This window comes from Solibacillus sp. FSL W8-0372, from assembly GCF_037969735.1.
Taxonomy (GTDB): domain Bacteria; phylum Bacillota; class Bacilli; order Bacillales_A; family Planococcaceae; genus Solibacillus; species Solibacillus faecavium.
This window is the reverse complement of record NZ_CP150204.1, coordinates 270,172-327,842: the sequence shown is the minus strand read 5'-3', so window position 1 is coordinate 327,842 and position 57,671 is coordinate 270,172. Positions and strand designations below refer to the sequence as shown.

Genomic DNA, 57,671 nt, shown 5'->3' with positions numbered 1-57,671 from the left:
TGATCCATCCTGCTCACCTCACAACTTTTTCTTATAACTTTATAATAAATGGAACTTCTTAACATCTACCTACTCAAAATCTGAAGAATTTCTTAAGATTTCTTTCATTAAAAGTGATTCTACTTTCGATAAAGTATCGGCTAATAAAAATAACGGATTCTACTTTATTCGTGATACGTTCTACATTCACTGCTAAAGGTTCTACTTTTCATTTAAAAGAATCTACTTTCCGTCCGGAACTTTCTACTTTCGGCACAGCATCGGCTAATAAAATTATGGGGTCTAGGATTTATCCAAAATACCAAATCTTTTCAAAAAAAAAGCTACCTCCTATGAAGCAGCTTTTTTTGCACCTATTGTTAATACTACAATTCCACCTAATAATAAACCAACGCCAATCCAAGCTACAAATGTTAAATGCTCGCCAACTAAAAATACGCCAAGTAATGCTGCTGTTAAAGGTTCAGCCAAACTTAATGTCACTGCAGCGGACGAGCTGATTTTCTTTAATCCGCCCAAAAATAATATGTACGCCAAACTCGTTGCAGCAAGCGCCATAAATAGCATTGCCCAAAGATTCACGCCTTCTGTTACCCAACTGAAACCATCCTTCACTGCCAATGGCAATAAAAATAATGCGCAAAGTGTAAAGGTCATCGCAACCGCTGGTAACGTTTCCTCGCGTTTCATCAACTGCTTACTTACATTCGTATACAGGGCAAACATGAAGCCCGCTGCCAGTGCCAATGCAATTCCAACAGGGTTTATCGTTGTATCTCCCTGATTCATAAACAACAGTAAGCAGCCGACAATCGCCAACACGGTGGCAACTGCCCAGACAAGTGTTGGGCGTACTTTCCAAAAGACCCATTCAATTATTCCTGCAAATACCGGTGAACTTCCTATTGTCACAACTGTCCCTACCGCCACACCTGTAAAACGGACAGATGTGAAAAATAAGCTTTGGAATAAAGCAATTGCAATCGCAGCCAGAATAGTCCACTTCCATGACCATTGACGAAACGAAATTTTTCGCATGAGGATAACTGCGATTAGTAAAACTCCCCCGCCAATTGCCGAACGAATACCAGCAACTGCGAATGAGGAAATACCTTCTGTTAAAAATGTTTGTGTCGTACCGACTGTGCCCCAAAGCATCGCAGCCAATAAAACAAATATGTACGGTAAAATATTCACTATTACACCCCGCTTTTATAACCATTATGCTATCATACGTTGAACAGCCAATCGAGATGAACTTTATCTAAATTATATTTATAATAGAGTTAACCCAAAATTAAAAGGAGGCATCATGATGTATAAATCAGTGGAACAAACTGCAAATGATATAGGCATGTCGGAGCACCAGATTCTACAGTACATTTATGCTGGTCGTATTAAAGCAGTGCATGATGGTGAAAACTTTTTAATTAACAGTGCACAATTTGAAACGTACCATCAGCAACTTGAGCGAATTAAAGAAGAAATCGAAATTTGGAAAAACACTCCTATCCCAGAAGATGTGGATATTAAGGATGAGGACTAAAGAAAATTGCAAAATCTACTCTTCGAAGAAGGCGTGATAATATAGTCACGCCTTTTTGTGATTTAATTTATCTAATTCTAAGAAGCTCACTTAACCAATTTATGTTAATATTAAGTATTATTTACATAAAGTAACCATGTGGAATTCTAATTTACATTTAAAAAGCTCTAGAGGGAGGATTGTAATGAGAACGTTTTTATTAGGAACAATATGCTTTGCAGGTATACTGAGCGGGTGCACTCAATCAAATACAGATCAGACTAAAGAGATAAATGAGTTAAAAAAACAAATGGAACAGATATCACTAGAAAATGAGGCTCTCATAAAACAAGCAAACAGTGATTATTCAACTATTTCAGTAAAAAATATCGAAAAATATCCTCAGACTCTTTATAAGAAAAAAAGCTTAGATATCGATGAAGATGGTGAAGAGGAAATTATTGAATTGTACGTAAATGCAGGAAAAATGGAAAATGGTTTATTCGCTTGGGACGATGGCCAGAACTGGTTGTTAGTAGTGAAGGATGGTGAAAATTCTTATCCGCTATTTGATGATTATATTCAACTAGGCTCCCTGGATTTTAGTACCGCAACTTTTGATGGAAAGCCGGGAATTGTGATGCATATGACGCAGCACGCTAGTATAATTATCCAAAAATTCACTTACGATCAAAAGGTAAAGGGATTTCAAAAGGAAACCTTTTATAAAAAAGAGAATATGAACGATTATTATAATCAACCCGCTTCCTATGCTCTTTTTAAAGACGCTTATGAACTTATGGAAATAGCCTTTGAGAAAACGGTCCCAATACAAGAAGCCAGTGAAAATACCCTTCAGGATTCTCAGGAGAGATGGTATATCATAGAGCCGGTCTTACAGGAAATTAGAAATACTCAACATCTGTTCGAGCTAGCCTTTACCCTGAATCCTGAACTAAATGTTTCTTTAAACGGTCCCATTACCTTCCTTAACGAAATGATTATCGACTCACCAACAGCCGTTCAAGTGGATCAGTTAAAAACGATTTATAGGATGATAAAAGAGAGTGAGATACAAGAGTTAATTATAGAAGAAAACAATCAACTACACCCATCTGTTAGAGACCTGTTTCAAAAATTTGATTCTACCCTTAATGTACAGCAGAGTTCGTAACAGCAACCTAAAGACACCATTGTTTCTAAAGAGGAACAATGGTGTCTTATACTTCATGGATAATATTTAATTCATTAAGTGAGATAGCTTCTCTCTTGTTAAATTGTTACTGTAAAACCTGCCCGTTTGCCAATAATCTCCGCATAATCTTCTACCATAACGCTTGCTGTCGGATACATACCTGCTCCTGGTCCGATTACGGATAATGTGCCGATATAGTCTGTTTCCATCGTTACGGCATTAAAGACATCATCCACCGGATAAAGTGGATGTTCATTATTTACTAATAGCGGTGCAACTTTTGCATGAATTGTACCATCTTCCAGCTTTTCAACTTCTGCCACATGACGGTAGCGTAGCCCTTGCGCTTTCGCATCGGCTACTTGCTCTGCTGATATTGTATCAATGCCAATCACATCTACATCTGCCCAGTTTGGTTGTTCTCCAAATGCTAAGCTTGATAAAATCATCAGCTTTTTAAAGGCATCTTGACCCGAAATATCATTAAATGGATCTGCTTCTGCATAGCCTAATTGCTGCGCCTCTTTTAGCGCCTGATCAAAACTCCAGCCCTCTGCACGCATTTTAGTTAAGATGTAGTTTGTCGTTCCATTTAAAATTCCCTGTACACATCTAACTTCATTTACAAGCAGAATGTTTTTCATCGTTTTTATAATAGGCACACCACCTGCTACGGTTGCCTCAAAGCCGATAAATACACCATTTAACTTTGCTAATGCTTCGAGTTCTTCGCCCCGTTTCGCAAGCATCACTTTATTCGCTGTAATGACATGGCATTTCGCCTCAACAGCACGTTTTAAGTATGTGAATGCAGGTTCTTCATTTACAATCGCTTCAAATACTACTTGCAGGTCACTCTCCGCCAGTACGTCATCCATTGACTCTGTCATTAAATGCTTTGTTCCCGGTACACGCTCACGGCTTGCATCGGTTACTAAAATCTTCGCGACCTCCAGTTCTACCCCCAGCTTTTCGCGAAGCTCCTGCCTCTTCTCATTTAAAATATGGTAAATTCCCTGACCTACTGTGCCAAATCCTAAGATCGCTGCCTTGATTGTTGCCATTGCCTTTCTCCTCCAAATTCTTAACACATATATATTGACGAATAATTCAAATAATTTATCTTAAAGAAATTCTATCCTATATAATACATGAAAACAAGGAGAATCTCTCCTAGAAGGACATTTGTTTACTGTAAACGGTCAAATTTCATTTAAATTCTATTGTTTAATAGCTAAATCGGGTAAACAAAAACACTAGCAGAAATTCTCCGGCTAGTGTTTAAAGTTATTTTATACTGCTACATTTACAGAATTATATACGCGTAAACGATGCGCATTTAAAATTTTTGTCATAACAAGTTCTTCTTTTACGGAGTAGTTTGGCACCGCATATGGGCGTTGCACTAACTGGAACTCACCATATTTTAAAAACCATTCGCGTGCTGGAGTTAAAATATGCGCACTTCCATGAACGTTATACTCCTCAGCAACTTCCTTTATGACATAGCCTGTTGTTTCCAGATTGTGAGTTTGTTCCGAGAAAGCACTATGCCCAAAAACCTTTTGCCACATGACATTTACATCCGCTAAAATTTGCTGAATTGCACAAGCATTTACATATTCCTTTACTTCGTTTAATTCATAAATAATGTAGGCTGCTACATTTTGTGCACTGTATACTTTCCCCATGTCGAACAACTCCTTTTCCTTCAATAATGCTGCAACATTATTTCAAATATTTTGGTTGGTAGTTTTATTATTCCAATTGTATTACTAGGTATTAACTTTGTCAATAAAACTTATATAATTAGTAGGAATTAATTTTCTAAAAATTGCTTAGCTTCTCGAATGGGAAAAGCTAAGCTTTTTTTAAGTTTTATACGTTTGTCTCTGCGCCTACTTCAGCCGCAACTTTCGCTAATGCCTGTTCTAAATCCGCGATAATATCTTCTGCTGCTTCTAACCCGATCGATAAGCGAATGAGCTCTTCCGATACGCCGGCAGTTTTTAATTCTTCAGCAGATAACTGTTGGTGCGTTGTGCTCGCAGGATGGATAATTAATGAACGAGCATCCCCAACGTTTGCTACATGCGAGAATAATTCCACGTTATCAATTACTTGGCGCCCTGCTTCACGTCCACCTTTAATGCCGAACGTAATGATTGATCCGAAGCCGTTTTTCAAATATTTTTTCGCCAAATCATGTGTCTCAAAATCTTCAAAACCGTTGTAATTTACGTATTCCACAAATGGGTGGTTTCTTAAATACTCGGCAACTTTTTGTGTGTTTTCATTGTGACGGACAATACGCAAATGAAGCGTTTCTAGTCCTTGTAGGAAATTAAATGCCGCGTCAGCAGATAATGTTGGACCAAAATCACGCAATAGTTGAACACGAAGCTTTGTCGCAAATGCAGCGCCTGCTGTGTCAATTCCGTAGCGTAGACCATGGTAAGAAGTATCCGGTTCTGTAAATCCTGGATGTCTTCCTTGTGTCCAGTCAAACTTTCCAGCATCAACGACAATCCCACCGATCGTCGTTCCATGACCGCCAATCCATTTTGTTGCAGAATGAATGACAACATCCGCGCCGAATTCAATCGGATTACTTCCATATGGGGAAGCAAATGTGCTGTCTATTAATAACGGAAGACCATTGTCATGAGCGATGTTTGCTACTGCTTCAATATCGAGTACTTTCAAGCTTGGATTTCCGATTATTTCAGCGAAGATCGCCTTCGTTTTATCAGTAATCGCCGCTTGGAAGTTTGCAGGATCTGATTCATCCACAAATTTTACTGTAATGCCGTAGCGAGGCAATGTAGTTGCGAATAAATTGTATGTTCCTCCGTACAGAGAACCAGCAGCAACAATTTCATCTCCTGCACCGGCTACATTTAAAATGGAGAATGCCACTGCTGCTGCGCCAGATGAAAGCCCTACTGCAGCTGTGCCCCCCTCAAGTAAAGCAACCCGTTCTTCAAATGCCCCCACTGTAGGATTCATAATACGAGAATAAATATTGCCAGTTTCCTGTAATGCAAATAGACGTTGCGCATGAGCAGTGTCATTGAATGCATAGGCAGTTGTACGATATACAGGAACTGCAATCGCCCCCGTTACAGGATCTGGCTTTTGCCCCCCGTGCAATAATAAAGTTTCTGGTCTTAAATTCGTCACTCTAATAACCTCCTAAAATTATTCGATGGTGAAATCGGTGTTTTTGAGGAGGATTTTTTAAATGAAAAAAACCCTCTTCAGTTAAGAAGAGGGTTGCGCATGAGCAAGTTTGCCTCCTCTTATCTTTCAAAATGATTGTCCATTTTGTAGGATTTAGCACCTTAGTCAGTTCATCACTTACTGGTTGCCGGGCATCTCAGGGCCTATTCCCTCCGCCGCTCTTGATAAGAGATATGTGATTTATGTTCCATCGTTGATTCTCAGTATAAAGCAGAGTAATTCTATAAGTCAACCGAAAAATTAAAATTTTCTGATTTTAAATTAATTCATAAAAATATTTTATCTTCCCACACTAAAATTATTATACTATTCTATACAATTTCTGCTTAAAACAAAATTTTTCTCAATATATTTATTCACCAAATATTAACATGTATCATTTTTTGGAAGTGCTATAATCATAATTGTTAAGGGATTTCCCTTGCAATTGGAAATAAAGAATATATTTTACTTTTAGAAGAATGGGTATATTTTGTCTTATTAATTTATTATTTAACTAAAACTTTAAACGAAGTGAGGCGTTAAGTATGGCAACAGAAGCGACAAGTAAACGAAATTTAAAACCATTATGGATAGTTTTAGCGTTTGCAGCACTCATTACCATTGTTTTACTTCCAAATAGTGGTGGAGATCTTCCCGTTGTTGGACAACGAGCATTAGCTATTTTAGCATTTGCCGTTATATTATGGGTAACCGAAGCGGTAGCCTATCCGGTTAGTTCTGCAATGATATTAGCTGCCATCGCTGTTTTATTAGGTTTGGCTCCGAGTATGGAAGATCCTTCCGTACAAATGGGCACTAAAGAAGCGTTAAAATTAGCGTTAGGTGGATTTAGTAGTTCCTCGGTTGCGTTAGTCGGGGCTGCATTATTTTTAGCAGCTGCCATGCAAATAACGAACCTTCATAAGCGTATTGCACTGTGGGTTTTATCATTAGTTGGAACAAAAACGAAAGCATTAGTAGTAGGGGCTATTTTAGTAGCAATTGTATTAGCTTTTGTTGTACCAAGCGCGACTGCTCGTGCTGGTGCAGTTGTCCCTATTCTATTAGGGGTTGTTGCGGCTTTTGGATTATCTAAAGAAAGTAGACTTGCAGCGTTGTTAGTTATTACCGCTACCCAAGCTGTTTCAATTTGGAATGTGGGGATTAAAACTGCTGCAGCGCAAAACTTAGTAGCACTTGGTTTTATTAACTCTGAATTTGGAGTCGATATTTCTTGGGGCAAGTGGTTTATGTATGCCGCGCCGTTTTCAGTCATCATGTCCTTCGTATTATTCTTTGTTATGATTAAATTAATCAAACCCGAAACGGATAATATAGCTGGCGGAAAAGAAATTATCCGTAAGCAATTGCAAGATCTTGGTCCTTTAAAACACAAAGAAATTACTTTAATCATCACTTCTGTTTTACTATTATTCTTCTGGTCAACAGAAGGAAAATTGCATCCATTTGATACGACAACGATTACCATTTTAGCTATTGCCTTTTTATTGACACCTAAACTTGGAGTATTTAATTGGAAAGAAGCTTCTAGCCGTATTGACTGGGGTACATTGATTGTTTTTGCAGTCGGTATTTCACTTGGAACGACTCTTTTGGGTACAAAAGGTGCAGCCTGGCTGTCTAATACGATTTTCGGCTCACTTGGCTTAGAGACGATGCCTATTATAGCTACCATAGCATTAGTTACTGTTTTCAATATTGTCATTCATTTAGGTTTTGCATCTGCGACAAGCTTGGCTTCTGCCTTGATTCCCGTATTTATCGCATTGGCCATTAGTTTACCGATGCCTTTAGAAAATCAAATTGGTTTTGTACTAATCCAGCAATTTGTTATTTGCTTCGGATTCCTATTACCAGTAAGCGCACCGCAAAACATGCTTGCTTACGGTACAGGCGCATTTACAACAAAGGATTTTTTGAAGTCAGGTATTCCGCTAACAATCGTTGGTTATATTTTAATACTTCTTCTAAGTGCAACGTACTGGAAATGGATTGGACTATTATAATCGACTTCAAGTAAAAAATTGACTAGAATAAGCTTAAAGGATCATTCCTTTAAGCTTTTTCTATTACATACAAAGGGAGATGTTCATGTGGAAACGAGAGAATTGTTACGTAGTCACTCATCTGTTCGTAAATATACAGGTGAAGTAATTTCAAAAGATACAGTCATTGATTTAATTGAGACTGCTCAAATGGCAGCAAGCTCGCACTTTGTCCAAGCATATAGTGTTATATGGGTAACGGATGATGAAAAGAAAGCAAAACTAGGTGAGCTATCCAAAAACGAATTCCAATTCCAAACAGCTGGTGCCTCATTTTTATTTTGCGTAGACTTCAAGCGATTACAAGCGGCTGGCCAAAAGCATGATGTTAACATTGTCACAGACTCAGCAGAAAACGTGCTTGTAGGTGTTGCAGACGTTTCACTATTTGCTCAAAACTTCGTTGTGGCAGCAGAAGCAATGGGCTATGGTATTTGCTATATTGGCGGTGCACGTACAAATCCAAAGGAAATCAGCGATCTGTTCAACTTGCCGGAAAATGTATTTCCGCTATTCGCTATGACAATCGGGACACCTACAAAACGAAACGAAACAAAACCGCGTTTACCAGTAGATGCCGTGTTGCATGAAAACAGCTACAACGTTGAAAAGTATGACGCTCTTCTAGATGAATACGATGCAACGATGGAAAGCTACTATGCAAGCCGTTCTTCTAATCAAAAAATGGCTACATGGACAAAGCAAATGGCAGACTTTTTAATCGAACAAAAGCGGCCTCATATGAAAGATTTCCTAGCTTCTAAAGGATTTAACTGGAAATAAAGGAATATCTAAAGAGGCTGGGATAAAATGAAAAACATCTATTTTTCCAAAGAAAAAATAGATGTTTTTCTGCTTCTGCCAGAATTGATTTCCGTTACGGGGACGCTTTCAGGGGGCACGGCCTTACACGATCGTCTCAGGCGTCGGTGCTCCTGCGGTTACTCGTCGCAAAATAAATTTTGCTGTTCCCCCAGGAGTCGCCCCTTCACTCCAATCAATTCATATAATATCAATTCCTTAATAAGAATATTTCCCTTATACAAAGAAATTTCTACTTTTGTCCCAGCCCCTTTTTATTTTTCTCCAACGTTATCACTGGATCCTATTATACTAGAGGAATTTTTGATGTTAGTTCTTTCTATATAAGAATAATGGTAATTAATTTTATTGCTGTAGTTAATTCGATCTTTAATACCTAAGATTTTTTTATTATGTTTTGTTAAAATATTGTTACAGCAGTAGTAAAAGGGAGGAATTAAAATGACCCCTAGTTTTGTAGCAAAATCCTTGGAACGTCAACATTTAAAAACAGTGCGCAAACATTTGTTGCAAATAATCGATATTAACACTGCACTAAGAGATGTCCACAATCATATTGCATCACATATTAATAAAGAAAAATATGAAGCAATCACTGCTTATGTCAATCAATATATTTCCTATACACATATTTGGCAGATTAAGTTTGTTTGCAATTTGGAAGATCCGGAAGTGGCGCTATTGCAAATTTTCCACTTACATTACATTCTCGAACGCGAACAAGCAGAGAAATTTGCGAAAGAGCGTGCAATTTTAAAAGAACAACACGATAAATTCCTTTCAATTACACTTTATTCAGATAATCATATTGAAGAACGCTATAAAAAAATGATGCAGTTTATTCAAGAGTATTAGAAATAGTAGGTTTTCAAAAAACAAGTTCACCTAAAAATAAAGGAGCGATGCCGAAATTACGGCATGCTCCTTTATTTTTATTATAGTCCTACAATCTGCAGTGCTTTTACAGGTTGGAAATCTTCCCCTGTTTTTGAATATGTCAGCACTACTTTATCGCCTTCCTGCAAGTAGATTGCAAAAGGTGCTGTTTCTGAACTTACAATGAAGTTTTCCCCTGTTGTCGTTAAGAATGTCACAATGGTGAAATCTCCTACACGCTCTTTATAAACACGGACAACTTCTGATGCCAGCTGTGCTTCCTCAGCGTTCGAAGAGCCATCCACCGTACTTCCACCTCTGCTGAGTGCGGTTTTATATAGTCTTAGCGCTTCATTAGGTGTCGTACCGAACGCTGAAATTTCCGGATTAGCCGCGGAAACGATGAAATAGTTTTGTAAAAAGCCATTTGCATCTAAAACAGCCGATAGCCAGCTAGCTTCTCCGTAAAAGTTATAAAGAATCGGCATTTCACCGTTCCATTCTTTTTCGATGAATTTTTTCTCAATTATATCGAGAGCTCCTCGCGAATCCATGTAGGACTCTTCCAAATTCCCTGTATAATAAGTTGCTTCACCTGAACTTGCATGCGTCAATGCATAGCCAAGCATTGAATCAACACCCTCTTTAGGACTAGTAAAATCAGTGAAATAATACATTTCTCCATCTTCCATAAAGATTGGGCTTACATTTGCTTCTATACCTTCATCACTCGGCAATTTTACATCCTTTTTACCGACAAGACTATTCCAAAAACCATGCACATAGTTTCCGTAGTAACTGTTCTGCAAGCTTACTGTCTCTGGAGATACTGCGCCATCAATAAATTCTGGAACGTCTGCTGTTGCAATCCTTTCAGATTGACCTGTTTTTGCATCGACAAGCACAATGCCTTTTACGTCAAAGCCGTTACGCGCAGAAATAAATTCCCCGAATGATCGAATGTAATAAGGATGACCATCTTCGTCGATTTCCAATTGTGGGTCACCATAAAAAATCAACGTAGGATAATTTAATCGAATGTGGCGTTCCAGATTTTTATTGAAGTACGCCGATGGAACATAGCTCATCTCCGATTTAATAAATTTCGGATTATCACTGGAATCCGTCGCACTCATTGTGAAATAGCCTGGTGTCGTTTTTCCATTAAACCATTTAAAGACACCGGAAAATTCCACAGGTGCGATATACACATACTTATCATTTACTTTTTGAATTTGTAAGCTTCCTAATTCATAGTAGCTTGTGTTTGGTACTTGACCAAATGCTTTTTTCATTTTGTTTCTGACGAATTGCGGTGGCACACTTGCCGGTGTTTTCGTCTCATCAAACGGCGAAATTTCAGTTTGCTCTTTCATTTGTGCAGATTCAAATTTCTCATCAGCGTTAAAAAAAGGCGCGCTTACTAAATAACCTATTCCGATGATTCCAACAAGCACGATTGCTGATTTTATTTTTTGTTCAACACCGACTGCAAATATTGCGCCTGCAATCGCCACTACGGGTAATACATATAAAAATATTGTCCAGCTTAGATCAATTTTAGATATATAAACCGTTAAAAATACTGAAATAAAACTTATAACAAATGTTGTGATCGCTAGTATGGAGAATGTTTTTGTTGATAGTTCATCATTTTTAACTTTTTTTGTTAGCGGTACTAAAAGTAATGTTATTAAAAGTGAACCAATTGCCGTTATTAGCAATAACTGTCCCATATTACTCACCTCTCTCTGTACTCTTTACGAATAAGCAAAAAAAAAGATTCATAAACATTAAGAAAAATCCCATTACAGCAATAAAAAAGCTAAATATTGCATTTTTCTTTGGTAAATTATTCAATAAATAGTTTTATATACTATAATACGAGTATAGTGCTTAATTATGATCATTACAGAAATTTCTACTTGTTCTGCCCTTTTTAATATTATTTTAGGAGGTAAATGGATGGCACGTAAAATACTAATTATTTTGTTCTTTGGTCTTGGTCTATATTATGTTTTTCTTTTTCAGACGATTGATAGTTCGTTAAAGATGGTATTTAAACTGTTGCCAATGATTTTATTAATCGCGCTCGCCTATTTAACAAAAGTTCCTGTTAAATCCAATTATTATTGGCTTATATTAATTGGATTAATCTTCTGTGCGATTGGTGATTATACATTGCAATGGTTCATCATCGGGCTGAGCTTTTTCCTAACGGGGCATATTTTTTATATTTTTGCCTTCCGTTCTACGAATAAAGCAACAACACCGCTTTATGTGAAGATTATTTTAGGTTTATATGGAGTTACCATGATGGTTTGGATTGCGGGGAGTCTTTTCCAAAAAGGTGATACGGTTTTGGCCATTGCGGTAACGGCATATATTTTAGTCATTTTGACAATGGGTTGGACTTCGTTTCGTACAGGAAGTGTCTTTGCAATTATCGGGGCAGCCTTATTTATTGCGTCCGATTCCATTTTGGCAATCAACCGTTTTATGTTTGAAGTTGCCTATGCACATGAGCTCATCATGTTCACTTATTATGCTGCACAGTTTTTCTTAATGCTCAGCATTGCTCAATACTTCAAAATTAGTTCAAAAACCGAAATAAAGAGTGTACAATAAAAGCAATATGTATATAGGGGGTCTTTTTCATATGAAAGAAAAAGTAATTGAACGTTTAGTACGCTATGTAAAAATCGATACACAATCAGATTTCAACTCAGACACAACACCTTCTACGATGAAGCAGTTTGATTTATTAAATGTATTAAAGGACGAATTAGCGGAGATTGGCTTAACAGAGATTACATTAGATGAAAACGGCTACCTTTTCGCAACATTGGAATCAAACACAGATAAAGAAGTTCCGACACTTGGCTTTTTAGCACATGTTGATACAACATCTGACTATACAGGGACAAATGTACAGCCACAGCGTATCGACAACTATGACGGTGAAGCAATTACATTGAAAAATGGCTTGGTGATGGCACCAGACTACTTCCCGAATTTAAAAAACTATGTAGGTCAAACATTAATTACGACAGATGGAAATACATTACTAGGTGCAGATGATAAAGCCGGCATCGCAGAAATTATAACGGCGATGGAATACTTAGTTAACAACCCTGAAATTAAGCACGGTAAAATTCGTGTTGCCTTTACACCTGACGAAGAAATCGGGCGCGGTCCACATAACTTCGATGTGGAAAAATTTGGTGCAGATTATGCCTATACAATGGACGGTGGACCATTAGGAGAATTACAATACGAAAGCTTTAATGCTGCTGGTGTAAAAGTAACGACGCGTGGTACAAACATCCATCCAGGATCAGCAAAAAATAAAATGGTCAACTCGATTACAATGGCCATTGAGTTCCAAAACGAAATGCCTAAAGATGCTGTTCCTGAAAAAACAGACGGTTACGAAGGCTTTATTCATTTAATGCACTTTAATGGTGGCATTGAAGAATCATCGATGTCATATATTATCCGTGACCATGATCGCGCAAAATTCGAAGAGAAAAAAGCGTATATGGCAAAGGTTGGGCAAGAGATGCAAGCAAAGTACGGAAAAGAGGCAATCACTGTAGCAATTGAAGATCAATATTACAATATGGGCGAAAAAATTGAGCCTGTTATGGAAATTGTCGATATCGTAAAAGATGCTTTTGCTAAATTTGATATTACTCCAATTGTAGAACCAATTCGTGGCGGTACAGACGGTTCGCAGCTATCATACATGGGCTTGCCAACTCCAAATATTTTTGCAGGCGGAGAGAATATGCACGGAAAATATGAATTCGTATCAGCGGAAACGATGGAAAAGGCTACAGAAGTCATTATTGAAATCGTTCAGCTGTTTGAACAACGCAACTAAAATTAATGGAGCGACTGAACTCGCTCCATTTTTTTACATACTTAATAGACGGAAAATTATAACTATTTAGGTGGTGTGAAATGAAGGAGATATTCATTGGCATTTTAGCTTCATTATTTTTTGCTGTTACGTTTATTTTAAACCGTTCTATGGAACTGGAGGGAGGCAGCTGGCTTTGGAGCTCTTCCCTTCGTTACTTCTTTATGGTTCCCTTTTTAATAGCAATCGTCGCTATTCGGGGGAAAAATGGATTTCGGATTTTATCAAATGAAATGAAGGAAAGCCCCGTTGCATGGGTTGGATGGAGCTTTATAGGCTTTGTACTATTTTATGCCCCTCTTACATTTGCTGCTGCGTATGGACCTGGGTGGCTCGTATCGGGTACATGGCAATTTACCATTGTAGCTGGTCTACTTCTTGCACCACTTTTCCTTTCCACCATTGACGGAAAGAAAGTTCGGGCGAAAATACCACTGATATCATTAAGTATTTCGGGCATTATTTTAATCGGTATTTTTATGATACAAATTCCACAAGCACAAACTGTTTCAGCGAAAAGTCTACTTCTTGGAACAATTCCTGTCATTATAGCTGCCTTTGCTTATCCACTCGGCAATCGAAAAATGATGGCACTTTGCGGCGGAAGAGTTGATCCATTCCAACGTGTGCTCGGTATGACAATTGCTTCTTTACCAATTTGGGTACTACTCGCAGTTTATGCTTTCTTTACAGTTGGTTTACCATCTGCCAGTCAACTATACCAATCACTTCTTGTGGCGGTATCATCCGGCGTAATTGCCACTGTATTATTCTTTATCGCTACTGACCGCGTACGACATGATCAAGGGAAACTTGCCGCTGTAGAAGCAACCCAATCCATCCAAGTTCTCTTTGTGGTGATGGGTGAAATGATGTTACTTAATGCCCCGTTACCAAAGCCACTCGCTTTAGCAGGTTTAGCTGTCATCATCATTGGATTGCTCATTCATAGTTATCATACAGTACTAGTAAATAGAAAAAGACTACAGCTGAAAAACGAAAATGGGTAGCGACAGTTTTTGTCACTACCCATTTTTTATAATCCCCATTGCCATACGCCTGTCTGATCTTTATACATTTTAAATACATATTCCCCAACCCCTTCACGACCATATTGGTAGCGAATTTCTACTTCTGTGTCGGATAGATACGTAACACTGCGGTAAGACGCCTCTAAAAACAGCTCCCCTAAGCGATTTGCATGCGGAAATGCACTATCTTGGGCGGACAATCTTTCACTTATTGTTCCTTCTCCAAAAATCTGGTCATATAAATATAAATCGAAATATTGGTCCGGTGTATAGTCATTTGACAACTCAAAATAAATGGAATCCGTCTTATTTTGCTGAGCCAACCCTACTACTTCCCCATAAATTTTATGCACAGCCGTAATCGTTCCTGCCTGCAAAGTATTTTCAGCTGGGAAATGATTTACTAAAAAATATTCCCGTGCGTTCAATAATTGGTCATAGCCGCCTGCAATCGTATTGCCGTTATCCTCATACAATGCCATTAGTTCCGATTGGACAGGCTTCCCATTCACTGTTAGCTTGCCGTTCTGCAAAACGACCCGGTCTCCCGGCACAGCGATCACTTCATAGTAGGCATTTTCATAAATAGGCAAATGACTGCTCGTATTTGTCATCGTTCGAACAATATCGCCTGCTTTATATACGACCTCATCAAATAAATTAGATTGTCGTTCAATAACCGTATGATAAAGTTCCTCTTTCCCTGCAATTGAAAAGGAATCCTTATCGATATATTGTAAATCTGTTAATTCTTCAAGCACTGGTAGCTGTGCGAAAGCATCATAATCAATGGTTGATAGTTGTTTCGATTTTTGAAGGGTTGCGATTTGCGCCAAATCATCAAGCGGATCATAAGGGACGCCCCGCCCTTCATTTGCTGAATTTTGGGTAAAAGGAGCTGCTGTCATAAATAGGAATACCGCAACCGCTGCAACAGCTGCTGTCACTACTTGTACATGCCATGAACGCTTTGTTTTTGGTGTCGTTAAATCTTCTTTCACACGCTGTTTTATTCTGCTTTCCTGCAAGTTTGTATCACCCATCATGTCATCCAGCTGCTTTTTAAATGGATCCATGCATCATCCCTCCATTTCCTCTTCGTTAAAAAACTCTTTTAATTGCTGCTTTGCTCGACGCAGACGCGTTTTCACCGTATTTTCATTAAGTTCCAAAAATAATGCAATTTCCGCAATCGACTGCTCGTTATAATAATATAAAATGAGTGGCTCACGGTATTTCAGTGGTAGCTGGAATAACTTTTGTTCGAGAGAAGCGAGCTGCTGTTTTTGTATGATTTCTTCATCCGCACCCTTTGTCTGTGCAAAAACCGTATCAAAGAAAACATCCTTTTTATGTTTCCACGAGCGTAAATAGTCTTTTGCCCGGTTGGCAGTCATTTTAGTTAAATACGTTTTCAACGATGATTCGTTGCGAAATTGATCGCTCTTTTGGTAGTATGTCACAAATACTTCTTGTACGATATCCTCTGCGGTAGCCCAATTTTTCACGTACAAATATGCGATGCGCACTAAATAGCGCGTATGCTCATCTAATATGGCGTCAAAATCTTTCATATTAGCTATTAACACCTTCTATCTTTCTATTTCAGAACACCCCCTTTACATAGGAAGTGAACTGCTCATATGTTTTGTTTTCCGTTACCCCAAAACGGTTTACTTCATAATTTGATTGCTCCATATTTGCATAGCCTTCATTTGTCGTAAAGCCGATTAATAGCCCTACTTCCTTCATCGCTATAATCATCTTTTCATTATAATGACCGAATGGATATGCTAACGATGTCGCATGTTTAAGCGTTGCAACATTTCGTTTTAAGTCCGCTGCAATTTCAGAAGCCGACAGTTCAAGTGCTACACCAAGCCCTGTTTCACTATTGAGGCGATGCAAACCATCTGTATGAGCCTCATAATAAAATACATCTGCTAATTGTTCCATCTCATATTCCGTAAAAAACTGAAGTGGTCCTTCACTATTAAAAACCTGCTCGCCTTCATAACGATTCGTTCGAGAGGAGATAATATGCTGTACTGCTGTAAACCCATGTTTCTTTAAAATTGGGTAGGCATATTCCTTCGTCGATAGCAGACCATCATCAAAAGTAATTAGTACCGAATTGGTTGAAAGAATTTGGCGACCTTCCAAATAATCGTAAAGCTGTGCTGTTGTAATTGTTTCAAATTGCTCATCGGCCAAAAAGACCATTTGCTGCTCAAATGATTCAACCGAGACAGTACTCACCTCTGTCACCATCTCTTCTTTCGGTAAAATATGATGATACACTAAAACCGGAATACCTTCATCTATTTCAACTGATTGACTATGTATATAACCCGCACGCTCGCCAATTTTTACAATAAACCAATCCCCTATTTCTCCCACTATCGGAAAGCGAAATCCTTGTGCAAGCTGAAGCATAACCGTGCTATCAAAGCTTGTTTCTTCATAGACAGCCACTCTTTCGTCTGCCTTGATTGAACCTGTCACCTCTTTATTGACTAATGCTTGAATTTCTCGTTTTTCAACGGTTGCACTTCCCTTTTTTATAAAGGCTGTTATTTTACCGAACCGCAATTCATAAAAAAGCTCATCTTCACTTGCAATGGCAAAAGATGCACCTGGCTGTACAGTTCCAATTTCAACAAGAGCCTCCCCTTTCATATAAATTGGCTGTGCTTCTTCTATAAGAAGAACTTTTTCAAACAAATGTGTCGCTTGTTCAATTTGGAAGTCATTATCCACTTGAACAACCTCGTTTTCGTTAGCGACAACCCTTTCAATATTTTGACCAAAACTTTTATATTGAATTGCTATCAATAATACACAAGCAGCAAATACCCCTACAGTAATAACCTTTTTCATAATTTCCTCCGTTAGCTTTTCTTTTAAAGCAACGTACAGACGGAAAAATTCAAAATTAGTTTCAAAAGTTTTTATTTTTTTTTGCAACAAAAATACCCGTATCAATTTGCTGATACGGGTAACGGGTCTTCCAAAAAGGAAGTAAACTAGATGAAAATAAAGGGTGAAAAACTCAGAGTCTGACACACTGTCAAACTTACATTCTAAATGAGGGGGTTTAGAATAATATTTTCTGAGCTAACTAGCTCCTGGAGAAAGCGGTTAGCTCAGACTTATTTGTACTGTATTACAAATAAAATCTTGCTACATTTATAATGATAATGATTATCACTATCATTGTCAATATAATTCAAAAAATTTTTAAGTATTTCTAATAGAACGACGGTATTGGAACTGTTTCCATTGAAAATGAATAAAGCAACCTACACAAAACCCTAAAATCGCAACAAATGATGCTACTGCCACCATTATTGTAAAACTATAGGCTACGATTGGAAGTTGGAATACAAATCCTAGTAATCCCCCTGCTAAACAAATACTAGCAATCGTCGAATTAAACTTTTGCTGAGCAACATCTTCAGGAATATAGGATTTTAAATCTTTCGTTAAAAATGACCTGGCTATTCGCATAATCGGATTAAATCCAGTAAAGATTCCAAGTAAATTCGCTATTAAAGGAATTGCTAAAAGCCAGTATTGTCCCGTCACCCATGTAAATATGACAGATAGAAAAATAGTCCATTGATTTAATCGAACTAACGGTCTTGGAATAGAAATAGGTTCCATCTTAAAACCAACCTTTCTTATATGTTTAGTTTATAGTAGCGTTTTTCCACTCGTTTGTGAAGAGAAATGTTATAGTAAAGGTAAACAATTTTTAAGAAAAGGTGATTGGAATGCCTGCACTTTCATATGATCAAGTTCGACAATTAAATTCTTACAGTATTTTTACAGAGGAACCAGACCGTCCATTATTTACATTGGCCAATTTACATAAAGATTTTTATTTAACCGACTTTCGTAATTTAATGATGGGGATAACAAATGCTGCAACAGAAACTGCGGCCATTTCCCACTTTGGTCGTCGCTATGGCATGTTTGTGGCAATGCAGTTTTATATGCTGACAACTTACGATGAGATCTGGGATGGCAAGCCTGAAAATTTAAGATTTGCGATTGTTCAGGAGTATGGGATTCACACACTTGGTATGTATATTAATCCGAATGATTTCCGCTATGTGGAAGATGATGAACGCGAGCGTGTAATTACCGATATTTTATATAAAGCGTCGGTCATTATTGGTCAGTTACGTAAAACGACGACAATTTCGCCACTAATTTTATGGGAGAATATTTTCGGCTATATGCTTTGGCACTACCATACATTGCTCGAAAACCCGGCACTGGCAGACCGCGCCTTTGAGGATTTGGAATTGCTTGAAGGGAAAGAGGTTTGGCGCTACTTCTCAGATAAATCATTGTTTTTAAAATACACAGGTGGAAAAAGTCCATCTGCACTAATTAATCAGCCAGTTAGAAAAAGCTGTTGCTTCTCGAAGGATATTCCTGGCTTAATGGCTTGTGGATTCTGTCCGATAAAATAATAGATAATTTAAGTGTCGTTCAATAACGGCACTTTTTTAATTTAAGGGTGTCGGAGCGTAGATGTTTTCTAATAAGTGAATTGCTTTTTCTAATAAAATCTGAAAAGTTCTAATAAATTTCTGAGTTGCTAATAAACTTTGCCTATGTGCTAATAAAGTGGTCAAAAGTTCAAATAAATACAAAGTACTTTCTAATAAACATTCCAAGTTTTCTAATATCCGCTTCAACTTTTCTAATATCCACTACCCCCCCGCTTCTTCCAAACAAAAAACGATGCTACACTTCATAGCATCGCTTCAACTCATTATTCATTTGCGCAATTTTTTAACGTCATGGCTATTACTTTTACTCCATCAATTAATGCCTTTTCATCAAACGACATTTTCGGGTGATGAAGACCAGGTCCAAGATTTGCACCGACCCCAATCATCGTTGCCTTCAATTGTGGATTTTTTATCGTATAAAAATGGAAATCATCGCTGCCCGGTGTTACGACTGCTTCTGCTAAACTTTGTTGTCCCAATGCTTCGATAATTGAGCGCTCCGCTAAAGCAGCCGCTTCCTTTGATACTTCCGCGCCCGGTGTGACATCTAACCAGTCAGAAGCAACATCAATATCGAACATCTCTGCAATTTGCTTTAAACCTTTTTCCACATAGTTTTGCACTTTTGTTAGGACTTCATTTTTTTGAGCACGTACATCAATCGAAAAGCTTGCATTGCCCGGAATAATATTCACACTTCCACCATCCGCTACAATCTTCGTTAACTTAGCGGAATACACTTCAAATGGGTCAATATGAATATTTTTCAACATGTGCTGAATCGCTACAATTACATCTATTGCATTTTTCCCTTGATGTGGTCGAGCACCATGTGCATCAATTCCAGTAATTGTTCCTGATAAAAATGCAGCAGCCCCATGATAAATGGCCGGAGCAACTTTCCCTAAAGGGAGCTCTTCCATTGGACGTAAATGCACGCCAAATAAATGTGTTACATCTTCTATAACACCGCGCTCAATCATTGCTAACGCTCCACCACCTGTTTCTTCAGCCGGTTGGAAAATAAATCGTATTTTCTTCTTTAACGATTCATTTTTTAATGCATAGAGCGCCCCCAAAACGATTGAGATATTTGCATCATGTCCACAAGAATGGTTCGCCTGCATCACGCCGTCTACTTCTTGCCAAAGTGCATCAATATCTGCACGAACCGCGACTGTCTCGTCACCTTGCCCAATTTCTGCGACAAGCCCTGTCACATCGTCAAACCTTTTATAGTTTACGCCCATCTCATCTAATATTTCAGCTATTTTAGCTGTCGTATTAACTTCCTTCCAGCTTATTTCAGGATTTGCATGGAAATACTGAAACCAATCAAAAATCATTTGCTCCGTTGAATCTACTGCTAACATGAAACGCACCTCGAATATTATTTAGTATCCCTATTATACAGTACAATATTTATAATCTACATTATTACTGCCCAATAAAATGAAACTTCAACTGCCAAAGTCTCAATGCTCGCGTAAAATTAAAAAGGTATCTATCCTAATTGCTTAATTGGATAGACACCGGTAAGTTCTGAAAAAATTATGCATATCAAAAATTATATTATAGGCTTGAGAAAAATCCATTTGGGTATTGAGTACGCTCTTCATTTTCCAACACCTCTTGCTGCTCCGTTGATTCGAAGTCCATCTCTTCATCGAACAAGTATGTCTCAAGCATTGATTTTAAAATTGTTGTCATCCACATCCACCTCTTTTTAATTATTAGAATTTTTAGTTAATTTAAATAATATAATGGATTTTTTATAAAATCAACTATTATTAGCTGTATATGCATAAATAGTATTAAATCCATCTTATTTTGAGATAAATTAAAAGAGCGCCTGAATTTAATATTCAAACGCTCTTCCGTATTTTAAGAAACCGCTATTTTTGATGTTGTTTTTTTATTCCTTGTCATCCATTGAATAATAAACATAATTACAAAGACAGCTAAACCTAATGTATCTGTCATTGACTCTGGGTAAATCATTGCTAGACCCGCAGCTAATAAAACAATACGTTCAATCCAATTTACCGAACGATACCAATAACCGATAACCCCAACACCTATTGCGATCATACCCATTAATGCCGTAAATACTACCCAACCAATTTGCCAGATTGTTACATCAATCATTAGCAATGCCGGTGAGAAGATGATCATATATGGAATAATGAAGGCAGCAATTGCCAGTTTAGCCGAGTTTACACCTGTACGAATCGGATCTCCACCTGATATACCCGATGCTGCAAAGGCGGCGAGCGCGACTGGTGGTGTTATATCTGCAATAATACCGAAATAAAATACAAAGAAGTGTGCTGATAATACAACAATAATTGGTGCTGCACTTGCTGGTACATCTGGCGCCAATAACGCAATAATTGCCGGAGCAGCGATTGTTGATGTAATTACATAGTTTGCTGTCGTAGGTGCACCCATACCTAAAATTAATGATGCAATCATTACGAAGAACAATGTAATAATAATACTACCACCTGCCAGTTTAACTAAACTGTTTGCAAGAGATAGTCCTAAACCAGTTTTTACAACAACCCCTACAATAATTCCGGCACATGCCGTTGCTGCTGCTACTGCTAATGCTGAACGTGCACCATCAACCAGCCCGTCAATGATTTCCTTAAAGCCGAACTTCACATCAGGATTAATAAAACCTACAATGATACATGCTAAGATCCCATAAAGGGCAGCGTGAATTACCGGTATGCCTGACATCATCAGTACAATAATTAACACGATTGGAACTAATAAATAAATTTTCTTTAATACATGCGAGCGGTCCGGCATTTCATCATCCGTCAGACCACGTAAACCTAATCGCTTCGCTTCAAAGTGCGTCATAATCCAGATCCCTGCAAAATATAGTAATGCCGGAATTGCAGCTGCTTTGGCGATATCCCAATACGTTATTCCACGTCCAATAAACTCAACCATTAAGAACGCGGCTGCTCCCATAATCGGAGGCATCAATTGACCACCAGTGGATGCTGAAGCCTCTACAGCACCTGCGAAGTTTTTATTATAACCAAGACGTTTCATCATAGGGATTGTATAAGAACCTGAAGTTACTACGTTGGCTACAGAGCTCCCTGAAATTGTTCCTTGTAATGCAGATGAAAAAATCGCTACTTTAGCTGGACCACCTACTAATTTACCTGCGAGTGAAATAGCTAAATCATTAAAATATTCCCCTACACCTGTTTTAACAAGAAATGCACCGAATAACAGGAAAGCAAAAATGAATGTAGAAGATACTGCTAGCGGTGTACCTAAAATACCATCTGTCGAGAAGTACATTAAGTTAACAATGCTATCTAAGCTTTGTCCGCGATGTGCCATAAAGTCCGGCATGTACTGACCATAAAATGCATAAAGTAAAAACAGCCCGGCGATAATGGCGATTGGTAATCCTACCGCTCGACGTGCCCCTTCCAACACAATAATAATTGCTAAAAGCCCCACAACGAAATCTAATGTTTCCAACTTCCCTAAACTTTGAACAAGTCGGTCATAATTCAACACCCAGTAACTTCCAACAAAAATAGCTATAGCTGCTAAAATATAATCATAAAATGGAATGGAGCGTTTTGATAGCTTACGACTTGCCGGGAATAGTAAAAATACAAAAGTTAAAGCAAATCCTATGTGCACTGTACGCTGAATCTGAGCTGGAAACTGTCCGAATATGGCTGTGTACAATTGGAACAGTGTAAATGCCAGTAAACCAAAATAGATGAAATGCTTCATAATATTTTGCGGGTTACGCTGATTCGATTCTATATCGTATTTCTCCAGTAACTCCTGCTGCTGTTTTAGCGTAAGCGCTTCGTTTAATTCCTCTGAAGTTCCTGCCATTTTTTTATCAGTCATTTAATTCGACTCCTTTCATTTTGTCATATAAAGACAAGTTTTTCACTTTTATCAAATAGGATTTCCCACGTACTAATTGCTCCTTTAAAGGTATAATTCTACCTTTATGCTGGAGATCCAATTTATAGTCGACATCCCCAATATGTAGCGTAAATTCTTTTAATTTTGCGTCCATATATTTAAGGGTATAGACGCCATTTTCATAGTGAAGCGTTTGCCCTTCCTCCGCATAACTTGGCATACCGATAGCCACATCCGAATATTCCATTGAGAGTAATTGAAGATTGTTGGTAGGAAGCACTTCATAACTTTCTATCACATCAGTTAAATGAATGGAATGCGTAAAGACGAGTTGAAATGTATCTTCGTTTTTTAACGGCAAAAAAAACTGCTCCGGTTGTTCAGTTTTAGTCTCCGTAAAAGTGATACTACGCTCAAAAGGAATAAAAAAAAGCGCACTAACGGATAAAGCAAGGATTATTAATAACCACTTTTTCATCTGGATCCCCCGCTTAAAAAGACACCCTTGCACTAATAAGGTATAGATATAAAAGACCTCTGAAGCATTTTTTTGCAACAGAGGCCCTTGTTTCTTGTTACTACTTAACTTCATCAAAGTATCGTTGTGCACCTGGGTGAACTTCAATACCGATTCCGTCTAAGCCTGTTTCAGCTTTAATGAATTCGCCTTTAGCATGACCAATTTTATCCGTGTTGTCATAAATAGCTTTCGTCATGGCATATACTAAATCTTCTGGCAGGTCTTTTTGAACCGCTAACATCGCACCTACTGATACAGCTGGGACATCAGATTCCAAACCATATGTGCCTGAAGGGATCTTATCCACTGCGTAGTATGGGTATTTCGCGATTAATTCTTCTGCTTTATCTGCTTCAACCGGTATAATAGTTACACCATTTGTTGCATTTAACGCTTCTACAGCACCAGTTGGGTAACCAGCTGTAATGAATGCTGCATCAATTTGACCTGATTGAATACCATCAGTTGATTCACCGAAGTCTAAATTTTGCGCTTGAATATCGTCTTTAATTGATAAACCGTGGATTTCTAATAATTGCTCAGCGTTTGCATAAGTACCTGAACCTGGTGCACCTACAGAAACTTTTTTACCTTTTAAGTCTGCAAAAGTTTTAATACCTGAATCAGCTAATGTTACTAATTGAACTGTCTCTGGATATAAAGCACCTAATGCTACTACAGAGTCGATTTTTTGCCCTTCAAACATTAAAGTACCTTGTGTTGCATAGTATGCGATATCTGTTTGAACGAAGGCAATTTCTCCCTTGCCATCAGCTAACGCCGTCATATTTGCAGCAGAAGCCTGTGATACTTCCGCAGTTGTTTTTACCCCAGTATCAGTTGTGATTAAGTCCGCAAACGTACCACCTAATGGATAGTAAGTCCCTTGCGTACCACCTGTTAAAATACTTAAAAATTTAACATCACCATAATCCGCTTCCGTTGCTGCATCACCTGAGTTGGACTCAGTATCAGTTGTAGATGTGTCTTCATCATCACTGCCACAAGCAGCTAGCACTAACATAAATACACTTAGTACTAATACGAATAGCATATTTTTAGATTTGAACATAAAATTTCCCCCTTTACACCTAATATGGATACATTTTACATAGAATAATATTCAAAAGTCAATTAATATTTCAAAAGTCTCATTTTTCAAATAATTATATTATTCTAATAAAACCGTCAAAATGCTGTGAAATGTAGTTTTTCACTAAAGAGATATTTATGAATAAGTTATTTGATATTTATATTTGATAAATTTTATTCCATAAAAAAATATCATGTACGGAATGCACATGATATATCTTAATATGGTTATTTATTCGACGACACCGCAAACTATACGGGCTCCCGAATTACCGGATGGATCTGTTTTATAGTCATCTGCTTTTTCATGAATAACGACAGACGTGCCATCTTCATCAAATAAAGAATTTTTCTCGCCTTTTTTTAATGTGAAGTCAGCCGTTATAAAGTTTAAATGTACTTCACCTGATTCATCCGCAGTTATATTCGGTAAGTCACCAACATGTGGCCCTGAAGGATTCTCCACCCCATGCTTTTTATCAGTTGGATTAAAGTGTGCTCCCGCTGATTCAAATTTAGGAGGGTCACATTTACCAAACTCATGTAAATGGATTCCGTGGTCACCTGGAGGCAAACTATTTAGAATAGCTGTTAGTTCCACTCCTTTAGTTGTCTCCGTAAAAACAATTTCACCAACCAGCTTTTCATTCGTATCATACATAATTGCCTTTGCCGACAATGCTTCAGGTGCACTTACAGGAATCTTTTCTTTTTGAAAGAAGTTACATCCTCCTAACATGAATACACTTAAAAATAAGATTATAATTCGCACAATATCTCCTCCTTGAAGCTAGTATTTCAAAAAAGGAGGGTAAATATACAAAAAGCCACCCAAAAGTGAGTGGCTCATTCAGTATTAATCTAAAACTTTTATCGTTACTGTACGACGTCCCCATTCATAGGCACTGTTTAGATTTGGGATGAATACATCGATTTTATTGCCTTTAATTGCTCCACCTGTATCAGCAGCAATGGCCTCTCCATAACCTTCCACCCAAACTTTTGTACCTAATGGAATAATGCGGGGATCCACCGCAATTACTTTTAAATGAGGGTTGGCACGTAAGTTTGTCCCATTTGCGGTTGTGCCCGAACAGCCCTCACAATATGCAGTATATGCTGTTGCTTCAACAGTCATCCTTTTTCCTTCACTAGGTGCTTCACCTGAATATGTCGTCGTCTCTATTTCTGGCGGTGTCCAATTGGCTTCTCCTGATGCACTTTTAACTTCACTAGCGGCCACTTCCTCTTCCACAGGTCCGGAAACAGCGATTGTATCACCCGCATAAATCATATTTGAATTGAGACCATTCCATTCCTGTAATTGGTCCACCGTAACATCATTTTCTAATGCTATTCTATATAATGTATCCCCTTGTTCAATTGTATATAGGGGATCTTCTATTGTAACATCCATTGTATCACCAACATATATTACATCATTCGGGTAATTATTAATTTCTTTTAAAGCTGCGACGGACGTCTCGAATTGTTGACTAATACTATAAAGCGTATCATCCGATTCAATTGTGTAGGCAGCTGCTTCATTTGTAAAAACTCCACTTGAAGCAATTACTCCAGCCAATAAAAATACTAATAGTTTTTTATGTCTCAAATCTTCTTTCCCTCCAAATTCTTAGCAACTAAATTTACTCATTTTCACCCTGCTCCAAATTTACCGCAAATACATTGCAATTTTATGTCGCTTCCATGAACCCTCCATTACAAGCATATTTCAGAGCTTTTGGATAATTATTACTAATATTGAAGGGAATTATACATAGAGTTATCATTTTTTTGCGGAGTAACAACAAAGTTAGATATAGAAGTTGCCATTTTGTTTGCAGGCATGTTACAAATACTACATTCAACTCAACATTTTTCAATTTCGTCGATAATAAAGAAAAGGAGGGATTACTTTGGAAATTAGCTCTATGATGGCAGCTCAAGTTGCATCTTTACAGCAAACAGTGCAATTAAGCATTCTTGACAAAGCAATGAATATGGGGACAGCCACTGCTGTTCAAATGATGGAAACACTACCCCAATCTCAGACAGTTCCAGCAGCCCATCCTTATAAAGGACAATCGATTGACGTCCAAGTTTAGGCTAAAAAGAAAAACGCTCTTGAACTTTTTCAATGAGCGCTTTTTCTATTTCCTTGTCATATTAATATATTTTTACAAATCTTTTCTCAGCTTTACTCTGTTAACGTCATGTTAAAGTTTAATTAATTACTTTTATAAATTCACTTTTCGGGTATAACTAATAGTACAGTAAAGGTATCAACTTAAAGGAGTGATTCTTATAGGTATCCATACATTTTTTACAAGTTTAAATGATTTAGAACGCATCATTCGTTGTCCCGGTCGATTTAAATTTGAAGAGCATAACGTGGCGGCACATTCATGGAAGGTATCTCAGTATGCGATGTTTTTTGCAACTTTAGAGGAACGCGCAGGGAGTAAAATTGATTGGAAATCTTTATACGAAAAAACAATCAATCATGATTTCGCTGAAGTATTTATTGGAGATATAAAGACACCGGTCAAACATGCGAGTGTCGAGCTAAAACAAATGCTTGCCCATGTCGAAGAAAAAATGATGGAAAAGTTTATTCTAGAAGAAATACCACCTGATTTGCAGGATGTATTTTTTGATCGAATGAAAGAAGGTAAAGATCAGACGATTGAAGGTCGTTTACTTGAATTCTCTGATAAGCTTGATCAGTTTTATGAGTCATTTTCAGAACTTAAGCGTGGAAACACCGATAAGGAATTTGTCTATATGTATGAAAGTGCGTTAAGTAAGCTCCTATTAATCAATTTACCGGTATCTGTTGCATACTTCCGCAATGAAATTTTATCAGATGTTGTGACGGAAAAAACGGTGATTGATATTGCTTTATTAACAGAAAATATTCTACAACAACATAACGACTAACGACAGAAGGCTTCCGAAATATAAGGAAGGCTTTTTTTTTTTTGCCTCATCACGCGAATTGCGTAACGAGATAATTAGAGGAACGAATTTCACTTATTTCAAAAATAAAATAAAAAATAGTAAAAATAAGGGAAGGAATTTCCGTTATTGACCTTAAAAACATTAAAATTATGAATTTTATTCGTTCATCACCGTAAGTTAAGAATGACAAAATTGCCGCCTCGCGATAGCGCAAGCGGCTTGATTAGGTGTTTTTTACTTCACTTTATAACGAGGGCAAAATTTTGGGATTGGTGGGCCTCGCAAACGGCAATAAAGGCAGTGCTAAAGACACGTATCACGTGGCTTTAGCGCTGTCTTGCCGCAGCCCACCAATCAAAGTGAAATTTTATTAGAAAAGCAACCCCATGTTATGGCGATGAGCTTTTTTTTTCCTTTTTTGTAACGAATTCTATTTTGAAGGTACTATAATAATAAACATCATTTTGTGAGGTGAACTGAGTGGATGCGCTAGAACAGATATATCGGGAGCTGCAACCGAAAATATACGCTTATTTTTATATTAAAACATCCAATTCAGCCATCGCTGAAGATCTTACACAGGATGTTTTTTACGAAGCAGCAAAATCGATCCATACATATCGCGGTGAAGCGGCACTATCGACATGGCTTTTTCATATTGCAAATAATTTGTTAAAAAAGCATTACCGCAAAAAAAGTTATGAAAAGAGCTTAGCATCCAAAATGGAGGCACAACCGTCGATTACATTATTTACTACCGAGCAACTCATCGAATTAAAAGATGAATCAAAACGGCTCCTGTCAAAGATTGAACAGCTCGGTCCTCCATTTAAGGATATTGTATTGCTTCGAATTATTGGTGAACTAAGTTTTAAAGAAATTGGTGAACTGCTGGAGCTAAGCGAAAACTATGTACGTGTTAACTTTCATCGGCAAAAAATTAAGCTACAACGAGAGGAGGAATTGTTATGAATTCATGTAAAATTACTGAGGATTTGTTGCCTTTATATGAAGAAAATCTTGTCCAGCCTGAAACAAAACAATGGATTGAGCAACATTTAGCCAGTTGCCCAAGTTGCCAAAAGCTAACTTCCGCCACAATGGAAGAATTACCGGCTCTACCTTCACCTAAAAAGGCTGCTTCAAAAATGATTAAGCACGCACATTTAAAACTTACGATTTATCAGTTATTGTTCGTTATTCTTTCTTTTGTCTTTGCTATAAACACTTCATTGTTAAATGAAAGCTTCACATTTATTTTGTCTTATTTTATTTTAGGGATTGTAACATTTTACTTTTATCGTCATACAATTCTCACGCTATTGTTGGCATTCGTACCTGTATTTATTTGGTCAATTTATACAACAATTGATTCTTTCGGCTCCTATTCGAATTGGTATGCTGACCAAATCATTTACCACGCCTCTACCCTTTCACTTTTATGGGAAATTACTTTGGGTGGTCTATTTACCGCTTTTATTCACACGATCTTTACTGTTCTGGGAATTATCGTTGTCAAACTACTTATTCAAGCTTTTAACAAGGAGGATTCGATATGAAAAAGTGGCTTTCAATTCTATTGGCCCTCGTTATTACAGGTTCCGTACTGTTCGGTTATAACGAATTTAACGGCAATTTCATTTCAAAACAAATTGCTAAATCTACGATAAAGGCATACTTAACCGAATATTATCCAAATACCAGTTTTCGTGTAGAAAAAGGCTCCTATAATTTTAAATTTAATACCTATGATTTTGATGTAACTTTCAATGAAGAACCTAATTATTGGAACTATACATTTGAAGTAGGGCCTAAATATGTACCAAATACGATTGAGGCTAAGATGATGCATTATGATTCAAGGGATGAAACAAAATCGAATGACTGGAGCGATCAAGGTTCACAATATGTAAAAAACTTATTAGAAACATTTCCGGTTGGTAACATATTTTACTCTATCGATGTACCGAATCAATTTTCGCAAACGAAGTGGACTCCAACTGTAAATGTTATCGTTCCACCTTCGATTACAATGGAGTTTCCTTTATATAAAGGTGAAACAAAAGAAGAATTTATAAAAATTGTTCAAGAAATTCAATCTGTGTTGGACGCAGATGATATTAAGTATGATACTGTTTTTATTTATATGGATGAACAAATTGATAACCGTGACGGCAAAAAAGAGGGCTATGCATCCCTTTACTATGAAAGAAAGTACAATATAGAGTTTCAGGCGAATGTGCCAGTTACAATAGATGATATTCATTAAAACGGTTCAAAACATTTGACTTTTTTTGTCGAACGTACTTTCTTGCACATAGCAGAAAGTTGTTATATTATATGAATAAGGCTACGTTGTACGTACGAATATTAAGTTTTAACCTTTATACTTATACAGGGAGTTTTACATCGATGTTGGAATGGCGTGCCTGGACTCTTTTGACTTCAGGATAGACAGGATAGCATTTGCGAACACCCACTTTGAGGAGTGGTGGTTTAAAACTTTCTATAATAACTACGGCAATGTGGCTGCTTACATAAGTAGCGTCATATCAAGGTTTATACAGCATCTTAACCAAATTGGTTGAGGTGCTTTTTTCATTTTTATTTATCTAGCGTATCATCCTCGATTAAATTGTAAAAATCCATGTGTTCAGAATAAAAAGCCACACCCGATTGGATGTGACTTCGAATATTACTTTACTTCTTCTATAGAAACAATGTGGTTTGTAAATATTAGTTCTGATTGTTCTTCTTTTCCATCATTTAACACGAATCTTATATAACCAGAATGAAAGTGACCGTCATCCTTTAAATACATTTCTTCAAATTCCTCAAGACTGGCTTTCATCTCTATCTTTTCTCCGTTACTTAAACGTAAAATTAAACTCATAACTATACCTCCATTCATACTAATCATAATTCAAATGGAAATTATTGTCACTACTATATCTTGAATAATAAAAAGCCGTTATCAAATAATTCACTTCAAGCATATTCGCATTAATTGTAAATATGCTTTTTTGTTTTCTTAACATGAAATAGGGTAAATATTTACAATTGATGTTCGTCTATGACAAAATTTATGAAATCACACCATTTTGGAGGAATCGATATGAAGCAAATTTTATGTATTGGTGAATTATTAATCGATTTTTTTACAACTCAAACCGAGCAATCAATAATAGAAGCAACTACCTTTGAAAAACAAGCAGGTGGAGCTCCTGCCAATGTTGCAGCTGCTATCGCAAAACTCGGTGGTCAAGCGTATTTTTGCGGAAAAGTGGGTGACGATGCATTTGGTCACTTTCTGAAACAAACATTGGAGCATGCAGGTGTTCATACAGACCAGCTTATTTTTGATTCAACTGCACCTACTACTTTAGCTTTCGTATCCAGACAAGCCAGTGGTGAGCGGGATTTCATCTTTAATCGAGGTGCCGATGAGTTGCTTTGCATTGAAGACCTCAATCTCCAACATTTAATGTCCATTAATATGATCCATTTCGGTTCAGCAACTGCTCTTTTAAGTGAACCTTTTAGCAGAACTTACGAACAATTAATGCAAACTTTATTATTACAAAATCATTTTATTTCATTCGATCCAAATTACCGTGCTGACTTGTGGAAGCACGATACTGAACAGTTTATTCAAAAATGCGAACCGTTTCTCGAGGCAGCTCACTTCATTAAAATGAGTGACGAAGAATTAATGTTATTGTCTCGGGCAGAGAGCTTTGAACAAGCAATTGAATGGCTGAGTCAGTTTAGCGACAAAACAATTGCCATTACACAAGGAGCTGACGGGACAGTACTCGTTCAAAACGGAAAGATAACAACTGTACCACCAAATAGGGTAAATTGTATCGATTCAACAGGGGCTGGTGATGCTTTTGTTGGTGCCGTTTTATATGAGCTAAGTAAACGTGATGAAACGAACCTTTTTTTTAATGAGTGGGTGAATATTATTGAATTTGCCAACTTTGTTGCTTCAAAAGTTTGTGAAAAAGTCGGTGCAATTGATGCGCTTTTAGCATTAGAAGACTTACAACAATAAAGAAAAAGAAGGTATGCTAAGGAAAAAATTTTTAGCATACCTTCTATTTATCAGCTAATTAGGCAGTATAATTTCTACTTTTGTCCCCTTACCTAACTCGCTCTTTATATTAAATTGCCCTTTATGCCGTTTTACAATTTCCGTGACAATCGCCAACCCAAGACCACTGCTTTGGCTTGAACGTGATGGGTCAACTCGGTAAAAACGTTCCTTTACCTTTTCCAGTGCTTCCTCAGGAATTCCAATCCCGTAATCCTGTATAACAACGATTATGTCATCGTCTTTTTTACTGCAGGTTACAATAATTTTCCCCTTATCTTCACTGTATCGAATCGCATTTGACAGTAAGTTATCCCATACTTGCTCAAATAATTGCTCATCAGCAAATACTTCAATTGGTTCCAGCTCATATACAAGCTCCATTTGCTTATCATCGAGCTTCCAGCGCTTTGAAAACAGACGTTCCTTTAATTGTTTATCCAACGAATAGCGCTTTTTTTCAATCGGCAGGTTTTTCTGGTCCAATGAGCTCAATAGCAGCAACTGCTTTGTCAATGCTGAAAGTCGCTTCGTTTCCTGCTCAATGATTTCCAAATACTGCACGCGTTCCTCTTCAGTATTCTCCGCATCTTTCAAAACATTTGCGTACCCTTGAATATTAAGTAACGGCGATTGAAAATCATGCGATACATTATTTATAAAATCTTTTTTAATCTGATCGTTTTCCGCTAAACGATTGGCCATCTTTTGGAACTGTGTTGCAAGTTGACCGAGTTCATCGTTCCGATCAATTTGCAAATAAATATCATAATCTTCCTGTGCAATTTGCTCAGTTGCCTCTTGCAGCTGTTTTAACGGCCTTACAAGCTGACGTGCGAGCAAAATCATTGTCAAAAGAATGACAACAGCCGTAATAATAATAAAGCTGACGAGTAATAAATGCATTTCTGAAAAGAGCGTTGCGTTAGCTGGCCGAATGAAAAATGCATAATTTTCATTATTAAAGCTAAAGGCCACCCCAACTGTATTTTGAATATCATTCGCAAAATGATCCATAAATAAAGAAGATCCTTTATACTCCTGAATACCGTGATAATCATTATCGGAACCAATAATATTCAGCATGTCATCGTTTAACTCAACCTTGTTGAAATTATTGCCATACAATGACACATTTCCTGACTGATTAACTACTGCAATTTGATAACCAAGCTTGGCAACCGACTCAAAATAGGCTTCATAGCTGTCTCTCGGCATTGTCGTTATAATATTTTTTACTTCCTGTGCTACTTCATAATTTTTGGCATCCGTATTCGGCCGAATTTGAGATTGATAAATTTGACCAATCAACAACATAGACATCGTAATACTTACAACGATAACTGCCAATGTCACTACAATATATTGCTTATACAATGTTTTCATTTTAATTCCTCTATCTTATAGCCAATGCCTCGTACTGTTTGAATTTTTACGCGTGCATTCACTTCTTCCAATCGACTTCGTAAACGTTTTATATGGGTTGTCAGCGTGAAGTCGTCCCCATCATAATCATAGCCCCATACTTGCTCCATCAGCTGATCACGCGTAAACACCACTTCCGGCCTCGTAGTTAAAATGCTTAGCAGTTCAAATTCCTTTAAAGGTAATAATAATACTTGCTCCCCTACTTTAACTTCAAATGTTTGGCGGTCAATCAGCATATTGGAAATTTTTGTTTGACTGCGTTCAAGTTTTTGAAAACGACGTAAAATTGCACGTACTCTAAATAAAAGTTCCTTAGGTTCGAATGGCTTTACCATATAGTCATCCGCCCCAGCCAAAAAACCTTTTTCCTTATCTTCCAGTGTAGTTTTAGCGGTTAACATTAATACCGGAACACCGACTTCAGTTAAGCGCTTCGTTAAAGAAATACCGTCCATTTTCGGCATCATGACATCTACAATAGCCAAATCCACTAATTCCTGCTGCAAAATAGTCATTGCCTCTAATCCATTACTCGCAAACAACGCTTCATAGCCTTCTTTTTTCAGATGAATACCGATTAATTTCCGTATAAATGCATCGTCATCTACAACTAAAATCCGCATTAAGTTCACCGCCTTCTTATACTAAAAAGAGACACCGAATTACTCGATGCCCCCCTTCTATCTAATACGCCTTACTTTTTGTCTTTTTCGAACGTTAAGATCAGCATTGGTAATAGCATACCACGTACTAGGAACGTATCAATAATAATCCCTACAGATACGATAAAGCCAAAGACGAACAAATCAGCAATCGGCATTGTCATTAACGCCGCAAAAGTTGCTGCTAAAATAATACCTGCTGAAGAAATTACACCACCCGTATTACGGATCGCAATTTCAAGCGCCTCTTTCACATTCATACGCTTGCGCTCTTCAATGAATCGGGATACTAAAATAATGTTGTAATCGATTCCTAAAGCAACCAGGAATATGAATGCATAAATAGGTACACGTGTACTGATGGCGTCATAGCCGAATAATACATCAACTAGGAAGATTCCTAATCCTAGTGCAGATAAGTAAGACACTAAAATTGTTGCCATCATATAAATTGGCATCTTCCAAGATTTAGTTAATACAAATAGCAGTACTAATATTAATATTGTCTCCAAAATTACAATTTTAATGATATCACTGTTATTTACATTGCGTTCATCCACTAATTTTGCTGTCGTACCTGCAAAATACAATTCTCCATCAATGCCTGCTTCAGCTAAATAATCTGCGCTTTTTTCACGCATTTCTTCCAGCTTATCAATCGCTTCAGGTGAATATGGGCTTACATCAAACGCCATTGATAACTTTAATTTTGTGTCATCTTCTGATACAGCAGATGTGCGTACAGACGCAATCGCTTCATCTGACATTAAGGTATCGGCTAATGCCTGCTTTTGCTCCTCTGTTAATGCTTGTTCACTTTCAACTAGCAGTGAAGTTGGTGCAAGTTCCCCTTTATCAAACCGTGATTCAACTATTTCATAGCCGACACGTGATGGCAATTCTTCTGGGAATGATTTAACCGTATCATACTCGTATTCCAAGTTAAGTACGTTAAACGAAGTAATTAACATAAAAATTAAAACTAATCCGCCTGAAAGATAAGGTTTGTTTACAACAAACTTCGCAATCGGTCCCCAAATACCATGTTTTACTTCTTTTGCTTCACCGTATTTCGGAACTTTTGGCCAGAATGCTTTACGTCCAAATAGGGCAAATAATGCTGGCACTAATGTAATCGATCCAAGCATGATTACAAATACAGCAGTACCAAATATTGGTGCGAAGTTTTGATAATCACGGAAGTCCGCGAAGAATAAAACAAGCATTGCTGCAAGCACTGTTCCACCTGCAAAGAATACCGGCTCACCAGTTGCACGCATTGCGTATTTCATCGCTTCATATTTGTTTTCATAATGATTTAATTCTTCACGGTAACGTGAGAATACGAATAAAGAATAATCGATTACAGCGGCAAATAATAAAATACTCATAATCGAAGTTGTAGAATTATTGATTTCTAAACCAGCTGCACCCATTAAAGCAACCGACTGATTTACTACTTGATAAACAATTACCGTTGCAAGTAATGGAATAATAGCTAATAGTGGCGAACGGTAAATAATAATTAATAAAACTAAAATAATACCGATTGTCGCAAATAACAGTTGTAAGTCTGCTTGTTCAAATAGCTTTACTGTATCTCCGGCAATCCCCGCAGGACCTGTAATATAAAACTGTGTATCTCCTGTTTTTTCAGCTGCTTCATTTCCGATTTCAGATGCAAAATCGTTAATTTCCGCATAATCAGCATTACCAAGACCTTTTTCCAACGTCATTGGCACGATCATAGTCGTTTTGTCTTCAGACGTGAAGCCTGCCAATGCTTGCGGTGGTAAATTCGAGATGTCGATAATTTGATCGATACCTTCAATATCTTCCGCAATCATTGCATTTAAGATTTCTTTCACACTGTCTACATTAATTTCCCCGTCTTCATTATGGAAAACTAGTATACCTGGTGTCCCTTCATCGTTCGGGAAATACTCGCTTAATTTATTTTCAGCGATAATTGACTGCGCATCATCCGGAAGCGACTGGAAATTTGACACTTTGTATTCACTTAGCATTGGACCGGCGCTTAAACCGATCATAAGCACAAGCCAAACAATAAGCGTAATCCAAGCTCCGCGTTTCGTTGATACCCAATCTGTTATTGGATTTAATAGCTTGTTCATTATAATCCTCCTTTTTTCACACTTCTGCATTGTAAAGCAACTATATGAACTCTATATAAACTCATTTGAATTTATCCTTGGTTCGGAAGGTATTAAAAAGACCGAAATGTTGAATTAACAGCATTCCGGTCTTTTTAATATCTTGTATTTAGTTAGCTTAGACAATATTTTGTTCCTTTATAAAAATATAATTAACAAGCTGCTTTTTGTCGATTTTCCCTACGGCTGTTTTCGGTAATTCCTGGAGAAAATGAATTTGCTTTGGGACTTTGTAATTGGCCAATTGTTCTTTACAATACTGGAAAAGCTGATGCTGAAGGTTCTCTGAGGGATTTTCTGCAATTATAAATGCCACAACACATTCGCCCCATTTTTCACTCGGAATGCCAATAACCGATACTTCCTGCACTGCTTCATGGGCAATTAGGCATTGCTCGACTTCCTGAGGGTATACATTTTCCCCGCCTGATATTATCATTTCCTTTTTCCGACCTACGATATAATAATCGCCGTCTTTATCCACTTTCGCCAAATCCCCTGTTTTTAACCAGCCTTCATCAAAAGTATTAGTCGTTGCTTCTTTATTATTCCAATACTGTTTAAAAACATGACTGCCTTTTAAATATAGTTCACCTACTTCACCTTGTGCACATAACTTTCCTGCTCTATCCACAATTTTCACTTCATTAAAAAGCATACTTTTTCCGATGGCGCCCTTTTTCTTCATCGCGACTTCTGCATCAATGAAAAAGTTATTCGGTCCCGCTTCTGTTAAACCATACCCCTCTTTAAATAACAGCCCTTTTCTTTGAAAACTTTCATAGATTGGCTTTGGACAAGGTGCCCCTCCCGATAAAAATACTCTTACCGTAGGAAAGTCGGATTTTTTAAAGTATTCAGTTTCTATCATCAGCTGATACATTGTCGGCACAAATAACGAAACAGTTGTTTTATAATCATCCACCGCACGAATCGCTTTTTCCGGATCAAATTTTTGACCGATTATAACCGTTCCGCCAGCCAGTAGAATCGGTAATGCAAGTGCATTAATGCCACCAGTATGAAAAAGGGGCATATAATTTAACGTACAATCTTTGTCATTTAACCCCCAGCTAACGACCGTATTCATCGCATTCACAGTAACCGTTTCATACGAGAGGACAACACCTTTTGGTTTTCCTGTTGTTCCTCCTGTATAAATTATCATCCACGGCAGTTGCGGATCATCATGCCATCTGTATGTAGAAGGCTCAACTAACTCCGAGCCGCCGCATGTTAGAAACTTTGCTGGCAAAAGATGTTCTGCCCGTTCACTATGCACATCATCAGCAATGAGTAAAGCCGGCGTGCAATCGGATAAAACCGCCTGTAATTCTGGTATAGATAACTTCGTATTTAATGGTACATAGATTAATTCGTTTAATCGGCAAGCAATTAAAATAGCAAAACTTTCAATCGAATTTTCCATTAATGTTGCAACCCGGTCCCCCTGCTGCAACTGCTGTTTGGAAAATTTATTGCTCCACCACCCTGCATGCTGCATCAGCTCTTTATATGTCCACGCTTCACCCGTTTCAATTTGAATTAAGGCTGTTTTATCGGGTGATTGGGACGCTCGTTTTGCAATCCAAAAGTCTAGCTGTTGCATAAGCCATCCCACCTTCTACATCATAATGCCGCCATCAACTTGCAGAACATGACCTGTAATATAACTTGCCTCATCTGAAGCTAAAAATAAATATGCATTTGCGATATCCTCTGGTTTTCCTAAACGCTGCAAGCTTGTAATACCCTCCATTTGCTGCAACACCTTTTCAGGCATTTTTTCTACCATCGGTGTCGCTGTAAATCCAGGAGCTACAGCATTTACATTGATTCCTTTACGCCCAAGCTCCTTCGCCCATGTTTTCGTCATCCCGATAATTGCTGCTTTCGTTGCAGCATAGTTTGTTTGACCAAAATTACCGTAAACGCCACTTACGGATGAAGTACTGATAATCTTGCCTGACCCTTGTGCAATCATATGCGGCGCTACCGCCTGTGTGCAGTAATAAACGCCATTCAAGTTAATTTGAATTACTTTATCAAAGTCCTCTTCACTCATCTTTACAAGGGTTGCGTCACGCGTAATCCCCGCATTATTCACCAATATATCGATTGTGCCAAAATGCGCAACAACTTGTTCGACCATTTGCTTTACTTCAGCCAATTTGGAAACATCCACTGCAAAAAAGGCAACGTTCTCGCCTAAATCTGCTGCTAATTTTTCTCCCTGTTCTTTGTCGTAATCAACAACAGCCACTTTTGCTCCTTCTTCCAAAAAACGTTTTACGGCTGCATAGCCAATTCCCCCTGCACCGCCTGTAATAATTGCTACTTTATTTTCTAAACGCATTTTCCACGACCCCTTTTACGATAAAATAAATGTTTCAATTGCATCTTTTGTTTCACCTAAACTATCGACTAAAGGTGAATGTCCGCAGTTTGCAAGTTTCATGATTTGAGCACGGCCATCAAAATCTTCAATAATTTCATTTGTCATTGCTTCAATTACTACAAAATCGCGATCACCGTATAAAATGAATATTGGAATTTGAATATCTTTAACTCGATTCCTTCCTTTAGACACTTCGTTATCGATCGCACTTATATTGAATGTATTTAATGCATGGTACACATCTGCCAAATTGCGCTGTGTCAGCATATCGTCTACATATTGTTCATAGCGTGCCTCATCCGGTTGATTATGTGTATAAATCGCACTGTTCCAAATAAACTTTAGACCGTCACGATTTTTCGTATCATACATTTGTTGCATCGGTATTGTTTTGATAGGATCCTGTTCAATTTGTTCAATCGTCGCTAAACGATTTGAAAAATCAGGCGTACCATCCTTATTTGAGCCATAAAACGGATAACCACGTGTAGATCCTGAAGCGAATAACACAAGCTTTTTACTGTAATCCGGGTAATCCGCACAAAACTGCATGGCTACATTACCACCTGTTGACCAGCCAATGATTGTAAAGTCCTTCAACCGAAGTGAATCAACGAAAAGCTTGATATCATCGCTAAAATCTTTGATTGACGTAATTCTTTCATTGTAGGTTGATTCCCCAAAGCCGCGCATATCCACCGCATAAATCGTGAAGCGTTCATCCATTGATTCCATCAGTAAATCCCAATGCTTTGAACTCGTCATATTGCCATGCACTAATAAAACAAGTTCATCGCCACCTTCACGCTTACGATACGACAATGTTTCACCATTTGATAATTCCACTTTCGCTAAAACGTCGAGCTTATTCATATTAAGCACCCCACTTCACTGTAATAGCACCCCATGCATAGCCTATGCCTGCACTAACTAATGAAACAATTTGACCCTCTTGAAGCTTTCCTTCTTTTCGAGCCAGATAAAGTGATAAAATTTGATCGATTTGCCCGATATGACCGTAATGTGACAAATAGATTGAATTCCCCTCTGAAAGACCAAGCTCGTTTAGTACATAATCATGTGCGGACTTTTTCATATGAAGCATCGCAACATAATCTAAATTTTCTTCACTATATCCACTTTTCTGCAACGATTGGCGAATTACCTTTAAAAAATTGCTTAAGGACTTTTGCTCCAACCGAAGTTTCATCCCTTCCGGATCAAGTACATCCAATATAAAGCGCCCTGCTTGAAGGTGCTCAATTGTTAGCGGCTCCTTTGTACCGCCTACTGGGACCACAACATCCTCTGAGAAGGAGCCATCTGTAATAAGGGCTGCTTCAAATACTTCATGACCGCCCGCATTTTTTTGCAAAATTATTGCACCTGCACCTGCGCCTAAATTGAACATAAAGCGGGTCCGCTCATTTTCATAATCGATGAAATCGTGGTTACGATACCCTCCAGATAACAGCACTGTCTTAATGGAATCATCCGATAGCATTAAGCTTTTTGCTACTTTCATCGCCATAATGGCCGTGCCGCAACGAAGCTGTACATCAAAAGCCCATGCATTTACTGCGCCTATTTCTTCTTGAATTTTTATGGCAGCTGTCCATAAAGGGTACTCTTTATGCTCTTCCCCAATATAGATCACAACATCAATCTCTTTAGCATCCACTTGCGCTTCGGCGATCGCTTCCTTTGCTGCTTTCACACTCATTTCAACTGGATGATCGTTCGGTCCGGCTACGACTTTTTCAATAATGCCCATCTTCGTTTCAACAATTGCTACTGGAATATTTGCTTTTTCTGCAATTTTGGCACCTGTCATTCTTCCTTCAGGTAAATACATTCCTAATCCAGTTATTCCAATCATCGCTGTATCTCCTTTTCACGAAGCTTTACAGGTGCCTTTGTTTTTTGCCCTTTTTTCAGTTTCCATTCATAGTAGCGCATTGAAACTGTACCTACGATGCCTCGAGGGAAGAATATCACAGCTAAAATGTATAAAATACCGAAGAAAATAATCCATCGTTCAAAAATTGGATAATCTCTTGCAAGACCTGATAAGTAATGTTGGGCAAATTCAATAACGCCTGCACCAATAATCGGTCCAATTAATGTCCCAACACCGCCAATAATTGTCATCATCAGGGCATCCAGCGTAATATCCATCGTCATAACACTCGTATTTACGAACCGTAATGAAATGGCGTAAAGCGACCCTGCCAAACTTGCCACTGCACCCGCTATTACAGAAGCAATAATTTTATAACCTAGTGTTTTATAGCCTAATGAACGAGTACGTGGTTCATTTTCACGAATCGCTACAAGCACTTTTCCAAACGGAGATGCAACAATACGTTTCAGTAAAATGAAAACTACAACTAAACAAATAAGCACAAGAAAGTAAAAGTAAATACGCTCGCGAAACAATTCGGGTGCGCGGAATGTAAATCCATCATTCCCTTTTGTTACCGTGCGCCATTTTTCAGCTAACACTAAAAACAAACCCGAAATGGCTAGTGTAAACATTGCATAAAAGTGACTTTTCAAACGGAGCGTCAATGCGCCGCTTATTACACTAATAATTGCGGATAACACGATTCCGACTACAATTGAAGCAGCAAAGATCCCGATTGACGGACCGAAATCACTCAGCATAATCGCCGTCGTATAGGCGCCAATTCCAAAAAACATTGCATGACCGAATGAAATGATACCCGTGTAACCTAGTAAAATATCGTAACTCATTGCGAGTATCGCAAAAATACAAAACTGTGTTAATAAAATCGTCATTGTACGAGAATCCAATACAAATGGTAATACGGCCATGACCCCGACAACTATTGCGTACACAATATTCACTTTAGATAATAATAATGGCTGTTTAATCATCGAATCACCCCTTCGCAACCGTAAATAAGCCTTGTGGACGGAAAATTAGTACACTTGCCATTAAAATCATATTGACTGCAACGGATAGAAACGGCACATAGTACGCCATGAAACTTCCGGCAAGCCCTACTAAAATTGCTGCCATTAACGAACCTTGGAAGCTCCCCATTCCGCCGATGACTACAACGATAAATCCTAAAATCGCGTATTCCATTCCCATTTCCGCATACACAACCCCCGAATACGGAGCCATCAGCATTCCACCTAAAGCTGCCAATGCCGCACCGCACATAAACACAAGTAAAAATACGCGCTTAATGTTAATACCTAATGCCTGTGTCATTTCCCGATTCATAACACCAGCCCGAACAACCAATCCGATTTTCGTTCGATTTAAAATGAAATACAGAACACCAAATAAAGCAAAACCAACAACGATAATGAAAATCCGGTATTTAATAATCGTTAAATCACCAATTTGCCAGCTGCCTGCCAAGTAAGAAGGAACTTTAACAGGTACACCGTTTGGACCGAACACAACTTTAATCATTTCCTGGAGCACGAGCATAAATCCGAGTGTAATTAAAATTTGCTGTACGTGATTTCCGTAAACTGGCTTAATAATAAGTTTTTCTGTAATAAATCCAAGAACAAGACCTGTGAGAATCGCAACAACAATTCCGACTATAAAACTGTTACTCCATAAATAGGTGAACACCCCTGTATAGGCTCCCCATACGAACAGTCCGCCGTGCGCAAAGTTCAGTACATCCATTAATCCGAAAATGAGCGTTAATCCAGCTGCCAGTAAGAAAATAAGCATGCCTGTCGCTAGTCCATTTATCGTTAAACTAATTATTAGTTCCATCCGCTTCCCCTCCTTATCCGATTCCTAAATATTTACGCTTAAGCTGTTCGTCTTCGATTAAACCTTGCATTTCCCCTGATTGCACAGTCCGCCCGTCGTCAATTAATGTGAATGTATCACCAATTTTGCTGGCCATCATGAAGTTCTGTTCAACTAGCACAATTGAGGTATGCTTTTTCATTTCAGTTATTGCTTCCATTACTTTCTCGATAACAATTGGCGCAAGGCCTTTGGATGGTTCATCGATTAAAAGCAGCTTGCTGTCATTGACAAACGCTCTTGCCATCGCAAGCATTTGCTTTTGACCACCCGATAAATTGCCTCCTTGCTTTTTCCAGAACTTTTTTAAATCCGGGAATAACTCTAAAATGTACGCTTGCTTTTGCATTGTCGCATCCGTTTCTTTTCGGATCGCAACTTTCATGTTTTCCTCTACTGTCAGCTGTCCGAAAATCCCTTGATCCTCAGGCACATAGCCAATTCCACTGTTTGCAATATCATAAGGCGCCATTTTTGTAATATCTTTCCCATCGAACTGAATCGTACCTTTTGACGCCGGTGTTAAGCCCATAATCGTGCGAAGCGTCGTCGTTTTCCCAGCGCCATTCCGCCCTAGTAAAACTGAAACTTCTCCTGCTTTCGCTTCAAAATTGATGCCTTGCAAAATATGATATTGTGAAATAAACGTTTCCACACGCTCTAACGTTAAAATATTACTCATATGCAAGGCCTCCTAAATACGCTTGTTGTACCGTTTCATTGTTCATAATCTCTTCAGGTGTTCCATCAGCTAATAGCGCCCCGTTGAACAGCACCATAATTGAATCGGATAAATCGATAATCATATCCATTTTGTGCTCAATTAATAAGATGGTCTTATCACCACGCTCCTTAATGGAACGAATCACATCCAATATTGCAGGTACTTCCTCCAGTGACATGCCCGCTGTCGGCTCATCCAATAGTAAAATTTCAGTATCAAGTGCCAGTAACATTCCGATTTCCAGTTTTCTTTTTTCACCATGGGAAAGCTGATTCGCCACTTGATGCATTTTGTCGGTTAATAGCACTTGTTCCAAAATCTCAACCGCTTCATTCGTAATCTCTTTATATTTCAGAAAGTGGTTGAGCATGTGAAAGCGCACTTTCCGCTTCGACTGAACGGCAAGGCGTACATTTTCCAGTACCGTTAAATTCGGAAACACATTCGTAATTTGAAATGAACGCCCGATACCTAAACGAGTTCGTTCAACAGAAGACTTTTTATGAAGTGATAACCCTTTAAAAAACACATCGCCTTCAGTTGGCTCCAGTTCACCACTGATTAAATTAAAGAAAGTTGTTTTTCCTGCACCATTCGGACCAATAATGGATTTAAAATGCTTTGGTGCCATTTCAAAGTTAATATTATCTACCGCTTTATGCTCACCAAACTTAATCGATAAATTGCTCGTTTTTATAATCGGTTCCATCATCTCACCCTCTCATATTGATTTACATTGCGGGTCGGACGCTTTCCAGGGGCCAGGCTCGAGCCTGTAGTCTCTCGCTTCTGCTGGTCCCTAGGAGTCGCCTCCCCTCCATTCCAATCAACTCATTTTCATAAACCTTTCCATTTCGTATAAACGCCATGGAAACCTTTATAACAAAAGGCTGTCTTGAAAGTTCAACACTTTTTAGACAGCCTCACTTATTTACTAATTTAAAATAGGAGGTTCCGTTTCTTCTGGTAGTAGTTCACGTATTAATACCGGTACTGGATAATCAAATTCCGCCACCTTTTCAAGTCGGATGGCATACATCGTTTGTAATGCCTGGTGGTCTTCTTTACGGAATGTCATCGTTCCTTTTGGTGTCTCGAATGACATACCTTCCATTAATGGAATAAGTGCATTTCCATCGGCATCACCACCTGATTTTTTCAATGCTTCTACAATGGCAACCGCCGCTGTAAATCCGCCTGGTGTGAACAAATCCGGTACCTCTCCGTTGAATCTTGCTTTATGCTCTTCTACTAACCAATCATTTACTTCATTGTTTGGTAATGTATGGTGATATACCGAGAATCCTTCCATCCCTACTAAAGGCTCCATAAATTGAAGCGCAATAATATCTGGTGCTCCAGTTGAAATTTTAATCCCTTTTTCCTGTAGCTTTAGATCTGCAATCTGGTTCCATGGAGAGTTAGCCCCTGCCCATACAACAAATAGAAACTCTGGTTTTGCTTCGATAATTTTTTGTAAATTGGATGTGAAGTCAGTTGCTGCTGGATCTGCATATTCTTCCAATACGATGTCAGCTCCTAATTTTTCAGCTGCCGCTTTAAATGCCGATACCCCATCCCAACCGAATGAATAGTCAGGTGCGAACGTTGCGATTTTAACACCTTCACCTGCAATTGCTGCTGCAGCTGCATAAGCATCTTGGGATGAATTACGTGCTGTTCTGAAAATGTAAGGGTTAAACTCTGAACCTGTAATACTATCTGCTACTGCTGGTTCAACAATCATAATCTTTTCGTACTCTTCTGCTAGTGGAAGTACTGCCAATGTGTCACCTGAACTTGATGAACCGACTAAAAAATCAACAGCGTCATCTTCCAATAGTTTCGTTGCCTTTTGCACCGCTACTTCCGGTTTTGTTTCTGTATCTTCCCAAACGACTTCAATTTTACGTCCTTCCACTTCCATCGTGCCGTCTGTTGCATATTCAAGACCTAGTTCAAAGCCGTTTCTCGTTTGCTTACCGTACGATTCAAGTGCTCCTGTCAACGATGCAAGTACACCAACTTTAATCGGATCCGATGAAGCAGCTGCTTCTTTTGCACCGCTTTCACCTTGCTCAGCTGAAGTATTTGTAGTTGATGAATCATTACTGTCTGCTGAATCACTGTTACATGCAACTAATAAGAAAACCGATAACACCGCAAAAATTAACCATAAACGCTTTTTCATTCAATGTCCCTCCCAGCAATATTTTCAGCATAGCTATCTGCTTAATCGTAATGTAACATCGCCAAGTTACAAATGAGTTACATTCAATAAATGGGATGGGGATAAAGGGGAATTCCGGAGAGAAGTTGAGACGCTTGGACACTATGCCATTGCTCGACTGAACAGATATCCAATTCACAGCGAATTGTTCTAATAAAAGTTGATATCTTCTAATAAAAATTAATTTGTTCTAATATAATTTCGATTTTCTAATATATAGTTTGGTTGTGCTAATATCGCTTTGCATTGTTCTAAAATCGGTTCTCAATCTTCTAATACCGCTCTGACTTTTTCTAATAAACTGCTCAACTGTGCTAATAAAACTACGGCAACACTTTTTCCCACCAATTGCCGAACCATTTCTTCTAATCTCACACTAAATTCCTCTAATAACCGGCTCGTTTGTTCTAGTAAAACGCTCTTCACGCTCCCCCCTAATCCCATGAAATAAAAAAAGCTATGTCGAATTATATTTCAACATAGCTCTCAATCTATTTACATTTTTAATACAAGTTCGTACAATTGCTCGGTCGGGTCCATCGGTGTAATTTTGTATTGTTCATCAAGTACATATACACAGCGCTCATACTGTTTTAGTGCTTCCCTACGATTCCCAAGATAATAATGGGCAAGCATTAACAACCGGTACCCCTCTTCATGACCGTCATCCAGTGCAATAATGCGCTCTGCCCAACGAATGACTTTATCAAATTGCTGTAGCCGGACATAGTTTTGTGCGACACGCTCCAGAATTTTCAGTATTTGCTCATTGTAATGCGCTTGAATCGATTCAATCCACTCACGTTCAATATCGGAACAAAATTGACCATCCACCAGCCTCATTGCAAGTTTTAGCCATTCATTTGAAAGCTTGGCTGTTTTTTCTTCCATTCCGCGTTGTGCATAATACGTAAAATGTGCTACATCACTTTGAATCCAGCGATCCTCAAGCTTATATAAATGCTGACGTCGCGTTATAAAGTAACTTTCCTCCCGAGCAGACCTTGCTGGCTCCAAAGCTTTTAGCATCGCATTAAAAACTACTTTAAAATCACGTTGCATCGCTTCTTCATCCTGCTGCCAAATCGCTTCGCAAATTTGCTGACGCGACACGAACTGCTCACGGTGTATATATAAATATAAAAACAGTTCTTTCGCTTTCATTCGCTTCCATTCTTTATCGTGAATAACATGATATTCACGACGAATCTGAATAGGGCCGAACAATGTCAGTGATAGCTCTGTACTCGGTGCATCCTGTATTTTCAATTGATTAAATACGGGCACGTCATGCTGTAGCTGTTTAGCGAGCTGAACAAAAAGAATTAAATGTTGTGGTCCAAAAAGGGTTTTCTTCTCAATAAAAAAAGGAAAGTCATTCATACATAATTTCCAAAATAGCTGATAGTGTTTGGATGCTTGGTTCTCATCCACTTTTGAGAAACAGTATGCAAGCCAAAAGGAACAGACCATTTGTCCATACGTATCTTCACTGCGTTCATAATAGAATAAAGCTTGTTTTGCCGTATCGATTGCCTCTTCAAAATGGTCGTTTTCGGCCAACACTTTCGTTAATGCCGTCAGTAATAATGCAGACATCCAAAAATCCTGCACTTTATTCGTTTCCCTTAAACCGATTTGGGCATGGCGTTTCGCCTCAATAACATTATTGCGGTAATATAAAATGAGACCCATATAACACTCGGCTGTAATGCGCTTAACATGTATTTGATTTAATAGCTCCAGTGTCTCATCAAAACATGCTTTTGCCCGTTCGAAATCTTTCATTTCCATATTTAACAGTGCAAGCCCTTTACGTAGCTTTGTAAGTGCAAGCGTATATGGCATATCAACGAGCCCTTCTTTTCCACCTTCAATAATTCGGCTATAGGCCTGTACATTTTCTCCCATTAATATATCGATTAAAACGAGGAGTAAATCTGTCGTACGATGTGCTTCTTCCCATTGAAAGGGTTTTGATATTCGTGCATTTAACAACTCTTTTGCTTTTTCCAATTGACCATGCCGTAAATAAAGACGCGCATCAATATTGTTAATGCTTAACTGTAGATTTTGAGAATTACTCCATCGAAGAGCCTCCCCTGCTTTCCCTAAATTAATGAGATTTTCAGTATAAAGGCTATTAATAAGATGACGTTCTGTATCACTGAGTTTTACTTCATTTAATAATGCGATAGCTTGCTGCAAATGGTGTTCTGCAAAAACTGGCTGTAGGGTGTCCAAATAAATATTGGCAAGGCCAAATTGTGAGCGCATTAAAAATAATTGATCTTGCTGCAATTGAGCTTTTATAAAACATTCATTGTACGCATTTTTCGCCTTCTCATATTGTGCACGGTACCGCTGACATTCCCCTTCATAATAGAGAAGCTGATACGGCTTTTGATCGAGTGAAAAGTCTTTCAACCTTTCCAATAGAAATTCGAATTGACCGGCTTCAATAAATTGAGGAGCGAAATGCAGTAATAATTGGATATAATAATGCTGATTTTTTAGTTGTTTAGCATGTGTGACCGCGAGTACTCCTAAGTTTTGGAGAGCATAATACTCGGCAGCCTGTTCATGAAACTCCTCATATAGGTCCGAGTAGTATTCACTCAACCGTTGCTGCAGGAATTGTTGGAACAATGCATGAAAACGGTATTTTGTTCCTCCTGCTAACGGCGTAATAAACGCAAGCTCGTCTAATTTCGGCTTAACTTGTTCAATCCATTCCAGCCCATATAGCTCCGTAATGACATCAAGCGATATAACTTGATGAATACCAAGCTTTAAAAGCTGAAGCTGAAGTTGCTCGTCTAACTTGTCGAACACTTCTGCAGATAGGTAGTCAAAAAAATTCCCGACCGTTCCTTCTGCAATATCAATAAGCTTTTCCTGACTATACTTAGCCTTATAGCCAAGCAGCATAATTGCCATTGCCCAGCCTTCTGTCATTTGCATAATAAATTCACACTGTTCATCGGTTAATTGACGCTCAAAGAAAGCTTCAAATAAATATTGGACATCATCTTCAGTAAAAATAAACTCCTGCTCTAAACATTCTATTAACTGATTATTCATTCGAAGCGTTAACAAACAGCTCCACTCCGGCATTTTCCTCGTCGCCACTATAATATGGAGATTGCTAGGTAAATATTGAAGTATTTGATTCATGACGTAATTAATTTGAAACACATGCGATACATGGTGATAGTCGTCCAGCACGATTAAAAATGGTTCTTTAATATCGTGCAGCTCATTGGCAATTTGCTTTGAAAGCTGCAATAACTCTTCCATGTTATGAAACTTTACTGTTACATCCCACCCTTTTAGCTTTTCGCCAAATGAAGGGAAATGCTGTTGGATACTAAAAATAAAATGGCGTAAAAACGGAAATATCGAATCATCATCTGGTGTTATTTGATACCAGGCGCATTTAGTTTTTTGATCATTTATAAATTGACTAATAAGCGATGTTTTTCCATACCCTGCGCTACTATGTAAAATGGTACATTTTGCATGTGGCCAATCTGAAAGCTTCTTCATTAATTTTGCTCTTCTTAAATAGTTATTCGCCGGTGTCGGAGGTATAAGTTTCGAGACAAAAATATGTTGCTCCATGCTTCCCACCCCATTTACAGTTAATTACAAATATATTAACACAAAGCAGATAATTATTCTGTTAAATACAGATTTTTTACATATACTTAACCCCTACTAATAAGTTTATTACTATAGTGGGCTTAATATTAAAGATGTTTAGGAAAAAGACTGTTTCCCCGGTTTAAGCTAGAATATTTTATCCCAGATCATTAATATAATAAGTAAAGATGCAGCAACCGTCATAAAGCTGATTAGAATATAACCAATAATACGAATTGGTTTTGGCATTTGCTTCATATTATAGGAACTCGGTGTACCTATATGTTTTTGATAATGCTCATCTACATCGTTGAATGGTTTTTTCTCCATTTCCTTCACTCCATTCCTTTTTCTATATATACATTTTTCTGGAAGAGAAAGTTTCAAAATACACGCGTTTTTAAATGTATGAAAATATGCATGAAAATATCTTATAAAACATATTATTATAAGGTATGAAAGCGGAAACAAACGCTAAAAATATATAATTACCAACGATTTATGAACATTCATTCAATAAAAAAGAGGTAAATTACACTTTACTTAATTTTCTGAATATTGTATAGTTATAAAAAGGAGCTGATAATATGATTAACTACACTTATTTAGCTACAGATGACAATGACGTTTCTTACTTATTCGAAGACAACAGTGATTTCTTCGATTTAGACAGCTTTGATGACAATGATATTTAAAGAACATTCATACGACTTGGATTGTAATAAAACGAAAAAGGATGTGGCGGATTAATAATTACCCGCTACATCCTTTTTCATTTTACATATTGGATCAACCATTCATCTTGCTGCTTTTTCATAGAAATGCCGATAAAGCCTTGTTGTATAAGCTGTTGCTGAGCATTTGTCTCATTCATTGAAACATAACGTTCTTCAGCCCATTGACGGTCTACTTCCGACAGCTTCTTCATAAATACATAGCGCAATTTTCCACCGTATTTCAGCTTTAATGCTGCTATATGCATATTTTGAGAGAACTTGTCTTTCATGCTCGCGATATTACCCGGCATCACCGTTGCACAGACAACATTATATTTTGCCAGATTTACTTGTTGCATAATAATGTTTGCCATTGTCCGTTGTAATCCATAGCCCCGATATTGCGGGTGTACATTTGATATTTCTTGGTACAGCACTTTTTTCAGTTCATCTTCTGTTTGTAAACCGATATCATACCCTAAATGCTCCTCATCAATAACCGGTTCAAGTAAAGCTCGAAATGCAATTAATTTCTCTTTAACGAAAACACCAATCATTAGGCCATTTCCTTTTAATATAAAGCCCAATTCTCCTTCGTCAAGTGGCTGTAAAATCGCTTTATCCGGCAATGCGTCTACGACTTCCTGCTGCAGGTTCATTAACTGCGGTATATGGGATTCATTCAGTAAATTAACGGTGAACTCATCATTCCCTAAAAATCCTGTCGCAATCATTATTGCACCACACATTTTTCACGTGTTAGTTCGGCCAAAACTGTTTCATCCACATCAACACCTAAACCCGAGCGTTCGTTTAACTGAATGAACGGTACATTATATTGAAGGTTCCCGATATCTTTAGAAAACTTTAATGGTCCTGTTAACTCAACACTTGTAAACACCTTATTTGAAAATGCTACATGGAATCCCGCTGCTGATCCGACAGAAGATTCGACCATGGAACCGATTTGGCATTCAATACCCGCCATTTCCGCCATATGCGCAAGCTTCATCGCAGGATACATCCCGCCACACTTCATTAATTTTATATTTACTTTATCCGCAGCACGTTTTGCTATGATTTCCCGCATTTCACGGACACCGCGTAAACCTTCATCAATCATGACTGGAATCGATGTTTTCGATTTAATTTCAACCATGCCATCAATATCATCGGCACGAACCGGCTGCTCTAGCCAGTCAATACTTAAATGCTCAAGCTCGCGTACTGCCTGCATCGTCGTTGAGCTATTTACCCAACCTTGGTTGACGTCGACTCGAATTGCAATGTCGTTTCCGATTCTTTCACGTACCGCTTTAATACGCGCAACGTCGCTTGCTACATCTCGGCCAACCTTCATTTTGAATGAGCTATACCCTTCTGCCACACGCTCTGCTGCTTCATTCGCCATCTTTTCTGGGGTACCGATACTTAGCACATGCGTAATAGGGAACTTTTCATAATAGCGGCCACCTGTTAATTGATACGCTGGCACACCGAGCTTTTTCCCTACAAGATCGAAGCATGCAATATCAATAGCTGCCTTTGCTGCTGGTGCACTATAAATCAGTGCATCCATTTTGGCATGGACCTTTTCAAAGTTCATCGGATTTTCCCCGATCATTGCAGGAGCTAATGTATGCTTTAAAACGGCAAACGTGCCTTCCAGTGTTTCGCCTGTAACATGCTCATCCGGCACGGCTTCTCCCCAGCCCACTAACCCACATTCTGTTGTCATCTTTACAATGATTGATGGCATATTTGGATATGTACCGTAGCTTACGATAAATGGTTCAATTAATGGTAATTCAATATTAAATAATTCAATGTTTTTAATTTTTAACATTTGTTTTCCTCCCATATATAGCTACGCTCGAAATGAATGAAATTAAAGGGGACGCTTAATCGTGAATTGCTCTCCAATTTTCGCATAATCATTTCCAGCTAAACGACTTATAGCAGCTAGTTCTTGTGAATCGATCCGACCATCTTCATATATACTTTCTTCTATATGATAATATACAACTTTACCTATAATCAGGTCACACCCTGGGTTATTTTCTTCTCCACCAAGCTCCAGTGCGGTTTCTAATTCGCATTCAAAACGTACTTTGGCCTCTTTTACTCCTGGAACACCGATTTTTGTACTTCCAACCAATGTCAGCCCAGTCATTTCCACTTCACTTTCCTCTGGAGGTAAGCTCGCTGCCGTTTCATTTACCTTTTCAACATTTTCCGTATCGACTATATGTACAACAAATTGACGATTGGCAAGAATATTTCTTGCCGTATCCTTCATTTCCCCTTGCTTGCGCTGAACACTTACGGAAATCATCGGAGGATTTGAAGATACAATATTAAAAAAGCTAAACGGTGCAGCATTGACCACACCTTCTGCTGATACCGATGTTACAAAGGCAATTGGCCTAGGAATTATGGAACCAATCAAAAACTTATAATTTTCTCGCTCTGATAATTGTTTTGGATCTATTTTTCGCATAAAATTTCGCCTCTTTTCTTATCACTATTTGACTTTAGAGGAACAGTTCGTGACTCGTCAAATAATTTTATTTCTATTCAAAATTAGTATGAGTATTTTTATACAAACTCATTTTCAGCATTATTCTGCTCCATTATTCAGTAAATTAATGTAAAAAAGCACCGTGAAATCGGTAAAGGCACCGTTTCCTTTAGAAATTTATTTCTTTTTTAATCCAAAATCTGCAGCGAAACGTACTGAATTTTATCTTTTTCAAACTGTTATAAACAGTTGCATAATTAATAACAACCGCAAGAAAAAAAGCTATTTATTTTAACACCACTTCTCTAAAACGTTGATTTATCAATGCATAAAGCTATCGGGTGTTTCCCGATTGTGTATTAGTCACTGTTATATTATAAATTCCAAAAATCTTTTGCCTATCACCATTAAAACATATAGTAGAATTTTGATGCATAAGTTAGCTAATTTAGTTGTTAAATTAGAAAATTCATTAACTTACAATATTATCCTTATTTCGAAACCTATTAGTAAATATCACTATCCTACACCTAACAAACCTTGATTTATCAAGGTTATAATGCGTTTTTTTACAGTAAAAAATTATTGCATCAAGTACGATTTTGCTACCGAAAAGAGAAATATATGTTTTTTCAAGATAATTTTATTTTATATATTTCACTTGCACAAAATAATAAATTAATGTTAAGTTTATGTACATGAACGTTCAAACATTTGACACATCTACTTTAAGTAGAAAATTATCGTAAAATCGATATTTTAATAGGTGTTAGGGGGAATTTATATGAAAAAAAATCGTTGGTTAATTGCTGCATCTGCCATTGCTATCCACCTTTCAATTGGTGGTGCGTATGCATATAGTGTGTATAAAAATCCAATCGCAACAGAACTTGGTTGGGATGCATCACAAATTACTATTGCTTTTACAATTATGATGGGACTTGCTGGTTTTGCTGCAGCATTATTTGGTAGCACAGTAGAAAAGTTAGGACCTAGAAAAGCAGCGATGGTTGCCGCAGTACTATTCGGTTTAGGACAAGGTGGCGCAGGTATTGCGATCGCTATGGATTCAGTTGTTTTATATTGGCTAACTTACGGGTTACTAAGTGGTCTCGGGATGGGGATTGGTTATATTGCACCGGTATCGACGCTTGTTAAATGGTTCCCTAATCGTCGCGGTTTAGCGACAGGGATGGCTGTTTTAGGATTTGGATCTGGTGCGTTAATTACCGCGCCAGTTGCTGCAAACTTAATGCAGGCTGTAGGGATATCAAATACGTATTATATTTTAGGGATTAGTTATTTTCTATTAATGATTGCCGGAGCACTTTATATTGCACCACCTAAAACAGGTGATGTAGAAGATATGGTTGCTTCAGGAAAAGCAAAATCACAGGAAATTGCACAAATGTCTGCTCGTGAAGCGGTTCGTACAAAGCAATTCTGGATGCTTTGGTCTATGCACTTAATCAACGTAACTTCTGGTTTAATGATGATTTCAGTAGCCTCTCCAATGGCACAGGAAATTGCCGGGCTGTCAGTAGCAGCTGCTGCAACTATGGTTGGTTTAATGGGTCTATTTAATGGTGGTGGTCGCTTACTTTGGGCGGCTGGATCAGATTATATCGGACGCTCTAATGTGTTTGTAATTTTCTTCACGATTCAGTTAATTGCCTTTATTACATTACCGTTTACGACAAACGCTATTCTATTACAAGTATTCATATTCTTAGTAGTTAGTTGTTATGGCGGTGGTTTCTCGAACTTACCGGCATTCGCGAGTGACTTATTCGGTACGAAGCAACTTGGGGTTATTCATGGCTATTTATTAACTACATGGTCACTTGGTGGTATTTTTGGTCCGATTATCGTTTCAACAATTCACGAAGCGACAAACAGTTATATTCCAGTATTTTATCTATTCAGCTTCTTAATCGCTATTTCATTAGGTATTTCTTTACTATTACGTTCAGATTTAAACAAATTGAAAAAACAGCGTGTAAAAGAAGAAGAAAAAAGCAAAAACAAAGGGAAACAGGGAGCAGCCGCTCATTCATAAGGGGTTTTAATAGAGATGATTCGGAAGTCACAAACTTTCGAGTCATCTTTTTTTCATGGTATGATTATTTCAATAAAACTCGAGCGAGGGATGAAATTGCTTTTTACAATTACGCTTTATTTACATATTTTAAGTGTCATCGTTGCTACCGGTCCGCTGTTCGCGATTTTCCCGATATTAAAACGTATGGAAAAGGCACAGACGCAAGATCTTTCTAGCTTTATTACGGCTCTTCAAGGTTTGCTGAGAGCTGTGGCAAACGGAGGCCATTTCATTGTGCCTACCGGTTTAGTTTTAATTTATTTTAGTGGGTGGTCCTGGACATCTCCCTGGCTTATTGTAACGTATATCGTTATGGGCTTTTCTTTATATTTTATGGCTCTTGCTTTTAAGCCTGCCCTGAATTTTGCCAAAAGTGCACAGTTTGAAAAAGAACAATTTATTCATATGATGAAAAGCGCTACCTGGAAATATATCTTTTTAATGGGATTCTTTCTTTGGCTTATGGTCGCAAAACCTGACTTTTGGTGATATAGTCGGGTTTTTTCTCGTTTCTACGGGTATTACCTCTATTAATTTTGAAAATAAGAGTGGTACAATCACTATAAGAGATGCTTTTTTAGGGAGGGATTTTCATAAATCATCAACATTTAAGTGTAATTTTAGGGGGAATTCTATTTTTAGCTGTTGCTATGGGTATTAGCCGCTTTGCGTTCACGCCGATTTTACCATTCATGCGTGTCGATGAAAATTTATCCTTTACACAAGGCGGCTGGCTCGCTTCAAGCAACTATATTGGCTACTTTATTGGAGCATTGTGGGCCGGGTTTATTTATAAATCGAAAAAGAACTTTCTATTATTAAATGTTGTCATGAATGTCACTTCGATTCTTTTAATGGGATTAGTAGATTCATACATCATTTGGATCGTGTTACGCTTTATTGCTGGCTTAACGAGCGGGTTTATCTTTGTCCTGACATTAAGCATCGTGATGGATTATTTAGCAGCGCATTTACTAACGCGCTGGAGTGGTTATTTATTTAGTGGAATCGGTATTGGCATTGCATTATCAGGATTTTTAGTACCATTCTTTGAAGCAAGTTTCCGCTGGCAAGGTTCTTGGCTTGGGCTCGGTTTGTTATCCGCATTGTTTTTAGCGACGACACTATTTTTATGGCGTCATTTACAAGTTCTTAATCATGTAAAGGCACCAAAATCTGAGGATAGCAATATTTGGAGAGGCTTCATGCCATGGCTGATTATTGCATATGGCTTAGAAGGATTGGGTTATATTATCACAGGGACTTTTCTTGTGGACATTATATATAATATCGAGGCCCTTAGCGCATATGCAGGTTATAGTTGGGTATTGGCTGGACTGGCTGCCATTCCATCTGCACCGATTTGGATGAAATTGATGTCCCGTTATTCAACGATTTCTATGCTGGCTTTAGCGTATGCGATGCAAATAATCGGCATCCTGCTTCCTGTGCTGTCACAATCCGTGTGGAGCGTATTGTTGTCGGCCATTTCATTTGGTTTTACATTTGTCGGACTCGTTACTATGTCAACAGCATACGCAAGACAGTTATATCCAAAGCAAAGTGCCTACGTTGTTTCCATACTGACAACCTTTTATGCGATCGGACAAATAATCGGCCCTGTTATTGCGGGTCGTTTGGAAACTTATTTCCTCACATATAAAGCTCCCCTCCTTTTTGCCGGAGGAACAGTCACATTAGCTCTTATAATATTACTGGCCGGGTATTTTTATAGTAGGAAAAAGCCTATCCACGTTGGTAATGAAATGATGCAACCCTAATTTTATAAGAAATGAAGTGAGATGAAATAGTGAAACGTACTCCCATATTTTATATTTCGATGTTATTCGTATTGATTGTATTAAGCGGATGCAGTCAAAATGCTGACTCAAAAGCAGATATATTTCAATACAAAGATTCCTATGTAGGTGACAACAGTGCGGTTGGAAATATTGTGAATCAATTAAACTACAGCAATGAATTAAAACAAATTTCCCTTCATACGAAAGAACAACCATATGGCATTACTTTGGAATATAACGATATAACTGCAGATAAAGAAATAAAGGAAACTGTTATAGCGAATGCCACGTATCTTTTTGCTTTAATCCAAAATGTAGATTGGATTGCATTCAAATTTCCGGCTAATGAATTCACTGTAACCAAAACTGAAATTCAACATTGGTACAATAATAAACTGGACGGCTTTGAAAATGAAGAAGACTTAAAGAATCTAATAAAAGAACATCTAAATTCTGAGGACTCCGTAAATCAATTTTTTAGTAAGTAATCAATTCTCTTAATAGGAAAGTTTAAATCTGAAGACTTAAGTTTGTCTTCAGATTTTTTATAGCTTCATTTACCTTTAAGCTTCCCCCTTCCTGCTAATTTACCCAACCCAACTTTAATGCTACGATACCGTTAATAACGTATTTCGGAGGCTATTATGGAAGAAAAACTTTACTCAATTGGAGAAGTATCGAAATTGGCAAATATATCAATACAAACACTCCGTTACTATGATCAGATCGGTTTATTCAAACCTTCCCACGTCGATCCTAAAACAAATTACCGGTACTATAAAGATGCACAACTATACTATTTGGACATTATTAAATCACTGAAATATATCGGAGTTTCTTTAGAAGAGATTAAAGCGGCACAAGCCTTTACCCCAGCAGAGTTATTATCTTTTTTACAGCAGCAGGAAAATGTAATTGAAAAACAGATTAATCGTATGTATGAAATTAAGCAATCTTTATATAAAACGAAAAAACAGATGGAGGAACAGCTCGCAATTGATATGCTTGATACGGTTTATTTTAAAAATGAGGAAACAAATCGGATTTTATCGATCCATACAAATGAGCTAACACCTTACTATATACCGAACACATACTACAGCTCACTAATCAAAACGCTGGAAGTTGAAAATAGTCTGTTGAGTAATCGATACGGATGCATTTATCCTTATCAGCCATATAATAGCTTGGATGAGCTGCATTATAGTCATATCTTTACCCCACTTATTACAGACAGGTATATTACACACTTAACAACTGATATGGAAGTTAAAACAATTCCTGCAGGTCGTTATGTATGTATTGCATTTATCTTTGAACCAGGCACATACTTAACGCATTACCAAAAGTTATATCAATATATAGAAGAAAACCGAATAGAGATAGTACCCATCGTTTATGAAATTTTTATGCCTATAAATTACTCTCCTAATAAAGCAGACGAATTTATTGTTGAATTAAAAATAAAACTGAAGTGAATAGTTTTTTACAATAATTTAAATCTGAATTATTGACTCTATAGCTACTATAGGGTTTATGTTAGAAAGTGCGGATTATATTTCTACAGTCATTTTCAACTAAATAAGGAGCAACAAATATGAGAGAATATAAAGTAACGTTAGGGCTACTGTTATTAAACTTATTCATCGCTTTTTTAGGAATCGGTTTAGTTATT

General features: G+C 37.8%; 56 protein-coding genes, 1 other RNA gene and 1 riboswitch (2 of these 58 only partly in view). Of the genes, 22 read left to right on the top strand and 35 right to left on the bottom strand.

Annotated features, from left to right (window positions below):
* On the bottom strand, nucleotides 1-8 hold the beginning of the coding sequence (locus MKY13_RS01635) for a response regulator transcription factor (protein ID WP_339214915.1). It extends 685 nt beyond the left edge of the window; only the first 8 of its 693 coding nucleotides appear in the window; the start codon lies at nucleotides 6-8; the stop codon falls past the left edge of the window.
* A 322-nt stretch (nucleotides 9-330) separates the two neighbouring features.
* Nucleotides 331-1,197, bottom strand: coding sequence for an EamA family transporter (locus MKY13_RS01630; RefSeq protein ID WP_191701244.1), 867 nt, complete (start codon nucleotides 1,195-1,197; stop codon nucleotides 331-333).
* A 118-nt stretch (nucleotides 1,198-1,315) separates the two neighbouring features.
* On the opposite strand from MKY13_RS01630, the gene MKY13_RS01625 reads away from it, so the two are divergent.
* Both MKY13_RS01625 and MKY13_RS01620 read left to right on the top strand, forming a co-directional pair.
* Nucleotides 1,316-1,546, top strand: a complete 231-nt coding sequence (locus tag MKY13_RS01625) for a DNA-binding protein (RefSeq protein ID WP_191701245.1) — start codon at nucleotides 1,316-1,318, stop codon at nucleotides 1,544-1,546.
* 184 nt (nucleotides 1,547-1,730) lie between these two features.
* Nucleotides 1,731-2,699, top strand: coding sequence for a hypothetical protein (locus MKY13_RS01620; RefSeq protein WP_191701246.1), 969 nt, complete (start codon nucleotides 1,731-1,733; stop codon nucleotides 2,697-2,699).
* 98 nt (nucleotides 2,700-2,797) lie between these two features.
* Here the strand turns inward: MKY13_RS01620 and MKY13_RS01615 are convergent, their stop codons facing one another.
* From MKY13_RS01615 to MKY13_RS01605, 3 genes are all read right to left on the bottom strand, one after another.
* Nucleotides 2,798-3,784 carry a homoserine dehydrogenase gene (locus tag MKY13_RS01615; protein WP_191701247.1) on the bottom strand — a complete coding sequence of 329 codons (987 nt, stop codon included), beginning with the start codon at nucleotides 3,782-3,784 and terminating at the stop codon, nucleotides 2,798-2,800.
* 228 nt (nucleotides 3,785-4,012) lie between these two features.
* Complete coding sequence (locus MKY13_RS01610) at nucleotides 4,013-4,411, bottom strand: hypothetical protein (RefSeq protein ID WP_191701248.1); 399 nt, start codon at nucleotides 4,409-4,411, stop codon at nucleotides 4,013-4,015.
* A gap of 187 nt (nucleotides 4,412-4,598) precedes the next feature.
* On the bottom strand, nucleotides 4,599-5,903 hold the full coding sequence (locus MKY13_RS01605) for an O-acetylhomoserine aminocarboxypropyltransferase/cysteine synthase family protein (RefSeq protein WP_191701249.1): 1,305 nt from the start codon (nucleotides 5,901-5,903) through the stop codon (nucleotides 4,599-4,601).
* A gap of 116 nt (nucleotides 5,904-6,019) precedes the next feature.
* A riboswitch (SAM riboswitch) is annotated at nucleotides 6,020-6,134 on the bottom strand.
* 356 nt (nucleotides 6,135-6,490) lie between these two features.
* Between MKY13_RS01605 and MKY13_RS01600 the strand changes: the two genes are divergently transcribed.
* The 3 genes from MKY13_RS01600 to MKY13_RS01590 all read left to right on the top strand — a co-directional run bounded on the left by MKY13_RS01600 (nucleotide 6,491) and on the right by MKY13_RS01590 (nucleotide 9,688).
* A complete protein-coding gene (locus tag MKY13_RS01600) occupies nucleotides 6,491-7,972 on the top strand; it encodes a DASS family sodium-coupled anion symporter (protein WP_191701250.1) in 1,482 nt (493 codons plus the stop codon).
* Nucleotides 7,973-8,059: 87 nt separating this feature from the next.
* A complete protein-coding gene (gene nfsA / locus MKY13_RS01595) occupies nucleotides 8,060-8,794 on the top strand; it encodes an oxygen-insensitive NADPH nitroreductase (RefSeq protein ID WP_191701251.1) in 735 nt (244 codons plus the stop codon).
* Nucleotides 8,795-9,274: 480 nt separating this feature from the next.
* Nucleotides 9,275-9,688, top strand: a complete 414-nt coding sequence (locus tag MKY13_RS01590) for a hypothetical protein (RefSeq protein ID WP_339214910.1) — start codon at nucleotides 9,275-9,277, stop codon at nucleotides 9,686-9,688.
* An 80-nt stretch (nucleotides 9,689-9,768) separates the two neighbouring features.
* Here the strand turns inward: MKY13_RS01590 and MKY13_RS01585 are convergent, their stop codons facing one another.
* On the bottom strand, nucleotides 9,769-11,445 hold the full coding sequence (locus tag MKY13_RS01585) for a hypothetical protein (protein ID WP_339214908.1): 1,677 nt from the start codon (nucleotides 11,443-11,445) through the stop codon (nucleotides 9,769-9,771).
* A gap of 229 nt (nucleotides 11,446-11,674) precedes the next feature.
* On the opposite strand from MKY13_RS01585, the gene MKY13_RS01580 reads away from it, so the two are divergent.
* The 3 genes from MKY13_RS01580 to MKY13_RS01570 all read left to right on the top strand — a co-directional run bounded on the left by MKY13_RS01580 (nucleotide 11,675) and on the right by MKY13_RS01570 (nucleotide 14,644).
* Entirely contained in the window at nucleotides 11,675-12,337 is a 663-nt protein-coding gene (locus MKY13_RS01580) for a lysoplasmalogenase (protein ID WP_339214906.1), read from the top strand.
* A gap of 31 nt (nucleotides 12,338-12,368) precedes the next feature.
* Nucleotides 12,369-13,595, top strand: coding sequence for a peptidase T (gene pepT / locus MKY13_RS01575; RefSeq protein ID WP_339214904.1), 1,227 nt, complete (start codon nucleotides 12,369-12,371; stop codon nucleotides 13,593-13,595).
* Nucleotides 13,596-13,675: 80 nt separating this feature from the next.
* Nucleotides 13,676-14,644: a multidrug resistance efflux transporter family protein gene (locus MKY13_RS01570; protein WP_339214902.1), complete on the top strand. Its 969-nt coding sequence runs from the start codon at nucleotides 13,676-13,678 to the stop codon at nucleotides 14,642-14,644.
* 26 nt (nucleotides 14,645-14,670) lie between these two features.
* Here MKY13_RS01570 and MKY13_RS01565 read toward each other — a convergent pair whose 3' ends face one another.
* The 4 genes from MKY13_RS01565 to MKY13_RS01550 all read right to left on the bottom strand — a co-directional run bounded on the left by MKY13_RS01565 (nucleotide 14,671) and on the right by MKY13_RS01550 (nucleotide 18,331).
* Nucleotides 14,671-15,741, bottom strand: coding sequence for a S26 family signal peptidase (locus MKY13_RS01565; RefSeq protein WP_339214900.1), 1,071 nt, complete (start codon nucleotides 15,739-15,741; stop codon nucleotides 14,671-14,673).
* A 3-nt stretch (nucleotides 15,742-15,744) separates the two neighbouring features.
* Nucleotides 15,745-16,239, bottom strand: coding sequence for a sigma-70 family RNA polymerase sigma factor (locus MKY13_RS01560; protein ID WP_191701331.1), 495 nt, complete (start codon nucleotides 16,237-16,239; stop codon nucleotides 15,745-15,747).
* A gap of 31 nt (nucleotides 16,240-16,270) precedes the next feature.
* On the bottom strand, nucleotides 16,271-17,545 hold the full coding sequence (locus MKY13_RS01555) for a polysaccharide deacetylase family protein (RefSeq protein WP_339214898.1): 1,275 nt from the start codon (nucleotides 17,543-17,545) through the stop codon (nucleotides 16,271-16,273).
* Between the two features lie 360 nt (nucleotides 17,546-17,905).
* Complete coding sequence (locus MKY13_RS01550) at nucleotides 17,906-18,331, bottom strand: DUF4395 domain-containing protein (RefSeq protein ID WP_339214896.1); 426 nt, start codon at nucleotides 18,329-18,331, stop codon at nucleotides 17,906-17,908.
* 110 nt (nucleotides 18,332-18,441) lie between these two features.
* Between MKY13_RS01550 and MKY13_RS01545 the strand changes: the two genes are divergently transcribed.
* Nucleotides 18,442-19,149, top strand: coding sequence for a Fe-S oxidoreductase (locus MKY13_RS01545; RefSeq protein ID WP_339214894.1), 708 nt, complete (start codon nucleotides 18,442-18,444; stop codon nucleotides 19,147-19,149).
* 305 nt (nucleotides 19,150-19,454) lie between these two features.
* Here the strand turns inward: MKY13_RS01545 and MKY13_RS01540 are convergent, their stop codons facing one another.
* The 7 genes from MKY13_RS01540 to MKY13_RS01510 all read right to left on the bottom strand — a co-directional run bounded on the left by MKY13_RS01540 (nucleotide 19,455) and on the right by MKY13_RS01510 (nucleotide 26,342).
* Nucleotides 19,455-20,567 carry an amidohydrolase gene (locus tag MKY13_RS01540; RefSeq protein WP_339214892.1) on the bottom strand — a complete coding sequence of 371 codons (1,113 nt, stop codon included), beginning with the start codon at nucleotides 20,565-20,567 and terminating at the stop codon, nucleotides 19,455-19,457.
* Nucleotides 20,568-20,766: 199 nt separating this feature from the next.
* Nucleotides 20,767-20,904, bottom strand: coding sequence for a hypothetical protein (locus MKY13_RS01535; protein WP_191701262.1), 138 nt, complete (start codon nucleotides 20,902-20,904; stop codon nucleotides 20,767-20,769).
* 174 nt (nucleotides 20,905-21,078) lie between these two features.
* Nucleotides 21,079-23,094 (bottom strand): TRAP transporter permease, encoded by a 2,016-nt coding sequence (locus MKY13_RS01530; protein ID WP_191701263.1) that lies wholly within the window; start codon nucleotides 23,092-23,094, stop codon nucleotides 21,079-21,081.
* Nucleotides 23,087-23,593: a DUF1850 domain-containing protein gene (locus MKY13_RS01525; RefSeq protein ID WP_191701264.1), complete on the bottom strand. Its 507-nt coding sequence runs from the start codon at nucleotides 23,591-23,593 to the stop codon at nucleotides 23,087-23,089. Before MKY13_RS01525 ends, MKY13_RS01530 begins: the two co-directional genes overlap by 8 nt.
* A gap of 100 nt (nucleotides 23,594-23,693) precedes the next feature.
* Entirely contained in the window at nucleotides 23,694-24,707 is a 1,014-nt protein-coding gene (locus MKY13_RS01520; RefSeq protein WP_339214889.1) for a TAXI family TRAP transporter solute-binding subunit, read from the bottom strand.
* 252 nt (nucleotides 24,708-24,959) lie between these two features.
* Nucleotides 24,960-25,502 (bottom strand): superoxide dismutase family protein, encoded by a 543-nt coding sequence (locus MKY13_RS01515; RefSeq protein WP_339216826.1) that lies wholly within the window; start codon nucleotides 25,500-25,502, stop codon nucleotides 24,960-24,962.
* A gap of 81 nt (nucleotides 25,503-25,583) precedes the next feature.
* The gene (locus tag MKY13_RS01510) at nucleotides 25,584-26,342 is read right to left on the bottom strand and encodes a LysM peptidoglycan-binding domain-containing protein (protein ID WP_339214887.1); all 759 of its coding nucleotides are present in this window, start codon (nucleotides 26,340-26,342) and stop codon (nucleotides 25,584-25,586) included.
* Between the two features lie 304 nt (nucleotides 26,343-26,646).
* On the opposite strand from MKY13_RS01510, the gene MKY13_RS01505 reads away from it, so the two are divergent.
* The 6 genes from MKY13_RS01505 (at nucleotide 26,647) to ssrS (ending at nucleotide 30,227) form a co-directional block, all read left to right on the top strand.
* Nucleotides 26,647-26,835 carry a putative motility protein gene (locus MKY13_RS01505; RefSeq protein WP_339214885.1) on the top strand — a complete coding sequence of 63 codons (189 nt, stop codon included), beginning with the start codon at nucleotides 26,647-26,649 and terminating at the stop codon, nucleotides 26,833-26,835.
* A 190-nt stretch (nucleotides 26,836-27,025) separates the two neighbouring features.
* Complete coding sequence (locus tag MKY13_RS01500) at nucleotides 27,026-27,670, top strand: YfbR-like 5'-deoxynucleotidase (RefSeq protein ID WP_191701268.1); 645 nt, start codon at nucleotides 27,026-27,028, stop codon at nucleotides 27,668-27,670.
* A gap of 501 nt (nucleotides 27,671-28,171) precedes the next feature.
* On the top strand, nucleotides 28,172-28,663 hold the full coding sequence (locus MKY13_RS01495; RefSeq protein WP_191701269.1) for a sigma-70 family RNA polymerase sigma factor: 492 nt from the start codon (nucleotides 28,172-28,174) through the stop codon (nucleotides 28,661-28,663).
* Nucleotides 28,660-29,250: a zf-HC2 domain-containing protein gene (locus tag MKY13_RS01490; RefSeq protein ID WP_339214883.1), complete on the top strand. Its 591-nt coding sequence runs from the start codon at nucleotides 28,660-28,662 to the stop codon at nucleotides 29,248-29,250. Before MKY13_RS01495 ends, MKY13_RS01490 begins: the two co-directional genes overlap by 4 nt.
* Complete coding sequence (locus MKY13_RS01485; protein WP_339214881.1) at nucleotides 29,247-29,960, top strand: hypothetical protein; 714 nt, start codon at nucleotides 29,247-29,249, stop codon at nucleotides 29,958-29,960. Before MKY13_RS01490 ends, MKY13_RS01485 begins: the two co-directional genes overlap by 4 nt.
* A 75-nt stretch (nucleotides 29,961-30,035) precedes the next feature.
* A non-coding RNA gene (ssrS, locus tag MKY13_RS01480) (6S RNA) lies at nucleotides 30,036-30,227 on the top strand.
* A 159-nt stretch (nucleotides 30,228-30,386) separates the two neighbouring features.
* Here the strand turns inward: ssrS and MKY13_RS01475 are convergent.
* The gene (locus tag MKY13_RS01475; protein ID WP_191701272.1) at nucleotides 30,387-30,584 is read right to left on the bottom strand and encodes a hypothetical protein; all 198 of its coding nucleotides are present in this window, start codon (nucleotides 30,582-30,584) and stop codon (nucleotides 30,387-30,389) included.
* A gap of 222 nt (nucleotides 30,585-30,806) precedes the next feature.
* On the opposite strand from MKY13_RS01475, the gene MKY13_RS01470 reads away from it, so the two are divergent.
* Nucleotides 30,807-31,748 carry a carbohydrate kinase gene (locus MKY13_RS01470; protein WP_191701273.1) on the top strand — a complete coding sequence of 314 codons (942 nt, stop codon included), beginning with the start codon at nucleotides 30,807-30,809 and terminating at the stop codon, nucleotides 31,746-31,748.
* Nucleotides 31,749-31,802: 54 nt separating this feature from the next.
* Here the strand turns inward: MKY13_RS01470 and MKY13_RS01465 are convergent, their stop codons facing one another.
* The 17 genes from MKY13_RS01465 to MKY13_RS01385 form a co-directional block, all read right to left on the bottom strand.
* A complete protein-coding gene (locus tag MKY13_RS01465) occupies nucleotides 31,803-33,173 on the bottom strand; it encodes a HAMP domain-containing sensor histidine kinase (protein WP_339214878.1) in 1,371 nt (456 codons plus the stop codon).
* The gene (locus MKY13_RS01460) at nucleotides 33,170-33,838 is read right to left on the bottom strand and encodes a response regulator transcription factor (protein ID WP_339214876.1); all 669 of its coding nucleotides are present in this window, start codon (nucleotides 33,836-33,838) and stop codon (nucleotides 33,170-33,172) included. Before MKY13_RS01460 ends, MKY13_RS01465 begins: the two co-directional genes overlap by 4 nt.
* Nucleotides 33,839-33,909: 71 nt before the next feature.
* Complete coding sequence (locus MKY13_RS01455) at nucleotides 33,910-36,012, bottom strand: MMPL family transporter (RefSeq protein WP_339214874.1); 2,103 nt, start codon at nucleotides 36,010-36,012, stop codon at nucleotides 33,910-33,912.
* Nucleotides 36,013-36,169: 157 nt separating this feature from the next.
* The gene (locus MKY13_RS01450; protein WP_339214872.1) at nucleotides 36,170-37,660 is read right to left on the bottom strand and encodes an AMP-binding protein; all 1,491 of its coding nucleotides are present in this window, start codon (nucleotides 37,658-37,660) and stop codon (nucleotides 36,170-36,172) included.
* 15 nt (nucleotides 37,661-37,675) lie between these two features.
* Complete coding sequence (fabG, locus tag MKY13_RS01445; protein ID WP_191701278.1) at nucleotides 37,676-38,407, bottom strand: 3-oxoacyl-ACP reductase FabG; 732 nt, start codon at nucleotides 38,405-38,407, stop codon at nucleotides 37,676-37,678.
* Between the two features lie 15 nt (nucleotides 38,408-38,422).
* Entirely contained in the window at nucleotides 38,423-39,322 is a 900-nt protein-coding gene (locus MKY13_RS01440; RefSeq protein ID WP_339214870.1) for an alpha/beta hydrolase, read from the bottom strand.
* Between the two features lies 1 nt (nucleotide 39,323).
* On the bottom strand, nucleotides 39,324-40,328 hold the full coding sequence (locus tag MKY13_RS01435; protein ID WP_339214868.1) for a 3-oxoacyl-ACP synthase: 1,005 nt from the start codon (nucleotides 40,326-40,328) through the stop codon (nucleotides 39,324-39,326).
* The gene (locus MKY13_RS01430; RefSeq protein ID WP_191701281.1) at nucleotides 40,325-41,350 is read right to left on the bottom strand and encodes a branched-chain amino acid ABC transporter permease; all 1,026 of its coding nucleotides are present in this window, start codon (nucleotides 41,348-41,350) and stop codon (nucleotides 40,325-40,327) included. The genes MKY13_RS01435 and MKY13_RS01430 overlap by 4 nt, the downstream gene beginning before the upstream one ends.
* A gap of 4 nt (nucleotides 41,351-41,354) precedes the next feature.
* Nucleotides 41,355-42,218 (bottom strand): branched-chain amino acid ABC transporter permease, encoded by an 864-nt coding sequence (locus tag MKY13_RS01425; RefSeq protein WP_191701282.1) that lies wholly within the window; start codon nucleotides 42,216-42,218, stop codon nucleotides 41,355-41,357.
* 13 nt (nucleotides 42,219-42,231) lie between these two features.
* The gene (locus MKY13_RS01420) at nucleotides 42,232-42,939 is read right to left on the bottom strand and encodes an ABC transporter ATP-binding protein (RefSeq protein ID WP_191701283.1); all 708 of its coding nucleotides are present in this window, start codon (nucleotides 42,937-42,939) and stop codon (nucleotides 42,232-42,234) included.
* A complete protein-coding gene (locus MKY13_RS01415; protein ID WP_191701284.1) occupies nucleotides 42,932-43,690 on the bottom strand; it encodes an ABC transporter ATP-binding protein in 759 nt (252 codons plus the stop codon). Before MKY13_RS01415 ends, MKY13_RS01420 begins: the two co-directional genes overlap by 8 nt.
* 225 nt (nucleotides 43,691-43,915) lie before the next feature.
* Complete coding sequence (locus MKY13_RS01410; RefSeq protein WP_339214867.1) at nucleotides 43,916-45,172, bottom strand: substrate-binding domain-containing protein; 1,257 nt, start codon at nucleotides 45,170-45,172, stop codon at nucleotides 43,916-43,918.
* Nucleotides 45,173-45,706: 534 nt separating this feature from the next.
* Entirely contained in the window at nucleotides 45,707-48,835 is a 3,129-nt protein-coding gene (locus MKY13_RS01405; RefSeq protein WP_339214865.1) for a BTAD domain-containing putative transcriptional regulator, read from the bottom strand.
* A gap of 168 nt (nucleotides 48,836-49,003) precedes the next feature.
* Nucleotides 49,004-49,186: an amino acid transporter gene (locus tag MKY13_RS01400; RefSeq protein WP_191701287.1), complete on the bottom strand. Its 183-nt coding sequence runs from the start codon at nucleotides 49,184-49,186 to the stop codon at nucleotides 49,004-49,006.
* 442 nt (nucleotides 49,187-49,628) lie between these two features.
* Nucleotides 49,629-50,306, bottom strand: coding sequence for a GNAT family N-acetyltransferase (locus MKY13_RS01395; protein ID WP_191701288.1), 678 nt, complete (start codon nucleotides 50,304-50,306; stop codon nucleotides 49,629-49,631).
* The gene (locus tag MKY13_RS01390) at nucleotides 50,306-51,418 is read right to left on the bottom strand and encodes a dipeptide epimerase (RefSeq protein ID WP_339214863.1); all 1,113 of its coding nucleotides are present in this window, start codon (nucleotides 51,416-51,418) and stop codon (nucleotides 50,306-50,308) included. Before MKY13_RS01390 ends, MKY13_RS01395 begins: the two co-directional genes overlap by 1 nt.
* A gap of 42 nt (nucleotides 51,419-51,460) precedes the next feature.
* Nucleotides 51,461-52,072, bottom strand: a complete 612-nt coding sequence (locus MKY13_RS01385; RefSeq protein ID WP_191701290.1) for a flavin reductase family protein — start codon at nucleotides 52,070-52,072, stop codon at nucleotides 51,461-51,463.
* Between the two features lie 805 nt (nucleotides 52,073-52,877).
* On the opposite strand from MKY13_RS01385, the gene MKY13_RS01380 reads away from it, so the two are divergent.
* The 6 genes from MKY13_RS01380 to MKY13_RS01355 form a co-directional block, all read left to right on the top strand.
* On the top strand, nucleotides 52,878-54,152 hold the full coding sequence (locus MKY13_RS01380; RefSeq protein WP_339214860.1) for an OFA family MFS transporter: 1,275 nt from the start codon (nucleotides 52,878-52,880) through the stop codon (nucleotides 54,150-54,152).
* 60 nt (nucleotides 54,153-54,212) lie between these two features.
* On the top strand, nucleotides 54,213-54,683 hold the full coding sequence (locus MKY13_RS01375) for a hypothetical protein (protein ID WP_339214858.1): 471 nt from the start codon (nucleotides 54,213-54,215) through the stop codon (nucleotides 54,681-54,683).
* Nucleotides 54,684-54,787: 104 nt separating this feature from the next.
* Nucleotides 54,788-55,975 (top strand): YbfB/YjiJ family MFS transporter, encoded by a 1,188-nt coding sequence (locus tag MKY13_RS01370; RefSeq protein WP_339216824.1) that lies wholly within the window; start codon nucleotides 54,788-54,790, stop codon nucleotides 55,973-55,975.
* A gap of 59 nt (nucleotides 55,976-56,034) precedes the next feature.
* Nucleotides 56,035-56,484, top strand: a complete 450-nt coding sequence (locus MKY13_RS01365; RefSeq protein ID WP_339214856.1) for a DUF4825 domain-containing protein — start codon at nucleotides 56,035-56,037, stop codon at nucleotides 56,482-56,484.
* 156 nt (nucleotides 56,485-56,640) lie between these two features.
* On the top strand, nucleotides 56,641-57,474 hold the full coding sequence (locus MKY13_RS01360) for a MerR family transcriptional regulator (protein ID WP_339214854.1): 834 nt from the start codon (nucleotides 56,641-56,643) through the stop codon (nucleotides 57,472-57,474).
* A gap of 119 nt (nucleotides 57,475-57,593) precedes the next feature.
* A protein-coding gene (locus MKY13_RS01355) for an MFS transporter (RefSeq protein ID WP_339214852.1) crosses the window boundary here: on the top strand, nucleotides 57,594-57,671 show its 5' portion. Its footprint extends 1,086 nt past the window's final position; the window shows 78 of its 1,164 coding nt (coding positions 1-78); it begins with the start codon at nucleotides 57,594-57,596; the stop codon falls past the right edge of the window.

Coding starts and splice junctions, on each gene's coding strand:
- MKY13_RS01625 (WP_191701245.1), top strand. CDS start 1,316: ATGTATAAATCAGTGGAACAAACTGCAAATGATATAGGCATGTCGGAG.
- MKY13_RS01620 (WP_191701246.1), top strand. CDS start 1,731: ATGAGAACGTTTTTATTAGGAACAATATGCTTTGCAGGTATACTGAGC.
- MKY13_RS01615 (WP_191701247.1), bottom strand. CDS start 3,784: ATGGCAACAATCAAGGCAGCGATCTTAGGATTTGGCACAGTAGGTCAG.
- MKY13_RS01610 (WP_191701248.1), bottom strand. CDS start 4,411: ATGGGGAAAGTATACAGTGCACAAAATGTAGCAGCCTACATTATTTAT.
- MKY13_RS01600 (WP_191701250.1), top strand. CDS start 6,491: ATGGCAACAGAAGCGACAAGTAAACGAAATTTAAAACCATTATGGATA.
- MKY13_RS01590 (WP_339214910.1), top strand. CDS start 9,275: ATGACCCCTAGTTTTGTAGCAAAATCCTTGGAACGTCAACATTTAAAA.
- MKY13_RS01585 (WP_339214908.1), bottom strand. CDS start 11,445: ATGGGACAGTTATTGCTAATAACGGCAATTGGTTCACTTTTAATAACA.
- MKY13_RS01580 (WP_339214906.1), top strand. CDS start 11,675: ATGGCACGTAAAATACTAATTATTTTGTTCTTTGGTCTTGGTCTATAT.
- pepT (WP_339214904.1), top strand. CDS start 12,369: ATGAAAGAAAAAGTAATTGAACGTTTAGTACGCTATGTAAAAATCGAT.
- MKY13_RS01570 (WP_339214902.1), top strand. CDS start 13,676: ATGAAGGAGATATTCATTGGCATTTTAGCTTCATTATTTTTTGCTGTT.
- MKY13_RS01565 (WP_339214900.1), bottom strand. CDS start 15,741: ATGGATCCATTTAAAAAGCAGCTGGATGACATGATGGGTGATACAAAC.
- MKY13_RS01560 (WP_191701331.1), bottom strand. CDS start 16,239: ATGAAAGATTTTGACGCCATATTAGATGAGCATACGCGCTATTTAGTG.
- MKY13_RS01555 (WP_339214898.1), bottom strand. CDS start 17,545: ATGAAAAAGGTTATTACTGTAGGGGTATTTGCTGCTTGTGTATTATTG.
- MKY13_RS01550 (WP_339214896.1), bottom strand. CDS start 18,331: ATGGAACCTATTTCTATTCCAAGACCGTTAGTTCGATTAAATCAATGG.
- MKY13_RS01545 (WP_339214894.1), top strand. CDS start 18,442: ATGCCTGCACTTTCATATGATCAAGTTCGACAATTAAATTCTTACAGT.
- MKY13_RS01540 (WP_339214892.1), bottom strand. CDS start 20,567: ATGTTAGCAGTAGATTCAACGGAGCAAATGATTTTTGATTGGTTTCAG.
- MKY13_RS01535 (WP_191701262.1), bottom strand. CDS start 20,904: ATGACAACAATTTTAAAATCAATGCTTGAGACATACTTGTTCGATGAA.
- MKY13_RS01530 (WP_191701263.1), bottom strand. CDS start 23,094: ATGACTGATAAAAAAATGGCAGGAACTTCAGAGGAATTAAACGAAGCG.
- MKY13_RS01525 (WP_191701264.1), bottom strand. CDS start 23,593: ATGAAAAAGTGGTTATTAATAATCCTTGCTTTATCCGTTAGTGCGCTT.
- MKY13_RS01520 (WP_339214889.1), bottom strand. CDS start 24,707: ATGTTCAAATCTAAAAATATGCTATTCGTATTAGTACTAAGTGTATTT.
- MKY13_RS01490 (WP_339214883.1), top strand. CDS start 28,660: ATGAATTCATGTAAAATTACTGAGGATTTGTTGCCTTTATATGAAGAA.
- MKY13_RS01485 (WP_339214881.1), top strand. CDS start 29,247: ATGAAAAAGTGGCTTTCAATTCTATTGGCCCTCGTTATTACAGGTTCC.
- MKY13_RS01475 (WP_191701272.1), bottom strand. CDS start 30,584: ATGAGTTTAATTTTACGTTTAAGTAACGGAGAAAAGATAGAGATGAAA.
- MKY13_RS01470 (WP_191701273.1), top strand. CDS start 30,807: ATGAAGCAAATTTTATGTATTGGTGAATTATTAATCGATTTTTTTACA.
- MKY13_RS01465 (WP_339214878.1), bottom strand. CDS start 33,173: ATGAAAACATTGTATAAGCAATATATTGTAGTGACATTGGCAGTTATC.
- MKY13_RS01460 (WP_339214876.1), bottom strand. CDS start 33,838: ATGCGGATTTTAGTTGTAGATGACGATGCATTTATACGGAAATTAATC.
- MKY13_RS01455 (WP_339214874.1), bottom strand. CDS start 36,012: ATGAACAAGCTATTAAATCCAATAACAGATTGGGTATCAACGAAACGC.
- MKY13_RS01450 (WP_339214872.1), bottom strand. CDS start 37,660: ATGCAACAGCTAGACTTTTGGATTGCAAAACGAGCGTCCCAATCACCC.
- fabG (WP_191701278.1), bottom strand. CDS start 38,407: ATGCGTTTAGAAAATAAAGTAGCAATTATTACAGGCGGTGCAGGGGGA.
- MKY13_RS01440 (WP_339214870.1), bottom strand. CDS start 39,322: ATGAATAAGCTCGACGTTTTAGCGAAAGTGGAATTATCAAATGGTGAA.
- MKY13_RS01435 (WP_339214868.1), bottom strand. CDS start 40,328: ATGATTGGAATAACTGGATTAGGAATGTATTTACCTGAAGGAAGAATG.
- MKY13_RS01430 (WP_191701281.1), bottom strand. CDS start 41,350: ATGATTAAACAGCCATTATTATTATCTAAAGTGAATATTGTGTACGCA.
- MKY13_RS01425 (WP_191701282.1), bottom strand. CDS start 42,218: ATGGAACTAATAATTAGTTTAACGATAAATGGACTAGCGACAGGCATG.
- MKY13_RS01420 (WP_191701283.1), bottom strand. CDS start 42,939: ATGAGTAATATTTTAACGTTAGAGCGTGTGGAAACGTTTATTTCACAA.
- MKY13_RS01415 (WP_191701284.1), bottom strand. CDS start 43,690: ATGGAACCGATTATAAAAACGAGCAATTTATCGATTAAGTTTGGTGAG.
- MKY13_RS01410 (WP_339214867.1), bottom strand. CDS start 45,172: ATGAAAAAGCGTTTATGGTTAATTTTTGCGGTGTTATCGGTTTTCTTA.
- MKY13_RS01405 (WP_339214865.1), bottom strand. CDS start 48,835: ATGGAGCAACATATTTTTGTCTCGAAACTTATACCTCCGACACCGGCG.
- MKY13_RS01400 (WP_191701287.1), bottom strand. CDS start 49,186: ATGGAGAAAAAACCATTCAACGATGTAGATGAGCATTATCAAAAACAT.
- MKY13_RS01395 (WP_191701288.1), bottom strand. CDS start 50,306: ATGATTGCGACAGGATTTTTAGGGAATGATGAGTTCACCGTTAATTTA.
- MKY13_RS01390 (WP_339214863.1), bottom strand. CDS start 51,418: ATGTTAAAAATTAAAAACATTGAATTATTTAATATTGAATTACCATTA.
- MKY13_RS01385 (WP_191701290.1), bottom strand. CDS start 52,072: ATGCGAAAAATAGATCCAAAACAATTATCAGAGCGAGAAAATTATAAG.
- MKY13_RS01380 (WP_339214860.1), top strand. CDS start 52,878: ATGAAAAAAAATCGTTGGTTAATTGCTGCATCTGCCATTGCTATCCAC.
- MKY13_RS01375 (WP_339214858.1), top strand. CDS start 54,213: ATGATTATTTCAATAAAACTCGAGCGAGGGATGAAATTGCTTTTTACA.
- MKY13_RS01365 (WP_339214856.1), top strand. CDS start 56,035: ATGTTATTCGTATTGATTGTATTAAGCGGATGCAGTCAAAATGCTGAC.
- MKY13_RS01360 (WP_339214854.1), top strand. CDS start 56,641: ATGGAAGAAAAACTTTACTCAATTGGAGAAGTATCGAAATTGGCAAAT.